Genomic DNA, 51,608 nt, shown 5'->3' on the forward strand with positions numbered 1-51,608 from the left:
AACCGGTGAACCCGACGAGGGTTAGGCTGACGGCAGATCCTGCGATCACCACGAGTTTTTTTGATATGCTTCGGGCTATAATACTTAAAGACACTACCCCACTCCGAGAAAATAATTCGCAAGTGGTATTTTGGCAGTTTGACTTAATTTCATGTTAAAATATACTTGGATTGGGATGATATAAAATCTTCCTAGCGATTGTTTTCGAACACAAATGGTCGCTTTTAGACAAGCGCTCAAGCTCTGGTTTGCCCTTTGCGTGCGGTCATCGAGGGGCAAGCCGCCTAGCACCTGACCGCCGCGAGCATCCGCTTCCGCACCTCGGCGATGCGGTCGTCGTCGTTGGCGCCTGTCACCATAGCCTCACGCCCGACGGCCTCGTAGATCTCCCGCACGGTCTCCTCGTCTAGGCCGAGGCCTTGCGCGAACCGGAGCAAGCCGCGCATCTCGGCGGCGGATCGTTCGGTGGTCGCGCTCATCGGCCTAGCGGACCGCGATCTCGCGAGCGCCGACGACGACCTCCGCGGGCTCGGTGGGGTGCCGCTCGACGATCCGGTTGATCCCGTAGGTCCGTAGACGGTCCCAAGCCGCATCGCTTCCGGTCATGAGCGCGCGGGCCAGGAGGTCCGACAGGCCCTTGCCGCCGTCGCTGATGGCTATGGCGCTGCCGTTATCGACTTTCGACGATGGTCCGCATGGTTACGCCGTCTGCAGGCTCTCGGCAAAATCGTCCGGCACCTCGCCAAACTGGCCGAGGATCGTCGCGCTCTCGAGTTCGCCCGTCTCGTCATCGGCCACGATCTGCAGGACGGTCGTCCCCGGCATCCGCTCGGCCATCGCCTCGGCCCGCTTCAGCGCCCCGCTGCCGGACGCCGACACCTGCCGATCGCCAGGGATGAGCCGCTTCCGCTTCACCGCAAAGGTCTGCACGAGGAAAGTCGTCCGCATCGTCATAGCTGATACCCTCACCAAGCCCAGATTGTGCGTTGTCCACGTTTTCCATAGGGCGGCAAGGTCACGTTTATGCTCACGTTGACCCGGAACCGTCGGGCTGCTTGTTTTTTCTTCGTTCCATAACGTGAGAGGGCACGGCGTGAGCTTGTTTTGATCGGCCCCCACGGGGTGGTGCAAGTTCAAAGTTAGTGCAGGGTCGGCCTCTGATCCACGGTTAGCTTGGCCGGCGGAGCCGGTCGGGTGAGCGCAGCCGGCCAAGCGGGTGAGGCGGGCACGAACACCTCCGAGGCTGGCGGCCGGTAGCCGAATGAAGCATGCGGACGCACGCCGTTGTCGTGTCGTCGCCAACTCTCGATCACGATCTGCGCCTCCTTGAACGTGTAGAAGATCTCGCCGTTCAACAACTCGTCTCGTAGCCGTGCGTTAAAGCTTTCGACGCAACCGTTCTCCCATGGTGATCCGGGTGCGATGCAGGCGGTCTTCGCTCCGACGCCGGTGATCCAGGCCTGTACCGACGTGGCCATGAACTCCGGACCGTTGTCCGAGCAGATGTGGCCCGGCACACCGCGTAGGATGAACAGGTCGGACAGCACGTCGATGACGTCCGCTGCCTTGAGTTTGCGCGCCACCCGGATCGCCAGGCACTCACGCGTGAACGCATCGATCACGTTGAGCATCCGGAACTTGCGCCCGTCATGGGTGCGAGCCTCGACGAAGTCATAGGACCAGACGTGATCGCGATGCTCTGCTCGCAGTCGCAAGCAGGAGCCATCCCCGTCCCAGATGCGGCCACGCTTGGGCTGCTTGGCCGGGACCTTCAGGCCTTCCTGCCGCCAGATCCGCTCCACGCGCTTGTCGTTGATCAGCCAGCCGGCGGCCTTCAGCAATGCGCTGATCTTCCGATAGCCGTCGCGGCCCTACCGCGCCGCCAGCTCGACGAGATCGGCTGTCAGGGCGGCCTCGTCGTCTCTGCCCCGCGGCGCCTTGCGCTGCGTCGAGCGATGCTGCCCGAGCGCCCGGCAGGCCCGGCGCTCGGATACCTTCATCGTCTTCACGATGGGCTCGACACAGGCGCGGCGGCGCGCGGGGCTCGGAAGTTTCCCTGAGCCGCCTCCTGCAGGATCAGCTTGTCCAACGTCAGGTCGGCAATCGCCTTGCGCAGCCGCTGGTTTCACATTTGGACCAAGGAAGAAGTCGCGCGCTTCGAGGCGCATTGGCCCGTCGGCACCCGCGAGTGCCTTGCGCTCGACATCCTGCTCTACACGGGGCTGCGCCGGGGCGACGCGGCGCGTCTCGGCCGACCGCATGTCCGCGATGGCGTTGCCCGCATTCTTACGGAAAAGACCAGCCAGGAGGTAACGATTCGCATCCTGCCGCCGCTGGCTGTTTCGATTGCCGCGAGCCCGACGGGGGATCTGACCTTCATCGCGGGCGAGCGTGGCCCGCCGATGATCAAGGCGAGCTTCGGCAACTGATTCGGGGACGCGTGCGTCGCTGCCGGCGTGCCGGGCCGGGCGCACGGCCTGCGCAAGACGGGGGCACGCCGCGTGGCCGAGAGTGGGGCGACGGAAGCCGAATTGAACGCATGGTTCGAGTAGGCGGACGGCAGCCGGGACAGCGCGACTTATGTGCACGGCGCCGACCGGGCGAAGCTCACGGAGCGGATCGCCGGGCGCTGAAACGAGGACGCTATCCCCGGACCTTCCAACCGAGTGTAGGGCTCGGAGCGAAAAGCGCAACGTTCCGAGGATGTTGAAAAGTTGTTGGCTCCCCGAGCAGGACTCGAACCTGCGACAAAGCGATTAACAGTCGCTTGCTCTACCAACTGAGCTATCGGGGATCACCGGGCCGCCTCAGCGGCGGTGGCGGGTCATTAGCCTTCGTCGGTTTCGGACGCAAGGGTCCTATCGCCGGTTTTTGCGCCTTCTGAGCCGACAACGCACTTTTTCCCACCGGGGCGCGGTGCAGCGGTGTCGTTTGTGTCGATCGAGCGACAAGACCGTTGCCGAGCGGGTCGAGCCTCTGCTAGAGACGCCTCGCTCCGGACCGGCCGCTCGGCCCGGAGTGTCGCGCATTCGCGATGAGGCCTCGTGGCGGAGTGGTTACGCAGAGGACTGCAAATCCTTGCACCCCGGTTCGATTCCGGGCGAGGCCTCCAAACTTCCCGATACCCCTGACAATCTGCTGCTCTCTGGACATGCAAGGCGCTCGCGCGAGCCTTGCAATTCAGGGAACGATCCACGACAACCCGACCCGCTCGGGCCGGCGCCGCTCGACGGGCGGGCGGAGAAACGGTCTGGCGCGGCGGCGAGGGATGGACGGCTCATGCTCGATTATGCTCAGGCGCGGCGCCTCATGGTCGATTGTCAGCTCCGGACCTTCGACGTGAACGACGTCGCAGTGCTCGATGCCTTCGACACCGTGCCCCGCGAGCGCTTCGTCCCGCCAGGTCGCGAGGACTTCGCCTATATCGACCAGACGCTGACCCTCGATGCGGGCGAGGACGGGATCCGCGCCATGCCGGCCCCGATGCTGCTGGCGCGCCTGATTCAGGCGCTCAAGATCCGCCCCGGCATCCGCGCCCTCGATGTCGGCACCGGCTACGGCTACGGCGCGGCCCTGCTCCGGCAGCTCGGCGCCGAGGTCGTCGCCTTGGAATCCGACCCGGATCTCATCGGCGCCGCCCGCGAGCGCCTCGGCGACACCGTCAATCTCGTCCAGGATGCCCTGACCGCTCCGGCCAAGGGCGGGCCTTTCGACGCCATCCTCGTCGAGGGACGAGTCGAGGTGCGGCCGCAGGCGCTGCTCGATCAACTGCGCGACGACGGGCGCTTGGTCTGCGTGCTGGGCCCGCATCGCAACGCCAAGGCGACCCTGTTCGTGCGGGCGGGCGATGCCTTCGGAGCCCGCCCGCTCTTCGATGCCTCGCTGCCGCCCCTGAAGAGTTTCGCGACCGAGCCCGGCTTCGCGTTCTGAGAGCGCCCGGCGACCGCTCGCCGTCCCTTCGGACACGGCAGCGCGGCGAAACTTTGTGAGAGGCACCAAGGCGCGCTGGGGCCATCTTCAGCCCCTCGGCACTCTGCAATCCGGGCGCGTCGTGCCCCGCCGAAAAACCCATTCCATCTCATGCCGACGGCAACGGCCTGACGCAGCGCGAAAGCACTCCTTCGCGCCCACACGCGACCATGGGGATTAGTCCGTCGGGGTGTCGCTTTTTTGAGGCACCCGCCGGCAATCCGACGACGCGGTGCGGTAAGCCCTGTCGTCGGCAGCGCAAGCTCGGCTACTCTCCGGCACGAGGCGGGCTGGCCATTCCATCGCATGGGCGTGCATGCGGCACCCCTGTCGCGACCCTTACGGTGCGGGTCGTCCGGTCGATGTCCCATGGGGCATTTGCCGGGGCGAAGCACCGGAGCGGACACGGCGGTGCGGCGGGACGGCATATCGAGAAACCGCAAGGGCTGATCGACGTGAAAGAACGGAACCCTGCGGCGCGGTCCGCGCTTCGGCTGGCTGGCGCCGTCGTCTCGGCACTGGCCGTCGCAAGTCCGGCGGTTGCCGAGACCCTTGAGAGCGCGTTGTCCCGCGCCTATCAGGCCAACCCGGCGCTGAACGCGGCACGGGCGAACCTGCGCGCCACCGACGAGGATGTGAATCGTTTCCAGTCCGGCTACCGACCGAACGCCGCGCTTTCAGCCGACATCGGCCTCCAGCAGTTCCAAGGTAAGATCGGCGGCATCGGTACCACCGGGCCGATCAATCTCACGACCCGCCCGGGCGGCGCGGGCCTGACCATCAACCAGAACGTCTTCGACGGCTTTCAGACCGACAACCGGGTGCGCGCGGCCGAATCGACCGTGCTCGGGACGCGGGAGGGTCTGCGCCAGACGGAGATGAACACGCTGTTCAACGCCGCTCAGGCCTACATGAACGTCCTGAGCGACACGGCGACCCTGGAGCTTCAGCGCAACAACGTCGAGGTGCTCGAAGAGCAGCTGCGTCAGACCCGTGACCGCTTCAATGTCGGCGAGGTGACCCGCACCGACGTCGCCCAGGCCGAGGCGCGGCTCGCCGGTGCCCGCTCCCAGGTGGGCGCGGCGGAGGCGGCTCTGCGCGCCTCGATCGGCATCTTCCGCCAGGTCGTCGGCGTCGAGCCTCGCCAGCTCGCCCCTGGTCGCCCGCTCGACCGCTACGTGCCGGCCTCGCTCGATCAGGCGATTCTCATCGGCCTGAAGGAGCACCCGCAGATTCTCGCCTCGCTGCACGCCGTGGACGTGGCGGAGTTGCAGGTGAAGGTGAACGAGGGCGCGCTCTATCCGCAGGCGCAGATCACCGGCGCGGTGCAGCAGCGATACGATCAGCAGTTCCCCGGCGACAACGGCGTCACCGCCTCGATCGTCGGACGGGTCAACATCCCGCTCTATCAGGGTGGTGCCGAGTACGCCGCGATACGGCAGGCCAAGGAGAATGCCGGGCGCGCCCGCCTCGTCGCCGACCAGGACCGCGACACCATCCGCGCCTCGATCGTACGGACCTGGGGCAATCTCGAAGCCTCGAAGGCGCAGGTGATCGCCTCGCAGGCGCAGGTCCAGGCCAACGAGGTTGCGCTGAACGGTGTGCGTGAAGAGGCCCGCGTCGGCCAGCGGACCACCCTCGACGTGCTGAACGCGCAGCAGGAACTGCTCTCTGCGCGCGTCGCCCTGATCCGCGCCCAGCGCGACCGCGTGGTGAACTCCTACGATGTCGTCCAGGCCGTCGGACGGCTCACGGTCCGCTTCACCAGCCTGCCGGTCACACCGTACTCCGCCCGCGAACATCTCGATCAGGTGCGCGACCTCTGGTTCGGCCTGCGCACCCCCGACGGGCGCTGACCGCCTCGCCGCCGACGACGTTTTCCTGTTGGCCGGCGGCGGACCATGGTTGATGCCGGGCGAGGCGATGAAATAGTTCGTTAATCAAGTCATCGTCTTGTCAATCGTCACCGAGTATCGTCCCGATGAGCGCAGCGAGCCCTAAGGTTCAGGACAAGTCGCAGGAGCCCTCCATGGAGGAGATCCTGGCTTCGATCCGCCGCATCATCGCCGACGACCAGGCCCCGAAGCCGGCCGAGGCCGAGGCGCCTCCGACGCCGGCGCCGGCTCCCGCGCCGCCGGACGACGACGTGCTCGATCTCGCCGAGGTCGCCGAGCCGGTGCGCAAACCCGAGCCCGTCGCCTTCGACATCCCCGAAATCGATTTCCGGATGCCGGAGTTCGACCCGGAGCCCGAACCCGATTTCGAGCCTGCGGCGGCAGCCAAGCCCGACCCCTTCGATTTCACCCCCGAGCCGCCTCCCGCCCCGCGCGTGACCGAGCGCGTCCGCGCGGCGGTCGAGGAGGAGGTGACGGAGCGGCTCGTCTCGTCCGGCACCGGCGAGAGCGTCGGTCAGCACTTCCAGCTTCTCGCCCACACGGTGCTGTCGCAGAACGCTCGCACGCTGGAGGATCTCGTCAAGGAGATGCTGCGGCCGATGCTGAAGAGCTGGCTCGATGAGAACCTTCCGCACATGGTTGAGCGGCTGGTGCGGATCGAGATCGAGCGGGTCGCCCGCGGGCGATAAGCCATTCGGACCTCGATCACGGGGTGATTGCACCGCGGCACCGACGGGCCGACGGTTGACGACGGCCCCGCGGCGGGCCGATAGCGGCGGCGACATCTTTTAGAACGCCGTCTCGAAAAGCCCGCCCCGCCCATGATGGACAAGACCTTCGACCCCGCCGCCGTCGAGGCGCGCGTCTCCGCGGCCTGGGAAGAGGGTCAGGCCTTCCGCGCCGGACGCCCCGAGCGGGCCGGCGCCGAACCCTTCAGCATCGTGATCCCGCCGCCGAACGTGACGGGCTCGCTGCATATGGGCCACGCGCTCAACAACACGATCCAGGACATCCTCGTCCGCTTCGAGCGGATGCGGGGCAAGGATGTGCTGTGGCAGCCCGGCACGGATCACGCCGGCATCGCCACGCAGATGGTGGTCGAGCGCCGGCTCATGGAGACGGGAGCGCCCGGCCGTCGGGAACTCGGACGCGAGGAATTCCTGCGCCGGGTCTGGGCTTGGAAGGAGGAATCCGGCGGCACGATCATCGGCCAGCTCAAGCGGCTCGGCGCCTCCTGCGACTGGTCGCGGGAGCGCTTCACCATGGGTGCATCCGGCGCGCCCGACGACCAGATGGTCCGAGCCGTCACAAAAACCTTCGTCGATCTGCATGCACAGGGGCTGATCTACCGCGACAAGCGCCTCGTGAACTGGGACCCGAAGTTCCAGACCGCGATCTCGGACCTCGAAGTCCAGCAGATCGAGGTGAAGGGTCATCTCTGGCACTTCGACTACCCCGTCGTGGACGAGGCCGGCAGCCCGACGGGCGCGATCATCACCGTGGCGACCACGCGGCCCGAGACGATGCTCGGCGACACGGCGGTGGCCGTCCATCCGGACGACGAGCGCTACCGCGATCTTGTCGGAAAGCCTGTTCGCCTGCCGCTGGTCAACCGGCTGATCCCCATCGTCGCCGACGCCTATTCCGATCCGGAAAAGGGCACCGGCGCGGTCAAGATCACCCCGGCCCACGACTTCAACGACTTCGAGGTCGGGCGCCGCAACGGTTGCCGGCCGATCAACGTGCTCGATCCGGAAGCGCGCATCCAGATCACGGGCAACGCTGATTTCCTCGACGGCGCCGAGCCGGAGGACGGCGCGCTGGCGCTCGACGGGCTCGACCGGTTCGCGGCGCGCAAAGCGGTCGTTGCCCTAATGGAGGAGCGCGGCCTGCTGCGCTTGGTCGAGCCGAACACCCATGCGGTGCCGCACGGCGACCGCTCCGGCGTTGTGATCGAGCCCTACCTCACTGACCAGTGGTACGTGAACGTCAAGCCATTGGCCGAGCGCGCCCTTCAGGCGGTGCGCGACGGGCAGACGAAGTTCGTCCCCGAGAACTACGAAAAGATCTTCTTCCAGTGGCTGGAGAACATCGAGCCGTGGTGCGTCTCGCGCCAGCTCTGGTGGGGCCACCAGATCCCGGTCTGGTACGATGCCGAGGGTGGCATCTTCGTCGCCGAGAGCGAGGCGGAAGCGGTCGCGCAGGCCAAGGCCAAGCACGGCCGTGAGGTCGCGCTGACCCGGGACGCGGATGTGCTCGACACGTGGTTCTCGTCCGCCTTGTGGCCGTTCTCGACGCTCGGCTGGCCGGACAAGACCCCGGAGCTCGCCCGCTTCTACCCCACCAGCACCCTGGTGACGGGCAAAGACATCATCTTCTTCTGGGTCGCCCGGATGATGATGATGGGCCTGCACCTGACCGATCAGGCGCCGTTCGAGACCGTCTACCTGCACACCCTCGTCCGCGACGAGAAGGGTGCGAAGATGTCGAAGTCGAAGGGCAACGTGGTCGATCCGGTCGATCTGATCGACCGGTTCGGCGCCGATGCCCTGCGCTTCACGCTGGCCGCGCTGGCCGCCCCCGGCCGCGACATCAAGCTCGGGGCCCAGCGGGTCGAGGGCTACCGCAACTTCGCGACCAAGCTCTGGAACGCCGCGCGCTTTGCCGAGCTGAACGGCTGTGAACTCAAGGCCGATTTCCGGCCGGAGGCCGTGCGCGAGACGCTCAACGCCTGGGCGCTCACCGAGGCCGCCAAAGCGGTGGCGGAGGTGGCGCAGGGCATCACGGTCTACCGCTTCAACGACGCGGCGGCCGCCGCCTACCGCTTCGTCTGGAACGTGTTCTGCGATTGGTATCTCGAACTCGCCAAGCCCGTGCTTCAGGGAGAGGGGGTCGATCCGGCCGCACGCGCCGAGACGCAGGCGACCATCGCCTTCCTCATCGACCAGATCGCCAAGCTGCTGCACCCGTTCATGCCGTTCCTCACGGAGGAGCTGTGGGCGATCAAGGGACAGGTGCTGCCGACGGAACGCGGCCTGCTCGCGCTTGAATCCTGGCCGGAGCTGTCGGCCTACACGAACCCGCAGGCCGAGGACGAGATCGGCTGGCTGGTCGATCTGATCTCCGAGGTCCGCTCGGCCCGCTCCGAGACCAACGTGCCCGCCGGCGCCCAGGTGCCGCTGGTGCTGGTGGCCGCCGACGCGGGCGTCCGCGCCCGCGTCGAGCGCTGGAGCGAGACGCTGACCCGCCTCGCCCGCCTCTCCGAGATAGGTTTTGCCGAGGCCGCACCGAAGAACGCCGTCCAGCTCCTCGTGCGGGGCAGCGTGGCGGCCCTTCCGCTCGAAGGCATCGTCGATCTCGCGGCCGAGGTCGCGCGGTTGAAGAAGGAGGCGGGCAAGGCAAGGTCCGAGATCGGCAAGATCGACGGCAAGCTCGGCAATGCCGACTTCCTCGCCCGCGCGCCGGAAGAGGTGGTGGACGAGCAGCGCGAGCGCCGCGACGCGGAGGCGGCCCGGCTCGTCAAGATCGAGGAAGCTTTGGTCCGGCTCAGCGAGGCATGAGAGCGCTGCGGCGGCTCGGTCTGGCCCTGACCGGGCTGGCCGCCGCGCTTCTCGCTCTCACGCTCTGGACGGCCCGGCCCGGCGACCCGAGCCTCTACCCGCCGTCGGACCCGGATAGGCAGACCGTGCTTCTCGTCAGCCACGGCTGGCATTCCGGTCTCGTCCTGCCGCGCGACAGCCTGACGGGGGAGGGGGCCGGCACCGCCCTGCGCAATCTCGCCACGCGCTTTGCCGCCTACGACGCCCTGGAGTTCGGCTGGGGCGAGGCCCGCTTCTACCGGGCGACGCCGACGCTTGCCGCGTTCGACTGGAGGCTCGCCCTCTCGGCCCTGTTCACGCCCGGCGGGAGCGATGGCGTGGTCCAGGTCGTCGGCCTCGCGCGCCCCGCCCGCGAGAGTTTCCCGCAGGCCGACATCGTTCCGGTCCCGGTCTCGCGACAGGGCTTCGCCCGGCTTCTCGCGAGGCTGGAGACGAGCTTCCGCCTCGCCGACGGTCAGCCCAAGGATCTCGGCCCGGGGCTCTACGGCCCGAGCCTATTCTACGAGGCGCATGGCCGCTTCTCGTACAGCAATGTCTGCAACCACTGGGCGGCGGGTCTGCTGAACGCGGCGGGGCTGCCGATTACGCCGGTGCTCGACACGCATCCGTCGGGCTTCCTCGCCGACCTGCGCTGGCGAGCGGGCCTGACGGCGTCGGCGCCCGACGCAGCGGAGCCGGACCTGTCCAAACCGTAATCTTCGCGCCATCCGGCGGTCAGGCTCCGGCCCCTAGAAGTCTCCTTACGGATCGCCGCCCCGACGTTCGAACGGACGGGCGGCCGACCGACCCATTTCCCGTCGGAGACTTCCATGAGCATGACCGTCCGCCGCCGCGCCTTCGCCTCCGTCGCCGCAGCGGCCCTCGTCGCCGGCGGCGCCGCCGGGTTCGGCCTGACCGAGCCCGGCACGCCGGCCTATGCCCAGGCCCTGCCCAAGACCCCGATCGAAGCGCCCGAGCACCCGCCGGGCTCCTTCGCCAACGTCGTCGACAAAGTGAAGCCGGGCGTCGTCGCCGTGAAGGTGAAGCTCGACAACAGCGCCGACGATGACGACGACAGCGCGGGCGGCCCCAACCTGCAGCAGGTGCCGCCGCAACTGCGCGAGTTCTTCAAGCGCTTCGGCCAGGGTGGACCTGGTGGTCCGGGCGGGCCCGGCGGCCGTGGGATGCCGCAGCGCGGCGAGCGCGGCGCGGTCGGCTCGGGCTTCATCATCTCGGCGGACGGCTATGTGGTCACCAACAACCACGTCGTCGACAAGGCCAAGACCGTGCAGGTCACCCTCGATGACAGCCGCACCCTCGACGCCAAGGTGATCGGCAAGGATCCGAAGACCGACATCGCGCTCCTCAAGATCACCGAGAGCGGCAGCTACCCCTACGTCCAGTTCGGCAAGAGCGCCCCGCGGGTCGGCGACTGGGTCGTCGCCATCGGCAACCCGTTCGGCCTCGGCGGCACAGTGACGGCAGGCATCGTCTCGGCCCGCGGTCGCGACATCGGCGCCGGCCCCTACGACGACTTCCTTCAGATCGACGCGCCGATCAACAAGGGCAATTCCGGCGGCCCGACCTTCAACGTCAACGGCGAGGTCGTGGGCGTGAACACGGCGATCGCCTCGCCGTCCGGCGGCTCGGTCGGCCTCGCCTTCGCGATCCCCGCCGAGACCGTGCAGACGGTGGTCGACCAACTCCGCAGCGACGGCAAGGTGGTGCGCGGCTATCTCGGCGTGCAGGTCCAGCCCGTCACCAAGGACATCGCCGACGGGCTCGGCCTCGACAAGGCCAAGGGCGCGCTGGTCGATCACGCCGAGAACGGCACCCCCGCCGCCAAGGCCGGCCTGAAATCCGGTGACGTGATCGAGTCGGTCAACGGCGCCCCGGTCAACGACGCCCGCGATCTCTCGCGCCGCATCGCCGGCCTCAAACCCGGCACCGAGGTGAAGCTGGCTTATCTGCGGGGCGGCAAGAGCGACGTCGCGACGGTCGAACTCGGCACGCTGCCGACCGACGCGAAGGTCGCGAGCCGCGGCGACAGTTCCACCGGCGGCCAGCCGCGCCTTGGCCTCAGCCTCGCGCCGGCGAACGATGTCGGCCTCAGCGACGAGGGCGTGGCGGTGATGGATGTCGATCCCGACGGCCCGGCCGCGTCCAAAGGCATCGCGCAGGGCGACGTGATCCTGGATGTCGCCGGCACCAGCGTCTCGAAGCCCTCCGACGTCCAGGCGCAGATTCGCGCCGCCGAGTCGAACGGCCGCAAAGCCGTGCTGATGCGGGTGAAGAGCGCCAAGGGCCAGACCCGCTTCGTCGCCGTGGCGCTCGGCAAGAAGGAGGGCTGATCCCCTCGCGACTGACGGCGGGACCGCCTCCGGCCCCGCCGACCGCACTGCATCTCCTCCCGACTTCGTGCCCGCTCCCTGAGCGGGCATTTTTTCGTTCGGTCTCTCGCTCTGCGCCGGGCAGGCAGCATTTCACCGAACGGCTGGGACGGCGTAGTCCGCGACGCCAAGTCCTGCGACAGGCGTCGATCGTGTTCGACGAGACCCGCACGACCGCAGGGACATTCTCTCAGGTTACTCGAGCACCCTCAGGTTATCTATCTGATTCGTCTACGTAACTGCCTAATTTTCAAGCCATAAGCATCGTATTTTAAGAGCACATAAAGACATCGTTCTGCACAGCGAAACAACAATTTTTCTCTCGACGGCAGCACGATGAAAATCGGTATTCGTACGCGTCTCTACGGTGGTTTTTCAGCGTTGGTCGTCCTGTCCTGCGGTATGGGGGCGTTCTCCTACACGCAGCTCGACAGTCTCGACGACATGTTCCGTGCGCGGGCGCAGCTCGAATCCGCAGCCCGGACTCTCTATACCATCAACGGCCTGTCCGACCGGCTGATCGGCCAAGCGGCCCAATACAGGCTGACACAGGCGCCTGACTACACGACCGGAATGTTCGCGTCGCTGGACTCGATCCGGCAGGGGTCCGACAAACTCATCGCGAGCACACCGAGCGCGGAGCGGCGCCAAGCCTACGAGCGGCTTCGGAATCAGTCGGCCGATCTCGGCAAGGCGCTGCCGAAGCTGGTCGAACTCGGTGCTCAGATCCGCGAGAACCGGGCCGGCGTCTACGCCAACGGCGACGACCTGACCAAGGCCTCCGGCGTTCTCGTCGCCCAGTTGCGGGCCACGGGCCAAGATGAAGTGATCGCCCAGGCCGTGGAGGTCGAGCGGACGCTCCTTCTGTTCCGCATCATGAACTGGCGCTTCCTCGCCACCAAGGATCCGAAGGGCCGTGCCCTCTCGGCCAACGCCTTCGGCAACGCCGAGGCCGCCCTGGCAAAACTGAAGGCTCTCGATCTCACCGCCGACGACGAAAAGACGGCACAGCTCGTCGGCGAGACTCTGAACCGCCTCAACACGAGCATCGTCGCCGCCTCCCAGGCCATCGTCGAGAGCGAAGCGTTTTTCGAGGAGACGCTGAAGCCGAGGGTGGACGGCATCAACGCGACGGGCCTGTTCGTGCGCAGCAAGCTCGAGACGGCGCTTCAGGAAGGGGTCGAGCAGAGCAACGCCCTGATGACGCGGGCGAAGACCGTCCAGCTCATCCTGCTCGGCCTGATCCTGGCCACCGGCGCGGCCCTGGCCTTCCTGATCGCCCGCAGCCTGATCCGCCCGATCTCGGGGATGACCACCGCAATGAGCCGCCTCGCGGCGGGTGAGACGGCTATCGACGTGCCGTCTCGGGACGCGGGCGACGAGATGGGCCGGATGGCCGAGGCCGTCGAGGTGTTCCGGCAGAACGCCGTGGCACGCATCGAGCTCGAAGCGGAGCAGGTCGCGCAGCAATCCGCCCGCCAGCGCCGGGCCGACCGTGTCGATGGGCTCGTGCGCGGCTTCGAGGAAAAGATCGCCGCCTCCATCGCCGTCGTGACTTCAGCGGCGACCGAACTGGACAGCACCGCCCGCTCGATGACGCAGGTCGCCGACAGCACCAACGGGCAGGCGGTCGCCTCCAGCGCGGCGGCCGAGGAAGCCACCGTGAACGTGCAGACGGTCGCCGCAGCGGCGGAAGAGATGGTCGCCTCGCTCGGCGAGATCGAGCGGCGCGTCCAGCAATCCAATGATGTGGCGAGCCATGCCAGCCACGAGGCCCGCACGACCACCGACTCGATGAGCCATCTCAGCCGCGCCGCCGAGAAGATCGGCGAGGCGGTGACGATGATCTCAGGGCTCGCGAGCCAGACGAACCTGCTCGCCCTCAACGCCACCATCGAGGCGGCGCGGGCCGGCGAGGCGGGCCGCGGCTTCGCGGTCGTCGCGACCGAGGTCAAGGAACTGGCGGCGCAGACCGCCCGTACGACGGAGGCGATCTCCGATCAGGTCACGGCGATCCAAGCCGCCTCGACCCAGGCGCTCGGCGCAATCCAGCAGATCGGCCGGACCATCGTCTCGGTCAACGACATCACCGCCTCGATCGCGGCGACCGTCGTGCAGCAGACCGCCGCAACCAACGAGATCGCCCGCAACGCGTCCGAGGCCGCCCGCGGCACCCAGGACGTGTCGATGAGCGTGGCGCAGGTGCAGGCGCTGTCGAGCGAGACCGGATCAGCCGCACAGCAGGTGATGATGGCCTCGTCCGAACTGTCGACCCAGTCCGAGAACGTGCGGCGCGAGGTCGAGGATTTCCTTGCCGCGATCCGGGCCGCCTGACGGCCGCGCGACACGGACGGATTGGCGGTCCGCCCATCAGCGTCTACCAACGTCCGGTCCCGCCACGGAGCCGGACGTTGGTAGACGAGATGCTCGGACCGTGAGACCGGTGCCGCCCCGCTCCCATCACGGCTTCCTCGCTCGGCTCGCCCTCGCGGCGGGCCGAACTGCGTCGGGGCTCGGCCCGTGGGCAGCGATGATCCGCAGCCTCGCGCTGGCTCTGGCCGCAAGCGCCGCCTCTCCGGCCATCGCCCGGGCCGAACCGCTCGCGGCGGAGAGTCCGCGCATTCCCGAACCGATGGTGTTCGACCTGCTGCGACCGCTCGGGGCGCGGGCGGGGGAGCGCGAGGTCAACGTCCTGACGGTCCGGCCGCTGAGCCGGGGAACGACGGATTGGGCCCCCGAACTCGAATACGCCTACGCGGATGGTCAATCGTTCGAGCTGGAGCTTCCGTTCGAGGACGGACGCCTGACCCAGGTCAAGGTCGCCCTCCAGGGCACCTTCGGCACGGGGGCGGGCGGGCGCTGGATCCACGGCTGGCAGTATATCGGCCAAGTCGAGCACGGCAGCGCGACGGTCCGCAACTCCCTGCTCTACATCTCCGGATACCGCTTCGACGCGCGCTGGAGCATGTTGAGCATGGCCGGATTGCGGCAGGTCGGCATCCGACAACTCGGACCGACCTCGCTGCTCCTCAACCATTCGGTCTTCTACGACCTCGATCCGGAGACGGTACTCGGGTGCGAATTCAACCTGAGGCAGGACATCGCCGGGGACGACCGCACCCGCGCCCTCGTCATTCCCCAGATCCACCGCCGGCTCTCGGAGTTGACGAGCCTCCAGGCCGGCCTCGGGATCGAGTTCCAGACGAACCGTGACCCTGGGCTCGTCGCGGCCCTGCGGCTGATCCGCGAGTTCTGAAGCGCTTTGGCCGCCGACGGACCCGGCGGCGGCCTTTCGGGTTCTCCCGTCACCGGAAGTGGTGCGAGAGGAACACGGGCATGGCGAGCGTCGAGGCATCGGGCACCTTCGCGATCGGCGGCGATCTCACCGTCCACCGGCTCGGGTTCGGCGCCATGCGCGTCACCGGCTCCGGCATTTGGGGCGATCCGCCCGACCGGGATAAGGCGAAGGCGACCCTGCGGGCGGTGCCCGACCTCGGGATCGACCTGATCGACACCGCCGACAGCTACGGCCCCTTCGTCAGCGAGGATCTGATCCGCGAGACGCTTCATCCCTACGAGGGGCTCGTCATCGCCACCAAGGGCGGCCTGACGCGGCACGGGCCCGACATCTGGAGGCCGGTCGGCAATCCCGATTACCTGCGCCAATGCGTGCTGATGAGCCTGCGGCGGCTCGGTCTTGAACGGATCGACCTGTGGCAGCTCCATCGGATCGGCCCGGACTGCCCTCGCGAGGTGCAGTTCGAAGCAATCGCCCGAATGCGGGAGGAGGGGTTGATCCGCCATGTCGGACTGTCCGAGGTGTCGGTCGAGGACATCGAAGCCGCCCAAAAGGTCTTCCCCGTCGCGAGCGTGCAGAACCGCTACAATCTCGTCGATCGCACCAGCGAGGCCGTGCTGGCGCATTGCGAGCGGCACGGGATCGGCTTCATCCCGTGGGCGCCCCTCGACAAGGGATCGCTGGCGGGCCCTGCTTCGGCTCTGGAATCGATTGCCGGGCGTCTCGGCGCGAGCGGCGGCGCGGTGGCGCTCGCGTGGCTGCTGAAGCGCTCGCCGGTGATGCTGCCGATCCCCGGCACCGGCGATCCCGGTCACCTCGCCGAGAATGCCGCGGGTGCAACCCTCACCCTGAGCGACGAAGATTTCGCCGTCCTCGACCGGGCGGGCCGCGAGGCATGGCGGGGCGGCAGCATATGAGACCCGGAACGTGCTGGCGCGCACCTTGCACCGAGGTGGCGACGGAACCGGGCAGGTCCTGAGCCTTTCCGTTTCGGGCGCCGACACGGTGCCGGACAGGAAGGATCGACATGTCGTCAGCCGGCCACCTCGCACGCTCCGGTCTTCTCGGTGGTCTGGTCGCTGGCTTGGCGCTCGCCGGTCTCGCCACCCTGCCGGCAGAGGCACGCACGAGCTGGGTCTCCGGCACCTACGTCTACGCCGACCTCTGCACGATGCCGGCGGACGGCGCGCAGGCCGGCCGGCGCATCACGCTCAAGCGCTGGCCCAAGGGGGACAACCTTGTCTACGAGGGGGCGGGACTGCCGGCCCCGATCGAGACCGCGGTTTCGATCGATGACGGCACCAAGGATGTCGCCTTCCATCTCGAGACGAGCGCCGGTCTCGTCAGCTTCCGCGGCACGGCCGGAGCCGACGCTCTGGTCGGCACGCTGCACGGCGCCGACGGCTCGCAGCCGCTGCGCCTGAAGCGCATCCTGCGCGCCCGCGCTCAGGAGACATGCCCCGGCGAGACCACCGGCTCGATCAACTGAGCCGCCGCGCCCGAGCCTCCACGACCGGACCCTGACGCCCGCTGCCCGATAGCATCGATACCACCTGTCTCCTTCCGCCATTGACGCCGCGGGGCGCTGGCGCAAGTGAGATGCCGGGGGCGGACACGAGGCGACGAGCATGGGCGGGACGAAGCGCAGCTACCGGATCGCGGTGATTCCCGGAGACGGCATCGGCAAGGAGGTCGTGCCGGAGGGCGTTCGGGTTCTGGAACGGGCCGCCACCCGCCACGGCTTCGAGATCGTGCAGGACTGGTTCGATTTCGCGAGTTGCGACTACTACGAGGCGCACGGGCGGATGATGCCCGAGGACTGGAAGGCGCAGATCGGCTCCCACGATGCGATCTTCTTCGGCGCCGTCGGCATGCCCGAGCGGGTGCCGGACCACATTTCGCTCTGGGGCTCGCTGATCCAGTTCCGGCGCGAATTCGACCAATACGTCAACCTGCGCCCGGTGCGCCTGATGCCGGGCGTGCCGTCGCCGCTCGCCGGCCGCAAGCCCGGCGACATCGATTTCTGGGTCGTCCGCGAGAACACCGAGGGCGAGTATTCCAACGCGGGCGGGCGGATGTTTCCCGGCACCGAGCGCGAGTTCGCGGTGCAGGAATCGGTGTTCACCCGGCACGGCATCGACCGCGTGCTGACGTTCGCCTTCGAGCTGGCGCAGAGCCGTCCGAAGCGCCACCTCACCTCGGCGACCAAATCGAACGGCATCTCGATCACCATGCCGTTCTGGGATGAGCGGGTGCGGGCCGTGGCCGAGCGCTTCCCCGATATCCGTTGGGACCAGTACCACATCGACATCCTGACCGCGCATTTCGTGCTGAATCCGGATCGGTTCGACGTGGTGGTCGCCTCGAACCTCTTCGGCGACATCCTCTCCGATCTCGGCCCGGCCTGCACCGGCACCATCGGCATCGCGCCATCAGGCAACATCAACCCGGAGCGCCTGCACCCGTCCGTGTTCGAACCGGTGCACGGCTCGGCCCCCGACATCGCCGGCCAAGGGCTCGCCAACCCGATCGGCCAGATCTGGTCGGGGGCGATGATGCTGGAGCATCTCGGCGAGCGGGAGGCTGCCGCCGAAATCGTTGCCGCCATCGAGCGGGTGCTCGCCGAGCGGACGCTGCGCACGCGCGATCTCGGCGGCACCGCCGACACGCAGGCCTGCGGCCGCGCGGTCGAACAGGCGCTGGGCTGAAGGACCGCCCGCGATGAGACCCGTCGTCGTCACCGTCGCGATCACCGGCTCGGTCGCCCGCAAGGCCGACAACCCGACCGTGCCGATCACCCCCGCCGAGCAGATCGAATCGACCCATGCCGCCTACGAGGCCGGCGCGGCGCTCGCCCACATCCATGTCCGCGAGGACGACGAGAGCCCCTCCCTCGATCCCGACCGGTTCGCGGCGGTGCAGGCGGGCATCCGGCGGCATTGCCCGGACATGATCGTCCAGTTCTCGACGAGCGGGGCGGGGCCCGATCCCACGGAGCGGGGCGCCTGCCTGATCCACCGGCCCGATATGGCCTCGCTCACCACCGGCTCCGTCAATTTCGGCGACGGCGTCTACGAGAACCCGGCCGCCTCGTTCACGGCGCTCGGCCGGCGGATGCGGGACGAGGGCGTACGCCCGGAGATCGAGGTGTTCGACCTCACTCACATCCACAACGCCCGCCGTCTCGTGGATGAGGGCGTGATCGGCGCCGAGCCCCATCTGCAGTTCGTCATGGGAATCCGCAACGCCCTGCCGCCCGACCCGCACCTGCTCGACATCCTGCTGGCCGAGACCCGGCGCCTGTTGCCGGGCGCGACCTGGGGCGCCTTCGGCATCGGCCGCTTCCAGAGCCCGGTGATGGGCTGGGCCGTGTCGCGGGGCGCACAGGGCGTGCGCACGGGTTTGGAGGACAACGTGCGATTCTCGAAGGAGCGGCTCGCCGACGGCAATACCGACCTTGTCCGTCTGGCTACCCGAATCTGCGCCGAGCACGGCGCCCGGCCGGCGACACCGGCCGAGGCGCGGGCGATCCTGCACCTCGGCTGAGCCCAGGGCGTCGTCCCGAAAGGCGGTTCAAGCCTCTCTGGACGACGCACTCGCGCGCCGATCAGGCGAGAACCGGGCTCGTCTTGCGCCCCAGCGCCTCCTCGACGGTGCCATCCCCGTCGAGATAGCCGTGGCGCTTCGGGTTCGGCATCACCAGCGAAGCGATGAACGAGATCGCCAGCATCACCGCGACGTACCAGAAGAAGCTGCTCTCGGCGCCGACATGCTTGAGCCAGAGCGCGACTGCCTCCGCCGTGCCGCCGAACAGTGAGTTGGCCACCGCGTAGGACAGGCCGACGCCGAGCGCACGCACCTGGGTCGGGAACAGCTCCGCTTTCACGATGCCGCTGATGCCGGTGTAGAAGCTGATCACGACGAGCCCGGTCATGATGAGGCCGAAGGACAGGATCGGATCGGTGGTGGTGCCGATCGCCGTCATCAGCGGCACAATCATCACCATGCCGAGGCCGCTGAACAGCAGCATGTTCGTCTTCCGGCCGATCCGGTCGGAGAGCCAGCCGAAGAAGGGCTGGATCACCATGTAGGCGAACAGCGCCACCGTCGTGATCTTCGATGCGGTCACCTTGTCCAGATGGGCGGTATTGAAGAGGTACTTCGGCATGTAGGTCGTGAGCGTGTAGAACGACAGCGACCCGCCGGCCGTATAGGCCAGTACCACGGCGAAGGCCCGCCAGTGCTTGAGAAGCCCGGAGAGGGTTCCCGCTTCCTTCGAATCCTTGTTCTCCGCGCTCATCGTCTCGGAGAGCGAGCGGCGCAGGAACAGGGCGACCACCGCGGCCAGCGCGCCGATGACGAAGGGGATGCGCCAGCCCCAGGCCGTGAGTTGCTCGGCCGTGAGCAAGCTCTGGAGCACGACGAGGACCAGCGAGGCGAGCAACTGGCCGCCGATCAGCGTGACGTATTGGAACGAGGCGAAGAACCCGCGCTGCCCCTTGGTCGCGACCTCGCTCATGTAGGTCGCGCTGGTGCCGTACTCGCCGCCGACGGACAGGCCCTGCACCATGCGCGCGATGACGAGCAGGACCGGCGCGAGGTGGCCGACGGTCGCATAGGTCGGCAACAGGGCGATGGCGAGCGAGCCGCCGCACATCATCAGAACCGAGATCATCAAGGAGGTCTTGCGCCCGAGACGGTCGGCGATGCGCCCGAACAGCCAGCCGCCGATGGGCCGCATGAAGAAGCCCACCGCGAAGACCGCGGCCGACTTCAGGAGCTGGCCAGTGTCGTCGCCCTCCGGAAAGAAGACCGGGGCGAAGTAGAGGGCAAAGAAAGCGTAGCAGTAGAAGTCGTACCACTCGACGAGATTGCCCGACGAGGAACCGACGATGGCCATGATGCGGCGGCGGCGGTCGGCGGCCTCGTCGAGTGGCGGCGCGGCGGCGCTGGTCTCCAGCATGCGTTTCCCCTGATGGTCCGGCCCTTGAGTGGCCGTGAGCGTTTATCAGAGGCCGGTATTTACCCGAGACGGGCCCCGCGCCGACGTGGTCGGCGGCCATTCCATGACAGATGCCGGGGAACGTTGCGCACAAAGGCTTGGATCGATCGGCTCTCGTTCCGGAATGGCAGGCGGCAAGCCCTGTCGGCTACCGTGCCTCGGCCTTCCCAGTGCGGGGGGAGAGAGGCCCGGGCGGCACGAGGGTCAGCTCAAGCGCGGTTCCCCCGTCTCAGTCTTCCCAAGCACATGACAGCCTGACTTTCGGACGCCGAAAGACTCAAGCGTATCCATTCGTGCAACCCCACGGTTTTCCCGAAGAACAAGCTGGAGAGCTTATTCCGGGAACGGTTTTGCGAGGGTTGCCGTTGCGTCCCCGGCTTCGGCACCAAGTCGGTCGCTGAGAAGAAACAGGGACGGAACATGACGAAACTCTTTCGCAGCACGGCGACGGCGGCGATCCTGATGTTGGGCGCGGCAACCGCACTCGCTCAAGGCGGCGGCGGCGGCGGTGTTGGGGCCGGGGGGGCCGGGGGCGGTGGTGCTGGCGCAGGAGGTGCCGGGATGGGCGCAGGCGGTGCCGGTGGAGGCGCTGGCGGCGCTGGCGGCGCCGGTGGCGGTGCGGCCGGCGGAGCACGGGGCGGCGCGGGCGAGGCCGGCGGCGCAGGCGGTGCCCGTGGGGCCGCCGATGTCGGTGGGACCCGTGGCGGCGAGAGCGGCGGGGCACCCGGTGGCGCGTCGCGCGCCGGCGAGAGTGGAGAGCCGGGTAGCCGTGGCGGGCGCGAAGGTGGCCCGGCCCGTGCCGAACAGCCGAGCGAGCGCGGCAACCGCGAGTCCGGGCAGACCGACCGCGGCGGCGCAGGCGAGCGCGGCGGACGGGACGGACGAGACGGGCCGGGCGAGCGCGGCGGGCGTGACGGCCGAGATGGGGCCGGCGAGCGCGGCGGGCGGGATGCGGCGGGTGAACGCGGCGGTGCCGGCGAGCGAGGTGGTCGTGGGGCCGCCACCGAGGCGCGGGGCGCTTCGAAGAACCTGAGCTCGACGCAACGCGGCGAGTTCCGCCAGTCGATCACCCGTTCCAGCGTTCGCGCCGTCACGAATGTCAACTTCGCCGTCCGCGTCGGCACGGCAATCCCGCGCTCGGTCTCGCTGCACCCGCTACCCCCGGCGATTCTCTCGGTGGTGCCGGCCTATCGCGGCCTGCAATTCATTCTCGTCGGGGACGACATCGTCATCATCGATCCTGACACCTACGAGATCGTCGACGTGATCCCGGCCTGATCCGGCTGCACGGTACGACAGGAGAGGCGGCGGGGCGACAGCTCCGCCGCCTCTTTCGCTTCCCGAGGTATGCTTGCGGAACAGGAGAGGAACGTCTAGGCTGTTCGTGCTTTGTTTTCAACGATTCTGCGGCGCCCTCGGCCCGCGCTCGACAGCAGGTGCCGCATGCTGACCCGCAAGCAACTCGAACTGCTCCAGTTCATCCAGCAGAGGATGCAGGAGAGCGGTGTTCCGCCGTCATTCGACGAAATGAAGGACGCGCTCGACCTGAAATCCAAGTCCGGCATCCACCGCCTGATCATGGCGCTGGAAGAGCGCGGCTTCCTCCGCCGTCTGCCGAACCGGGCTCGGGCGATCGAGATCCTGCGCATGCCCGATATGCCGGCGGCCAAGCCCGCATCGTCCGAGCCGCGACGCTTCACGCCGAGCGTGGTCGAGGGCGGCCTTTCGGCCAAGCCTGCCGCGCCGAAGCCTGCCATGCTTCAGGCCCATGACGGCAAGGGCCAGTCGGTGATGGTGCCAGTGATGGGCCGGATCGCTGCCGGTGTGCCGATCTCGGCGATCGAGAGCCAGAGCCATTCGATTTCGATGTCCCCCGACTTCCTGGCGGGCGGCGAACACTACGCGTTGGAAGTGCGCGGCGATTCGATGATCGAGGCCGGCATCCTCGATGGCGATCTCGTGGTGATCCACAAGCAGGAGACCGCCAACAACGGCGAAATCATCGTCGCGCTGATCGACGACGAGGAGGCGACGCTCAAGCGCTTGCGCCGCCGCGGTTCGTCGATCGCGCTGGAAGCCGCCAACCCGGCCTACGAGACCCGCGTGCTCGGTCCCGACCGAGTGCGCATCCAGGGCAAGCTCGTGAGCCTCGTGCGCCGTTACTGAGGGTTCTCGGCGTGCGGCGGGTCTGACGGATCCGCCGCACTCGGATCGTTGAAAGGTTGGGAGTCCGACAGGGCTGCCGGCGTTGTCGTGCCGGAAGGACGGGGCTGCCAGGGCTGCAGCCGATCGGCCCCTCGCGCGGTGACGATGTCAGGCCCTGCTGTTCCAAGGCGGATCGCTGTGGCCCCCCGCGCCGCCAGAAATGCCCGGTCGGCGATCAGCGGCGCGGCACAGCCAGGCGGGGCACGCAAGCGGCTGATGAGGATGTCGGCCCGGGCGCAATCCTCGGCGAAGGCGCGCTTGTCGGTGACGAGGGCGACGGCACGGCCGTCCACCGCCGTGAGGGTGCAGCCGATCCGGTCGCAGCGCGGACCGGCGGCGCCGGTTGCGGCCTCCGGACGGCGCCCGTCACCGTCGGCCTTCAACCATTGTTCGAGTACGAAGCCGGGCGGGCGTCCGAGGACTACGAGGCGGCCGTCCTTGCCGCGGACCGCAGCGCCCGCCCCATCCCGATCGATATAGATGTCGTACCGGATCGGGCTCGCGGCGAGGGCGATTCCAAGCCCGGCCGGTATGAGGGCGAGGAGACGCAGCCGCGATACGGGGAGTGTTGCCAGCAGCAGGGCGACGGCGAGCAGCATCAGCGCACCCGTCCCGAAGGCCGGCAGCACGACGGTGGCCTGCCCAAACCCCGCGATCCAGGCGGAGATCTCGAGCATGCCGCGCACCGCAAGCCCCATCAGCCACCAGACCGGACGGTCGAGGGCGAAGGGATAGGCCAGCATGCCGAGTACCGCCGCGGGCATCACCGCGAGCGAGACGAGCGGCAGGGTCAGCGCGTTGCCGACGAGGCCGAAGGGCTGCACGGTCTGGAAGTGGTAGGTCGCGAACGGCGCGGTGGCGAGCTGCGCCACCAGCGTCGTGGCAAACGTTCCGACCACCGCCTTCGCCACCCATGAGGCGGCCCGCGCGATCCGGGACGAGCTGTCGGTTCGTAAGACCCGCCCGTCGATGAGCGGCGCGCAGGCGATGAGGCCGGCCACCGCGCCGAACGACATCTGAAAACTCGGGCCCAGCAGCGCCTCCGGTTCGCGGGCGAGCGCCAGGATCGCCGCGAGGGCGAGGTTGCGCAGGCTGAGCGCCGGGCGGTCGACGAGGATCGCGCCGAGCATCACCAGCGTCATGATCAGTGCCCGCTCGGCGGCGACATCCCAACCCGAGAAGGCGCAGTAGGCGGTCACGCCCAGCATCGCCGTACCCGCCGCGATCTTCTTGATGGGCCAGGCGAGGGCGAGCACCGGCACCAGGGCGAGCCCGGCCCGCACCAGCCAGAATACGACGCCGGCCGCGAGCACCATGTGGAGCCCGGAGATCGAAACGACGTGATAAATTCCCGCCGCCCGCAGCACGTCGTTGGTCTCGTTGGAGATCAGCCCGCGCTTTCCGGTGACGAGAGCCGCCGCCACCGCGCCGGCCTGTCCGCCGATCGCGTCGGTGATGCGGCGGGTGAAGGCGTTGCGGGCCGCGTCGATGGCGGCGGTCAACCGCAGCGACGGGGCCAGCGGCTCGGCCGGGGGGCCGACCTCGATCTTGCCGACCAGCGAGCCCACGGCACCGATTCCGCGAAAGTAGGCGTCGCGCGCAAAGTCGTAGCCGCCCGGCCGCACCGCCTCCGGCGGCGGTAGGAGACGGGCGGTGGCGCGGATGGCGTCCCCCGGCCGCACCGCCTGCGCGGCACGGAAGGAGACCCGCACCCGGCGCGGACGGCGCTCCGCATCGAGATCGCCGAATCGCTCGACACGCACGATCAGCCGGGCGCCGCCCTCGCGCTCATCCAGCCCTTCGACCAAGCCGACGAGCGGCGCGATGGTGACGCGGGTGAGCACAGGCCCCGCCACGGAAGCGACGCGCCAGACGCCCGCGGCGAAGCCGAGGAAGACGGCAGCTAGGCCGAGCATCAGCGCGAGCGCCACCGGACGCGCCCGCAGAAACCGCGTCACCGCAAGGCAGAGCCCCGCTGCGATCAGCGGCGCAGCCAGCGATGGCTCTCCATCGGTCGCCGTAAAGAAGACGAGAATGCCGGCCCCGAAGGCGACGGCGAGCCAGGGGAACAGCCGCCGCTGCTCGGCATCGCGGGCGATGCTGCCGCGCAGACCGTCGAGAGTGGCCTGCCAGAGCTGTGCGGGGGCGGGAACGCGGCCGGCGAGGAGGGCCGGAACGGCCCCGCGCATCGCCCTGCCGCTGCCCCCTGCCATGCGCCCCCTGCCGTCCCCCGCCGCGCTCTGAGACCTGCGATGCCCGCGCGGCGGGCAATCGTGACGGATTCTTAACGCATCCGCTCGCTCGTGCTACACGCCCGCAGAGACCGGCCGCGGCCGCACGCGCGCCATCCCGCACTTTTTCAAGAAGAAGCCTCCCAGCAGCCGATGTCGTCACCGGTCGTCACGCGCTTTGCGCCCTCACCTACGGGCTTCCTGCATATCGGGGGAGCGCGCACGGCTCTGTTCAATTGGCTCTACGCCCGCCGCTTCGGCGGGCGGATGCTGCTGCGCATCGAGGACACCGACCGGGAGCGATCGACGCAAGGTGCGATCGACGCGATCCTCGACGGGATGCGCTGGCTCGGCCTCGATTGGGACGGGGAGGTGATCTACCAGTTCGCCCGCGCCGAGCGGCACCGCGAGGTCGCCGAGAGCCTGCTCGCCTCGGGCAACGCCTATCACTGCTACGCCACCGCCGAAGAACTCGTGCAGATGCGCGAGACCGCCCGCGCCGAGGGCCGTGCCCCGCGCTACGATGGCCGCTGGCGTGACCGCGATCCGTCCGAGGCGCCCGCGGGCGTGAAGCCGGTGATCCGCCTGCGCGCGCCGAGCGACGGTGAGACCGTGGTCGAGGACGCTGTGCAGGGCCGCGTGACCTGGGCCAACCGAGACCTCGACGACCTCGTGCTGCTGCGCTCCGACGGCACGCCGACCTACATGCTCGCCGTCGTGGTGGACGACCACGACATGGGCGTCAGCCAAGTGATCCGCGGCGACGACCACCTCACCAACGCTGCCCGCCAGAGCCAGATCTACCGGGCGCTCGGCTGGGACGTGCCGGCGATGGCGCATATCCCGCTCATCCACGGGGCGGACGGCGCCAAGCTGTCGAAGCGCCACGGTGCGCTCGGCGTCGAGGAGTATCGCGACCGCGGCTACCTCCCGGCGGCGCTGCGCAACTACCTCGTGCGGCTCGGCTGGAGCCACGGCGATCAGGAAGTGTTCTCCACGGAGGAGATGATCGCCGCCTTCGACCTGAAGGCGATCGGCCGCTCGGCGGCGCGGTTCGACTTCACCAAGCTTGAAAGCCTCAACGGTCTCTACATCCGCGGCAGCGACGATTCGGTGCTGGTGGATGCGATCGACGCGATCCTGCCGGCCCGTGGCCCCGAGCGGGGCCTGCCGACCAAGCTGACGCCGGATCTGCGCGAAAAACTCCTGTCAGCGATGCCCGGCTTGAAGGAGCGCGCCAAGACCCTCGTCGAACTCCTCGACAGCGCCTACTACCTCTACGCCCCGCGCCCGCTCGCTCTCGACGCCAAGGCCGAAGCCTTGCTCGCGGGCGAAGCGCCCGAGCGGCTGCGCGCGCTCCTGCCGGCGCTCGAAGCCCTCCCGGAATGGAACGCAGCGACGACCGAGGCTGCGGTTCGCCAGTTCGCGGACGGTCAGGGAGTCAAGCTTGGCCAAGTCGCCCAGCCCCTGCGGGCGGCGCTGACGGGGCGCGCCACCTCGCCGCCGGTCTTCGACGTCCTGGCCGTGCTCGGCCGCGACGAGGCACTCGCCCGCCTCCGGGATCGCTTGCCGGCCTGAAGGCCGGCCACGCGACGGATAAACGCATAGCCCCCGCGACGCATCGGCCGAGCCGATGCGTCGCGTCGCGATATCCGCACCCTCTGGGCTTCGTGGCACCATGAATGACAATCCGGCGCAAATGACAGCCCCAACTTTTGCCGGCGGCCCATCGTCCGGTCGAGGGCCGGAAGATCTTGCTCGCACGCGTATTTCGGCGTCATCTTCACTCTGACAGAGCGCTCTGAGTGACCAAGAGCTGCGCGCGGGAACCGGTCGGATGAGATTTCATCCCTCTCGTGCAGTAACAGATGCGGCCTGTTTTTCGCATATGCGAAGAGGCCGGGAGCGGCCCACCGTTGCTGGGCGCCGACCGATCCGCTAACCCGGTGCCTCAGTGAGCGGGTGCAGTGCTCTGCTGCGGCGCCACAACGGAGCGGGCGGCATTGGCCTCCGGTCCCGTGCTGTTCCCGTCGCAAGAAAGGGTCCGCGATCCCATGAGCGCTTCCGCCAGCACCATCATCGTGGGCGACAAGAACGTCGAATTGCCCATCAAGACCGGAACGATCGGTCCCGACGTCGTCGATATCGGCAAGCTCTACGCCCAGACCGGCAAGTTCACCTTCGATCCGGGCTTCACCTCGACCGCCTCCTGCGAATCGAAGATCACCTACATCGACGGCGACGAGGGCGTGCTGCTCTATCGCGGCTACCCGATCGAACAGCTCGCCGAGAACGGCGACTTCCTCGAAACCGCCTACCTGATGCTGTTCGGCGAGCTTCCCAGCTCGGCCCAGAAGGCGGATTTCGACTACCGGGTCACGCGCCACACCATGGTGCACGACCAGATGAACCGCTTCTTCCAGGGCTTCCGCCGCGACGCCCACCCGATGGCGGTGATGGTGGCCTGCGTCGGTGCGCTCTCGGCCTTCTACCACGACTCGACCGACATCTCGGACGAGTCCCAGCGGATGATCGCCTCGCTTCGCATGATCGCGAAGATGCCGACACTCGCGGCGATGGCCTACAAGTACACGATCGGCCAGCCCTTCGTGTATCCAAAGAACGATCTCGACTATACCTCGAATTTCCTGCGGATGTGCTTCGCGGTGCCGTGCGAGGAATACGTCGTCAACCCGATCTACGCCCGAGCGCTGGACAAGATCTTCATCCTGCACGCCGACCACGAGCAGAACGCCTCGACCTCGACGGTGCGTCTCGCCGGCTCCTCGGGCGCGAACCCGTTCGCCTGCATCGCGGCCGGCATCGCCTGCCTGTGGGGCCCGGCCCATGGCGGCGCCAACGAGGCGGCGCTCAAGATGCTCATGGAGATCGGGCATCCCGAGAACGTGCAGAAGTACGTCGCCAAGGCGAAGGACAAGAACGATCCCTTCCGCCTGATGGGCTTCGGCCACCGGGTCTACAAGAACTACGACCCGCGCGCGCGCATCATGCAGAAGACGACCCACGAGGTCCTGAACGAACTCGGGATCAAGGACGACCTGCTGGAGGTCGCCGTCCAGCTCGAGAAGATCGCCCTCGAGGACGAGTACTTCATCGAGAAGAAGCTCTACCCGAACATCGACTTCTACTCGGGTATCACCCTCAAGGCGCTCGGCTTCCCGACCTCGATGTTCACCGTGCTGTTCGCGCTCGCCCGCACCGTCGGCTGGATCGCGCAGTGGGCCGAGATGATCGAGGATCCGTCCCAGAAGATCGGCCGCCCGCGCCAGCTTTATATCGGCCCGGATCGCCGCGACTACACGCCGATCGGCCAGCGGAGCTGAGCTGAAGAGCGCCTCCGGACCCCGCGGTCCGGAGGCGCTCGATGTCAAAGCTTGAGATCGCGCTTCAGGCGCATGACCACGCGATCCAGCGCGCCGAGGAAGGCCGAGCGGTCCTTCGGTGAGAACGGCCTCGGACCGCCGGTGATCGCCCCGGCTTCGCGCAGGTCCTGCATCAGGTTGCGGGTGGCGAGCGCGAGACCAACCGATGATTCCGTGAACGCCTTGCCATTCGGCGCGAGCGCGACCGCGCCGGCCTTCACGCAGCGGCTCGCCAGCGGCACGTCCGCCGTGATCACGACAGAGCCGGGGCCCACGCGCTCGGCGATCCAATCGTCGGCCGCATCGAACTTGTCTCCGACGACGACGCGTTCGATCCAGGGCTCGCGCGGCAGGTTCAGGAAGCTGTTCGAGACGACGAACACGTGCAGGCCGTAGCGCCCGGCAACGCGGTACACCTCATCCTTCACCGGGCAGGCGTCGGCATCGACGTAGATCGCGATCCTCGGGGGTACTTCCGTGCTCATGCTGCCCGCCGCGCCTCCAGCACGATCCGGGCCGCCGCCCGGCTCGGCTCCTCGTCGCCGGGCAGCCGCATCCGGCCGTCGATGCGGGCCAGCGCGTCGAGCTGCGTCCGCCGGGCCGGGCCGCCAGCAAGGAGCGGGGCCAGCGTCTCGGCGAGCCGCTGCGGCGTGCAATCGGCCTGCACGAACTCCGGCATGGCGTTCTCGGACAGGATTAGATTCGGGAGCACGATCGTCGGCACCTGGATCAGGCGCCGGGCGATGACTTCCTCGACCCGCGACACCTTGTAGGCCACCACCATCGGCACGCCGGCGAGCGCGAGTTCAAGGGTCACGGTGCCGGAGGCCGCGAGCGCGGCCCGCGCCCGGCGGAAGGTCGCGTACTTGCCGGCCTCTCCGTGGACGATCCGCGGATGCCGCTCCCACGCGGCGGCGAGCCGCTCGATCAGGGCGCGGTGACGGCTCACCGCCGGCAGCTCGATCTCGAAGGGACCGACCCGTCGGCTGAGTTCGGCCGTCGCCTGTCCGAAGACCGGCATCAGCCGCTCGATCTCCGAGCGGCGCGAGCCCGGCAGGACGGCGAGGACCGGCGGGCGGCCTTCGCGGATCGCTGCCTCGTCGGCGGAGGGACGCAGCTCGGCCAGACGCTCGATCAACGGGTGGCCGACATAGGAGCAGGGCGGCCCGCCGAGGCGGCGATGCGCGTCCGGCTCGAAGGGGAGGAGGGCGAGCACGTGGTCGATGAAGGGCACCATGCCCTTGGCCCGCCAGGGCCGCCACGCCCAGACGCTGGGCGACACGTAATCGACGATCGGCAGATCCGGCAGGCGCTTGCGCACGCGGGTCGCCACCGCATGGGTGAAGCCGGGGCTGTCGATGATGACGAGCACGTCGGGCCGGCCCGCCACGACGTCGTCCACCGTCTCGCGGATACGCTGCAGCAGGGTGCGGGCGCGGGCGAGAACGGGAAGGTAGCCCATCACCGCCACATCATCGATGGGAAAGAGTGAGGACAAGCCCTCCGCCTCCATCGCCTCGCCGCCGACGCCGCCGAGCGTAAGGGGCGTGGGCGCGAGCGCCCGCAGCGCCCGGATCAGCTTGGCGCCGAGCTGGTCGCCGGAATCCTCACCCGCGACGAGCCAGATCCGCCGATGCGTCATGGGGTGACCTCCACGCCGATCAGGAACAGACCCGCCGCATCCGCCGCCGCAACCGTCGCCTCGCAATCGATCACCAGGGTATGGCCGGCGCCGATAGCGATGCCGGCACATCCCGCTTCCGCCGCGCGGCGCACGGTGCGCGGGCCGATCGCCGGCAGGTCGATGCGCAGATCCTGGCCGAGTTTCGGCAGTTTGACGAGCACCGTCCCCTTCGCGGGCGTACCACGACCAAGGGGCTTGCGGTTGAGCGCGCGGGCGCGGGCAAGCATGCGGTCGGTGCCCTCGGGCCCCTCGACGGCGATGACGCGCTCGCCCGCCACCACGGCCGCCTGCCCCACATCGAAGGGGCTCAGGGCGCCGAGCATGGCGCGGCCCGTGGCGATCGAAAGGGCGGCAGCGGAATCAGGCTCCGCCCGGCCGAGCCGACCGAGCCGACCGAGCAGATCGGGCGCGACCTCGTGGACGCCGAGCACCCGGTGCCCGTTCTCTTCGAGGAGCAAGAGCACGGCCCGCAGCAGCCGGTCATCACCACCAGCAAGACTCTTGAGAATATCGCGGTTGCGCACCGCGTGGGCCGCGTTGAGCAGCGCGGCCGGACTCGGGCGGGCGACGCCGCCGGCCGGTACGACCGCGGCAGGCGCCCACTCCTTGAGGATGCGCAGGGTGCCGGGGATGTCGAGGAGATCGACCACCGCATCGGCGCGCCGCCGCATCGCCCGCTCGGTGAAGCCGCGCACGGCGAGCACGCGGAACGGCCGGCGGGCCCGCTCGAGGGAGGCGGCGACCAATTCCGGCAAGCGGCCCGCGCCGGCCACCAGGGCGAGGGGCCGGGCGGGATCGACCATTCTTTAGGCCCTCAGGCCGCTGCGGAGACGGGACGGGGCGTGCAGATCGAGCGCTTGCCGCCCGCGCGAATGAAGGCGAGGATCTCGTGGATCGCCGGATGGGTGTCGAACTCGGCGGCCACGTCCTCGACGCGCTCCATCAGCGTGCCCTCCTGGGCGAAGAGCAGACGGTAGGCCCGGCGCAGGATGTGAATGTCCTCGCGCGAGAAACCGCGGCGCTGGAGGCCGATGATGTTGAGCCCGGAGAGGTAGGCGCGGTTGCCGAGCACCATGCCGTAGGGGATACAGTCGTTCTCCAGCCCCGACAGGCCGCCGACGAAGGCGTGGTCGCCGACGCGGGCGAACTGGATCACCGCCGCGCCGCCGCCGAGGATGGCGTAGTTGCCCACCGTGCAATGGCCGGCGAGCATCACGTTGTTGGAGAAGATGACGTGGTCGCCCACCCGGCAATCGTGCCCGACATGGCTGTTGGCGAGGAACGCGCAGCCGTTGCCGACCACCGTCTCCAGCCCGCCGCCGGCGGTGCCGGGATTCATCGTCACGCCTTCGCGGATCAGGCAATCGGAGCCGACCGCGAGTGTCGAGGGCTCGCCGCGGAACTTCAGGTCCTGCGGCGGATGGCCGATCGAGGCGAAGGGATAGATGCGGGTGCGCGCGCCCACCGTCGTCCGTCCGGCGACCACGACGTGGCTGACGAGCTCGCAGCCATCCCCCAGCACGACGTCGGGTCCGATATGGCAGAACGGGCCGATCCGCACGCCGTCCCCGAGCCGGGCGCCGTCCTCGACGACGCTGCTCGGATGGATCCCGTCCCGCACCGCGCTCACTCCGTCACCAGCATGGCACCGATCTCGGCCTGGGCCACGAGCGCGCCATCGACGCGAGCCTCGCCGCGGAACCACCACATAGTCTTGCGCTGGTTCATCTTCGTCATGTGGAAGCGCACTTGGTCGCCGGGCACGACGGGCTTGCGGAACTTGCACTTGTCGATGGTCATGAAGAAGACCTGCTTGGTCTTCAGGTCGTCGTTCATGATGTGGCGGCAGCAGATCGCGCCCGCGGTCTGAGCCATGCCCTCGATCAGCAGCACGCCGGGGAAGACCGGCAGGCCGGGGAAGTGGCCGGTGAATTGCGGCTCGTTCGCCGTGACGTTCTTGATGCCGATGCAGCTCTCGTCGCGGTCGATCTCGATGATGCGGTCGATCATCAGGAAGGGATAGCGGTGGGGCAGCAGTTCCAGCACCTTCTGGATGTCGGCCGAACCCAGCTCCCGCGTCTCACTCATCGGTCCCAACACTCCCCGCCCATGCTTGCCCGGCGGCGTCCGCCGCACGGTCCCGTGCCTTTTGCCGGTGAAGGCCGCCCTCTTCGGCAGAAAATCGGGCGGATGCAAGACTTTTGCGCCGTCGGGGGACCACAACCAGCGGCATCAACCGCGATGGCCGCTCAGACGATCCGCCGGTCCAGCCGCAGGATGCGGCACGGGTCGCCCGCCTTGGCCGGGCTCGCATGCGGCGGTCGGATGAGCAGCGCCTCACTGGTGCCGAGCACCGAGAGCATCGAGGAATCCTGACGCGACTCGGGATGGACGATCGGCAACCGATCCGGCGCCGTGTCGAGGCGGGCGCGCAGGTAGTCCTGGCGGGCGTCGTTCTCCGGCATGTCGCGGCCGAGGGTCGCCGGCTCGCTGCGGTCCTCGCCCGCGCGCGGATCGCCGAGGAGCGCGCGGATCGCCGGGACCACGAAAAGCAGGCCGCAGACGATCGAGGAGACCGGATTGCCCGGCAGGCCGATCACCAGCATCGGCCCGAGCCGCCCGTGCATCAGCGGCTTGCCGGGGCGGAGCGCCACCCGCCAGAAGCCGAGTTCCAGGCCCTCGGCCCCGAGCGCGGCCTGGACGAGATCGTGGTCGCCGACCGAAGCGCCGCCGAGTGTAATGAGCAGGTCGGCCCCGGCCGAGCGCGCGCGGCCGACCGCCGCGCGCAGGGCACCGAGATCGTCGGTGACGATACCGAGATCGATGACCTCCGCACCCGACTCGAGGCTCAGCGCTCCGAGCGCGAGGCCGTTCGAGGCGACGATCTGGTCCCAGGCCGCCGGCTCGCCCGGACGAACTAGTTCGTCGCCGGTCGCGAGGACGGCGACCCGTGGCTTGCGCCGTACCGGCAGCACGGCGTAGCCGGCGCTGGCCGCGAGCGCGAGGCGGCGGGCGTCGAGGGTGTCGCCGGCCCGCACCAGCGTCTCGCCCTCGCGGAAATCGAGGCCGGCGCGGCGCAGGAAGCGGCCCGCCGCCACCGGCTCGCGGGCGGTGACGGTCTGGCCATCGGCCTCGGCGTTTTCCTGGATCAAGATCGCGTCGGCACCCTCGGGCACGGGCGCGCCGGTGAAGATGCGCACCGCCTCGCCCGGCCCCAGCGTTCCGGAAAATCCGTGACCGGCGGCGCTGGTGCCGATCAGACGCAGGCGCGCCGGAACGGTCGCCACGTCGGCGGCGCGCACGGCGTAGCCGTCCATGGCGGAGGCCGGGAAGGGCGGCTGGGTGCGCCGGGCGGTCAGGTCGGCGGCGAGCGTCCGGCCAGCGCCCTGCGCGATGGGGATCTCCTCCACCCCGACCGGGCCGGGGATGGCGGCGAGGATCTTTGCGAGGGCCTCAGCAACCGAGAGCAGGCTCATGCGTCGGCGCTCCACGCGCCGGACTTGCCGCCCTCCTTCGACAGGAGGCGGATGCCCTCGATGCGCATGCCGCGGTCGGCGGCCTTCACCATGTCGTAGACCGTCAGGCAGGCGACCGAGACGGCGGTCAGCGCCTCCATCTCGACGCCGGTCAGGCCCTGCACCTTCACCTCGGCGGTAAGGCGCAGGCCCGGCAGGGCGTCGTCGGGCTCGCAGGTCAGCCGCACCTTGGTGATCAGCAGCGGGTGGCAGAGCGGGATCAGCTCATGCGTGCGCTTGGCCGCCATGATGCCGGCGAGCCGGGCGGTACCGATGACGTCGCCCTTCTTGGCGTCGCCTTCGCGGATCAGCGCCAGGGTCTTGGGGAGCATCACCACGACGCCCTCGGCCACGGCCGTGCGCGAGGTCGCGGCCTTGTCCGAGACATCGACCATGTTGGCCGCGCCGGTCCGGTCGATATGGGTGAGGGTGGCGCCGCTCACCGGCCCTGATCCCCGAACAGCAGGGCCTTGGTCGCCGCGGTCACGTCGTCCTGCCGCATCAGGCTTTCGCCGACCAAGATGGTGTCGAGCCCGTGCTGCTTCAGCCGGAGCACGTCGGCGTGGCTGCCGATGCCGCTTTCGGCCACCGCGATGCGATCGGCCGGGATGCCGGGTTTCAGGGTGATCGCCGTCTCGAACGACACTTCGAAGGTCTTGAGGTTGCGGTTGTTAACGCCGATCATCCGCGTGCCGAGCGGCACGGCGCGTTCCAGCTCCTGCGCGTCATGGACCTCGACCAGCACGTCCATGCCGAGATCGTGGGCCGTCTCGGTGATGGCGGCGGCCTCCGCGTTATCGAGGCAGGCCATGATGACGAGGACGCAATCGGCGCCCCAGGCGCGGGCCTCGTAGACCTGATACGGCTCGAACATGAAGTCTTTTCGTAGCACCGGCAGGTCGCAGGCCCCGCGCGCCTCGATCAGGAAGTCCGGCGCCCCCTGGAAGGAGGGGGCGTCGGTCAGCACCGAGAGGCAGGTGGCGCCGCCCTTGGCGTAGGCCTTGGCCAACGTCTTCGGGTCGAAATCGGCGCGGATCAGCCCCTTGGAGGGCGAGGCCTTCTTGATCTCGGCGATCAGGGCGGGACGGCTTTCCGCGATATGCCGGGCGATGGCGTCGGCGAAGCCGCGCGGCGGATCGGCCTTGGCGACCTGCTTCTCCAGCTTGGCCAGCGGCACGCGCAGCTTCGCCTCGGCGATCTCGCGGCGCTTGTAGGCCTCGATCCGCGCCAGCACGCTCGCCCGTTCCGGGGCGGGCCCGGCGGTCACGTCGGCGACGATATCGTCCATCGGGTTGTCCTTAGAACCGTTCGAGGCCGTCTATCACGCATTGGAGACGGCGACGAGGCGCGCCAGCGTGCCCCGCGCCGCGCCGGAATCGATCGCCTCTTGCGCCCGCGCAACGCCCTCGGCGATCGTGCCGGCGGCCCCCGCCACCACGAGGCCGGCACCAGCGTTCAGCACGGCGATGTCGCGGTAGGCGCTGCGGGCGCCGTCCAGCACGGCGCCGAGCGCGGCGGCGTTGTGCTCGGGGTCGCCCCCGCGCAGGTCGTCCAGGGTCGCGAGCGGCAGGCCGACCTCGCGCGGATCGAGGGTGAAGTGCCGGAACACGCCATCTTCCAGCGCAACCACGGCGGTGGGGCCGGTAGTGGTGATCTCGTCGAGCCCGTCGGAGCCGTGCACGGTCCAGACCCGGCGGCTGCCGAGCGTGGCCAGCACCCGCGTCAGCGGCTCGGCCCAGGCAGGGCGCGAGACGCCGAACACCTGCGCCGTCACGCCGGCCGGGTTCGAGAGCGGCCCAAGCATGTTGAAGATGGTGCGGAACGGCAGTTCGGTGCGTACCGGCGCGACATGGCGCATGGCGCCGTGATGCGTCTGCGCGAACATGAAGCAGAGCCCGGCCTCCGAGAGGCAGCGCGCCAGGGCCTCGGGGGGCAAGCCGATCTTCACGCCGAGGGCGGCCAGCACGTCGGCAGCGCCGGAGCGCGAGGTGGCGGCACGGTTGCCGTGCTTGGCCACGGGCACGCCGCAGGCGGCGGTGAGGATCGCGGCCAGCGTCGAGACGTTGTAGCTGCCCGAATGGTCGCCACCGGTGCCGACGATGTCGATGGCGCCCTCGGGCGCCGCCACCGGCAGCATCCGCGCGCGCATCGCCGAGACCGCACCGACGATCTCGTCCTCGCTCTCGCCGCGCACGGAGAGAGCGGTGAGGAAGGCGCCGGCCTGGATCGGCGTGACCTCGCCCGAGAGCAGGTCGTCGAAGGCGGCGCGGGACTGCTCGCGACTCAGCGGGGCGCCGGCCGCGACAGTTGCGAGATGGGTTTTGAAGGACTCCATGGGTCCGTGATCATCCGCTGGAAGCCCTCTCACCTTCGCGGAAAGAGGGTGGCCCGCGAGGCGGGTCGGGCGAGGGGAGGGCTCCGCGCAATTCGGAACGCCTCGCTCCCCTCCCGCCTCTCATCCGCGAGGCACCTTCACCCGCGAAAGGGGGAGGGAATAGGGTGTGCCCCGTCAATGCACGCCGAGGCCGGGCTTGTCACGCGCGGGCGGCCGACTCCTTGCGCCACGCCGCGGCGATGTCGAGGAAGTTGCGCAGGATCTGCGAGCCGTGGTTCGAGAGGATGCTCTCGGGGTGGAACTGCACGCCGTGGACCGGCAGTTCCCGGTGCTGGAGCCCCATGATGAGCCCGTCGGCTTCCGCCGTGACCGCGAGATCCTGCGGGCAGCTCGCGCGGTCCACCACCAGCGAGTGGTAGCGCGTGGCGGCAAAGCCCTCGTTGATGCCGCGGAACACACCCTTCGCCTCGTGGCGGATGGTCGAGACCTTGCCGTGCATGGGGGAGGGCGCCCGCACCACGTCGCCGCCATAGGCCTGCCCGATGGTCTGGAGCCCGAGGCACACGCCGAAGATCGGGATCTCGGCGCCCAGCTCCCGCACCGCGTCGAGGCAGATGCCCGCCTCGTTCGGGGTGCACGGCCCCGGCGAGAGCACGAGCGCGTCCGGGGCCCGTTCGCGGATGCCGGCGACATCGATCTGATCGTTGCGCACCACGTCGATCCGCTCGCAGAGCGGGCCGATCAGGTGGACGAGATTCCAGGTGAAGGAATCGTAATTGTCGATGACGAGGACGTTGGACATCGAACTCAGCCGTAGCGCCTTGTATCCCGCTCACACCCTCATCCTGAGGTGCCGCGAAGCAGCTTCGAAGGATCCTCCAGGGATCAGGCGGGATCTGAAAGATCCTTCGAGGCCGACGCTGCGCGCCGGCACCTCAGGATGAGGAAGATGACGGGATTACCGTTCTCTAGAGGGGTGGCGACGGGAAGCCGGCAAGTCAAGACGACGTGCCCGTGCGCCTACTGCCCACGCTTGGCCCGGCTCGCGAACTGCACCGCATCCTCGGCTGCCCGGAACAAGGCCTTCGCCTTGTTCACGCATTCCTGCTGCTCGGAGGCGGGATCGGAATCGTAAACGATGCCGGCGCCGGCCTGCACGTGCATGCGGCCGTCCTTCACGATGGCCGTGCGCAGGACGATGCAGGTATCCATCTCGCCGCGCGCGCCGAAATAGCCGATGCAGCCGCCATAAGGTCCGCGCTTCTCGCGCTCCAACTCGTCGATGATCTCCATCGCCCGCACCTTCGGCGCGCCCGAGACGGTGCCCGCCGGAAACCCGGCGGCGAGCGCCGAGAGCGCGTCGTGCTTCGGGTCGAGGTCGCCCTCGACGTTCGAAACGATGTGCATGACCTGGGAATAGTATTCGAGAAAGAACGAGTCGGTGACGGTGACGCTGCCGATCTTCGAGACGCGGCCGACATCGTTGCGGCCGAGGTCGAGCAGCATCAAGTGCTCGGAACGCTCCTTCGGGTCGGCCAGGAGTTCGTCGGCCAGCGCCCGGTCCTCGGCAGGCGTGGCGCCGCGCCGCCGCGTGCCGGCGATCGGGCGGATCGTCACCCTGCCCTCGCGCACCCGCACGAGGATCTCAGGCGAGGAGCAGACGACCTGAAACGCCTCGAAATCGAGGTAGCACAGGAAAGGCGCCGGGTTGGTGCGGCGCAAGGAGCGGTAGAGCGCAAGGGCCGGCAGGGTGAAGGGCGCCTCGAAGCGCTGCGACAGCACCACCTGGAAGATGTCGCCCGCGACGATGTACTCCTTGGCCTTGTCCACCATACCGAGGAACGCGTCCGGCTCGGTGTTCGAGACCGGGGAGGGCAGGGGAAGGCTCGATACGTCGAGACGCGCCTCGACCGGCAACGGGCCTTCGAGAGCTTCCGCCACCCGGTCGAGCCGGGCCTGCGCGGCTTCCAGCGCAGCGCGAGCGCTCACGCCCTCGGTTGGGCGCACGGGGGTTACGACGGTGAGCGCATCGGCCACCGCGTCGAACACCACCATCACGCGCGGGCGCATCAGGATCGCGTCGGGTACGCCGAGCGGATCGGGGTTCGGCTCCGGCAGGCGCTCCATGGCGCGGACCATGTCGTAGCCGAGATAGCCGAACAGGCCGGCGGCCATCGGCGGCAATGCGGCGCTTTCGGCGTCGTCACCCACCGCACTTTCGGCGATGAGGGCGCGCAACGAGGCGAGCGGTGCCCGCTCGTCGGCCACGAAATCCGTGAGGCCCGCGTCGCGGGCGATCTCGGTGCGCCCGTCGCGGCAGCGCCAGATCAGGTCGGGGTCGAGCCCGATCATCGAGTAGCGCCCGCGCACCGCGCCGCCCTCGACCGATTCGAGCAGGAAGCCCGGGCCGGCATGGACCGCCTTCAGCTTGAGGAAGGCCGCGACCGGCGTTTCCAGATCGGCTACCAGGGTAAGGCCGAGCACGCTCGCCCGTCCCGCCTCGTAGGCGCGCGCCACCGCCTCGTGCGCAGACTCGGTCATGACGGCCTCAGTACTCGCCGCCGAGCGCACGCCGCAGGGCGGTCTGGTTCACGTTGACGCCGGCGCTCTTCTGCACCTCGGCAATGAACTCAGCCAGCACGTCGTCGGCGATCGCCGTGCGCAGCGACGCCACGAGTTGCCCGTCGCTTGGGGTGCCCGGCACGAAGGCCGGCATCGCCGCCGCCGTGACCTTGAACACCGCGCGTCCTTCGCCGGCGGGCGCCGAGGCCGCCTTGCCGACCGGGGTAGTGAAGATGCGCTCGACGATCTCGGTCGAGAGGTCGTCCTTCGCTTGGTTGCGGCCGATCTCGGCGAACGCCTTCAGCGGCAGGCCCGCCTCCTGCGCCACGGTCTCGATGGCCTCGCCCTTGTCGAGGCGCTCGCTCAGCTCCTTCGATTTGGCGACGAGGCGCTTCTCGACCTCGGCCTTGGTCCAGCCCTTCACCACCTCGTCGCGGACCTCCGCCAGCGGCTTCTCGTGCGAAGGATCGATCTTGACGACGTCGTACCAGATCGCGCCACCGGCCTTGGTGCGCAGCACCTCGGTGTCGTTGCCGACATCGGCACGGAAGGCGGCCGGCAACGTGGTCTCCTTGTCCGGAATGCCGGCGACCGGCTGGCCGGACGGGTCGTTGCCCTGCGCATCGACCGCGGGAATGCTCAGCAGCGTCAGACCCTGATCCTTGGCGATCTCGGCGAGCGGCTTGGCGGAGGCGCGGGCATCCTCGATGGCGTCTTGCACCTTGTCGAGGCCGCCGTCGCGCACGCGCTTCAGCGCGATCTCCCTGCGGATCTCGTCCTTGACCTCGTCGAACGGCTTGACCGTGCCCGGCTCGATGGCCGTGACGCGCAGGAGCACGGTGCCGAAACGGCCCTTCACCGGCTCGCTCACTTTGCCCTGCTCCACGGCGAAAGCAGCGTTGCCCACCGCCGGATCGAACAGCTCGGCCTTCGTCATCGTGCCGAGATCGAGCTGCTTGGGATCGAGGCCGCGCTCGGCGGCCACGGTCTCGAACGGCGTCGCGCCGCTCTCGATCTTGGCCCGCGCCTCCGCGGCAGCCGTCTCGTCGGGGAAGCTGATCTGCTGGATCGTGCGCCGCTCCGCCTTGCCAAACCGGCCCTGGTTGGCCTCGTAGACCTTGCGCGCTTCCTCGTCGGACACCTCATCCGGCTTGGCCAGGGCAGAGGGGTCGAGCACCAGCAGGTTGAGGGTGCGGTATTCGGGGGCGCGGAACGAGCCCTTGTTGTTGTCGTAGTAGGCGTTGAGCTCTTCGTCGGTCGGGGCGGGGATCTCGCCCGCGGCGGAGGGCGCCAGCGTCAGCACGGCGGCGTCGCGGCGCTCGGTGGAGTAGCGGTGCACCGCCTCGCGGATCGCCTGGGGCACCGGCATCTCGGCCACGATCGCGTCCGCCAGTTGCAGGCGGGCGATGACCGAGCGCTGCTCGCGCACGAACATCCCCTCGTTCAGGCCCGCCCGCTGCAGCGTCTGGAAGAACAGCGCCCGGTCGAAGCTGCCATTGGCGTTCTTGAAGCTCGGCTCGTCCTGGATCGCCCGCAGCACCGTCGCATCGGAGACCGCCAGCCCGAGATCCGTGGTCTTCTGGTCGAGGGCCGCCTCGGTGATGAGCTGAGCCAGCACCTGCCGCTCCAGACCCATCGCCCGCGCCTGGTCCGGCGTCAGCGTCCGCTTGAGCTGCGCTTGGTAGCGCTGAAGCTGGTTCTGGTAGGCCGTGCGGACCTCCTCGGCCGAAATCGGCGTCTTGCCGACGGTGGCGACGGCGGTGGTCGATCCGCCGCGAAAAAACTCCTCCACACCGAAAATCGCGACGCCCGCGATCAGGAAGGTGAAGATCACCGACAGCACGACCTTGCCGAGCCAATGCTGGCTGGCACTGCGAATGGACTGGAGCATCGGACGCCCGGGCCTAATTCTCTACGGTCCCTGCCCACGCGGGCAGGGAACAAATTCGAGCCCCGCGATAGACGATCGGGACGGCGGCGCAAAGGGCATGTCATCCGGGCGCCCGGAAAGGGGGCGGGACGATCTCAAAGGTGGTTTGCGCGCCTAAGCTTGCTCTGCTAGGCCGGCCCACGACGTTGTAAGTCCTCGAACGAGACACGGAGAACCGGGACGCCATGGCAAGCGAGGGACGCCGTCCGCTGGTTGCCGGCAACTGGAAGATGAACGGTCTGCTCTCCTCGGTCCCGACCGTCGAGGCGATCCGTGACGGACTTTCGCCGGCGCTCGTAGACAAGATCGACGTGCTGATCTGCCCGCCCGCGACGCTGATCTCCTCCTGCTTGGCGACGGTCTACGGCTCCGCGGTCGCCATCGGTGGCCAGAACCTGCATGCCCGCCCGAGCGGCGCCTTCACCGGCTCGATCTCGGCGGAGATGTTCGCCGATCTCGGCGCCACCTACGTCATCGTCGGCCATTCCGAGCGGCGCGCCTACCATTACGAGACCGATGACGGCGTCCACGCCAAGGCGCTCGGCGCCCGCCGCGCGGGCCTGCGCGGCATCATCTGCGTCGGTGAGACCATGGAGGAGCGCCAGCAGGGCCGGGCGCTCGACATCGTGCGCGCGCAGCTCGCCATCGGCCTGCCGAAGGGCGCGACCGGCGCCGACACGGTGATCGCCTACGAGCCGGTCTGGGCGATCGGCTCGGGCCGCACGCCGACCGCCAAGGAGATCGCCGAGGTCCACGCGTCGCTGCGCGAGATGCTCGACAAGCTCGTCGGCGAGGAGGCGCACAAGATCCGCATCCTCTACGGCGGCTCGGTGAAGCCCTCGAACGCCCGCGAACTGATGGCGGTGGAGAACGTCGACGGCGCGCTGGTCGGCGGCGCCAGCCTCGTAGCGGAGGACTTTTTGGGAATCTGCCGAGCCTACGAGGGGTGAGCGTTCCCCAGCCGCGCGGCGCCGCGGGGCGCATCGGGCCGAGACTGTTCGGCGCCCGGCCGCTTCTGTCGGCAGCCGGAACGGTCCTCGTTCTCATGACAACCACGGCATCGCAGGGTGCGGCGATCACGGCCCCGGGCGGCTGTCGGCCGACCCTCGATATCCCCAAGGGTTTTTCGGCCCAGCACCGCGGCGACGAGATCGTCCTGCAACCGATCGGGCAGCAGGGCCGGCGCAGCGTGTTCGAGATCAGGCTGATGCCCGGACAAGGTAGCGACGCGGCTCCCATGCCGAAGCGCCGGCCGCTCGGTGCGACGATCGCCCGCTACCGGGTCACGCGCGAGGCCGGAGGATCCGGCGGCGAGGAGACGACGCTCGTCGCCGAGGTCGAGCGTTCGGGCGGTGTCGTGCGCCTCGAAGCGACGGTGCAGCGAGACGACGGGGCCGAGCCGGATTTCGAAGCGGCCTGGTCGGCGCTGGCGACCGCGCGCTGCACCGCGCCCCGCTGAGCCCGTGATTTGCCCGTAGGCTACATCGCCTCGGGACCGATCAGAACGCTTCCGAAATGATGCCGCCAGAGCTCGGCTCCGAGTGAGCCGGAGCGGTCGAGGGACGATCCGACGCTGAGCCACGGCAGCAGGGTCGGGCGCAACCCGGCATCGAACAGCATGAAGCCGGCGGCGAGACAGCAGGTCTCCGTCTGCACGCCGCAGACGAGGACGCGCTCGATGTCGAGCGCCCTGAAATGATCGATCAGCGCGGGCGGCGGCAGGTAGCCGTGCTTGACGAAAACCCGGTCGGCCGGGACCAGCGGCTCTTCGTCCGCCGGCGGCGCCCAGCCGAGTTGCGCCCTGAACGGCGTCACCGCCTCGTCGTGCCGCTCGACGGTGGCCACCGTGTGCAGCGTCCGGCTCAGCGCGGCGATGCCCGCGACGATCGTGTCCGGCACGCAAAAGCTCGCCTGAACATCGACGACGAGGAGGGCCTGCCGGTCCCGTCGCATGGAACGCGCCGGGTTCGCGGTCAGTCCGCCCGGGCCGGCGCCTTCGCCACCGCTTCCTTGGTGCGCTCGATCATCGAGAGCACCGCGACATAGAAGGCCTGCTGCAGCGGGCTCATCGCGTCCGGCCGGATCCGGTCGGAGAGTGCGGCTTGCAGCGCATCCATCGCCTGCGCCCGCCCCGCCGGATCGGGCCGCTCCAGGGCGATCCGCAGGAGGTCGGACTGCACGGCCTCCATCTCCTCGCGGTCGGCGCGGTCGATGAAGGCGGCGAACCGCCCGGCTTCGTGGTGAAAATCGCTCATTCCGACTCCTCGCACGGGCCGTGGCCCTATGACCATGCTCCTGCGGCGTTTTTCCAGAACGCTGTCTTTATATCGAGGCGAGCGGCGGTTCCGGATGCCGCGACGCATCCTTCGTGTGGGCCGCGTGCAAATCGTTTGTCCCGCCCGCTTGCATGAAGGCCGGTTGGCGCGGGTGGGCAAACGGTGTAGGAGCCCCCACTTCGTGCAGCGGATACGCGGGCGCGCCGCTTTTGCGCGCGACCTTTAGTCCGGCACACCGACAGCGTCCGCGCGAGCGGGCACCGGAATCGCTATGCAGACCGTCCTCATCGTCGTCCACCTCATCATCGTCCTGGCGCTCATCGCCGTGGTGCTGCTGCAGCGCTCGGAGGGCGGGCTCGGGCTCGGCGGCGGCGGGGGCGGCGGCGTCTCAGGCTTCATGACCGGCCGCGGTCAGGCGAACGCGCTAACGCGGGCGACCGCGATCCTGGCGGCACTCTTCTTCACCACCAGCATCGCGCTGGCGATCATGGCCCACCGCACCGCTGCGCCCCGCTCGATCCTCGACGAGGCCGGGACGCCGCAGAGCCAGACGCAGACCCAGAAGCCGGTGAACGCGGACAACCTGCTCGACACGCTGCGCAGCGGCGCTCCGGCTCAGCCCGGCCAGCCGGCCTCGGTGCCGACCGACGCGCCCGCCACGCCCGCGACGCCGGCTCCCGCCCCGAGCACGCCGCCGGCCGCACCGACGACGCCGGATGCGCCGCAATCGCGCTGAGCCCGCTGCGGCCGAGCCGCACCATCTGCGGATAAGACCCTTGCGGCCGGCGCATCGGCCGCGGGGATGTGAGAGACGAATTCCTCAACGGCATGAGGGGCCTCGCCCCGTGCCGCCTCCCGCGTGGCCGGCGGGGTGCGGCAACCGTTGCGGTTTGGCGAATCGCTTGAGCCCCTTTATGGACCGGAGCCCATGACGCGGTACGTTTTCATCACCGGCGGCGTGGTTTCCTCCCTGGGTAAGGGCCTCGCCTCCGCCGCCCTGGCAGCTTTGCTCCAAGCCCGCGGCTACCGCGTGCGCCTGCGCAAGCTCGACCCCTATCTCAACGTCGATCCGGGCACGATGAGCCCGACGCAGCACGGCGAGGTCTTCGTCACCGACGACGGCGCCGAGACCGACCTCGATCTGGGCCATTACGAGCGCTTCACCGGCCTGCCGGCTTCACGCGCCGACAACGTGACCACGGGGCGGATCTACCTCGACATCATCACCAAGGAGCGGCGCGGCGACTATCTCGGCGCCACGATCCAGGTGATCCCGCACGTCACCAACGCCATCAAGACGTTCGTGCTCGACGGCAACGACGATTACGACTTCGTGCTGGTCGAGATCGGCGGCACGGTCGGCGACATCGAGGGCCTGCCCTTCTTCGAGGCCATTCGCCAGATCGGCCAGGAACGCCCGCGCGGCAGCGTCTGCTACCTGCATCTCACACTGCTGCCCTACATCCCGTCCGCCGGTGAATTGAAGACCAAGCCGACGCAGCACTCCGTGAAGGAGTTGCGCTCCATCGGCATCCAGCCCGACATCCTGCTCTGCCGCTGCGACCGGCCGATCCCGCAAGACGAGCGGCGCAAGCTCGGCCTGTTCTGCAACGTGCGGGAGAGCGCGGTCATCGAGGCGCGCGACGTCGATACGATCTACGCCGTGCCACTCTCCTACCGCGAGGCGGGCCTCGACCGGGAGATCCTGGCGCATTTCCAGATGGAGCCCGAGACTGAGCCGAAGCTCGACCTCTGGCAGGACATCCTCGAGCGGGTGCGCAACCCCGAGGGCGAGGTCACCATCGCCATCGTCGGCAAGTACACGGGGCTCAAGGACGCCTACAAATCGCTCACCGAGGCGCTGACGCATGGCGGCATCGCCAACAACGTCCGCGTCAACCTCGAATGGATCGAGGCGGAGGTGTTCGAGCGCGAAGACCCGGCGCCGTTCCTCGAAGGCTTGCACGGCATCCTCGTGCCCGGCGGCTTCGGCCAGCGCGGCGCGGAGGGCAAGATCCGCGCGGCCCGCTACGCCCGCGAGCGCAACATCCCCTATTTCGGCATCTGCTTCGGCATGCAGATGGCGGTGATCGAGGCGGCGCGCTCGCTCGCCGGGATCGAGGGGGCCAACTCCACCGAGTTCGGCACGACCGAGGAACCGGTGGTCGGCCTTCTCACAGAGTGGATGCGCGGCAACGAGCTGGAACGCCGCGCGGCCGAGAGCGATCTCGGCGGCACCATGCGGCTCGGCGCCTACAAGGCCACGCTCGGTGCGGACACCAAGATCGCGCAGATGTACGGCGGCACCGAGATCTCGGAGCGCCACCGGCACCGCTACGAGGTCAACATGGCCTATCGCGCGTGTCTGGAGGCCAAGGGCCTGCGCTTCTCCGGCACCTCGCCGGACGGACTGCTGCCCGAGACGGTTGAACACGAGGGCCACCCGTGGTTCATCGGTGTGCAATTCCATCCGGAGTTGAAGTCACGCCCCTTTGAGCCGCACCCGTTGTTCAAGGGGTTCATCGCCGCCGCGATCGAGCAAAGCCGGCTGGTGTGACAGGAAGCGGTGCGATCCTCGAAGAGCGATTGCATCGCTGTCCAGGCGCGAAGAGCGCCCGCGGAGCGGCCTCGGCTCAACCGAGGCGTCGAGCGAAGCGTGAGCCAAGGCCGCGGATGCGGTCGCCGGCGCTTGAGGCTGGAGGGAGCCGTTGACGACGATCTCGGGCCTGCCGGCCTTCCTTGCCTACTTCGCCGTCTCCCTCGGGCTCACTGCCCTCTACCTCGTGACCTACCTCACCGCGACGGCGCACTGGGAGATCGCCCTGGTGCGCGAAGGCAACCTTGCCGCGTCCCTGGCGCTCGGCGGCAGCCTGCTCGGCTACTCGATCCCGCTCTCGGCGGCGGTGCGCTATGCCGGCTCTCTGATCGACTGCATCGTCTGGGGGCTCGTCGCCCTAGTCGTGCAGGTCGCGATTTACTGGATGATGCGGCCGCTGCTGCCGAACCTGTCGCGGCGGATCGACGAGGGTGAGACCGCGCCCGCCGTGCTGCTCGGAGCCGCTTCTCTCGCGGGCGGCCTCGTGAACGCTGCCTGCATGAGCTACTGACGCCGTGGCGGACGAGCGCGAGACTTCAGGAGATTTCGCCCGCCGATCGCCGAGCCGATCCACGCCGGCCGTCACACCGCCCGATCGCGCCGCGACCAAGCGTTCTCAGACGGTCTCGACCGTGCTCGTGGCCGGTGCGGGCCTCGCCGCGCTCTCCCTGGGTGGCCTCGACCGGACGGCCCCGGGCCGGGACGTCCTGGTTTACGCGGACGTGACCGCCTGCACCGCCGAAGCGATCCGCACCACCGAAGATTGCCGCGCCGCCTACGACATCGCCCGCGCCGCCTATCCCTCCACGGCCCCGCATTACGTGTCGCTGCCGCAATGCGAGCAGCATCACGGCAGCGACCATTGCGCGTTGGACAGGACGGTCGATGCCGTGATCGACCCGATGCGCTTCGTGCCACGCATGGCCGGCTACCTGCTCGGGCGCACGGCCGCCGAAGGTGTGACGCCCGAGCCGGTCTACGACCATAGCAGCGGCCAGAGCGGCCATCACGGTGCCTACTGCACCGGATCGGGCGGACGCATCACCACGGGTTCGGGGAGCCACGCCTCATCGGGCTCCCTCAAATCGGGGTCTGCGCAGGCGACGAAGTTCGGAGGCTTCGGCAGCAGCGGGCGCGGCTTCTCCTCCTTCGGCGGAACCTGATGCGCCGCATCGCCTACGGAGAGCGGCCCGGCTGGCGGGAGATCGCGCGGGATGCGGGCTTTGCCTTCCACACCATCGACGGCGAACCCTACTGGGACGAGAGCCACGCCTACGCCTTCACGCTCGCCGAGATCGAGGACGACATCGAAGGGCCGAGCGCAGACCTGCACGCCCTCTGCCTCGACTTCGCCGCCGAAGCGGTGGCGGACGAGCGCATCCTCGCCTCGCTCGCCATTCCCGAGCCGGTCTGGGACACGGTGCGGACGAGCTGGCGCCGGAACGATCCGAGTCTCTACGGGCGCCTCGACTTCTCTTACGGTGGGACCGGACCGGCCAAGCTCCTCGAATACAACGCCGACACGCCGACCGCCCTTTACGAGACCGCCGTGTTCCAGTGGCTCTGGCTCGAACAGGGGTTGAGGGACGGGCGCTTGGCCTCGGGCAGCGACCAGTTCAACGCCGTCCACGAACGACTGATCGCCCGCTTCGCCGCCATTGCGCCGCCCGGCCTGTTCGCCTTCGCCGCCGATACCGGCGGCCCGGAGGATCTGGGCACCGCCGGCTACCTTCAGGATTGCGCGGTCCAGGCCGGCTGCGCGACGATCCTGCTCGACCTTGTTCAGATCGGCCTGCGCGCGGACGGCACCTTCTGCGGGCCGGACGAGCAACCCTTCGCCTCCCTGTTCAAGCTCTATCCTTGGGAATGGGCGTTTCAGGACGCGTTCGGAGCAGCGGTCGCGGCCTCGCCGACGCGCTTCTTTGAGCCGCCCTGGAAGATGGTGCTCTCCAACAAGGGTCTGCTCGCCCATCTCTGGGCCCGCGAGCCCGGCCACCCGAACCTGCTGCCGGCCTTCTTCGAGGGAGATCCCGCCTCCGCGAGCCTGGGCGGCGCCTATGTCCGCAAGCCGCTGCTCTCGCGGGAGGGCGCCAATGTCGAGATCTTTGCCGATGGGGCTCGCGTCGCCGGGGCGGATGGGCCTTACGGTGCGGACGGTTTCATCCGCCAGGGTCTGGCCGAGCTGCCGTGCTTCGAGGGCCGGCGCCCGCTCCTCGGTGCCTGGATCGTCGGGGATACGCCGGCCGGTCTCTGCATCCGTGAATCCGACGGCCCGATCACCGGCGATGGCGCGCTGTTCGTGCCGCACCTGATCGAACCGGGCTGAGACTGGGCATGGGAAAAGGGGCCGGATCGGCACCGGCCTCCTTGCTTGCGCTCCGGCTCTCGTTAGCGGCCCGCAGCGCTGTTGCCGCCCCCGGCGCTGCCTGCGCCACCGCCCATGGTGCCGCCCGGTGCGGTGCCGGTCGTGGCGCCGGGGGCCATGGTGCCCGTCGAGCCGGTGGTTGCGCCCGCGGCGCTGCCGTTCGTCGGCCGCATGCTGTTGCCGGTGTTGTTCCGAACCGGGCTGGCACTGTCCGTGGTGCCGCCGGTTCCGCCCTTGCCGGTGCTCGACTGGGCGAAGGCCGCCCCGGAAACGGCGAGGGTCAGCGCGGCGGCGAGCGTGATCATCTTGGTCGGCATGGCTCTTTCCTTCCCTGATATCGGTTGTGGAAAGCGAACCCGCCTCCGACGGCATGGTTCAGTGCGAATTTCCTCTGCCGTCGCGATCCAGGGGTCCGGCAGCCGCGACGCCACGCCCGCACTGCCCTAGAGGCAGCAGACCCTATATGGTTCGATGCCGTGACCGAGATCCTGTTCTACCACCTCCAGCGCCAGCCCCTCGAAAAGGTGCTGCCCAGCCTCGTCGAAAAGTCGCTGGAGCGCGGCTGGCAAGCGGCGATCCAGGCGGTGAGCGAGGAGCGGCTTCAGGCGCTCGACGACGGACTCTGGACCTACACCGACGAGAGCTTCCTGCCCCACGGCACGGACCGTGACACGGATGCGGCGAGCCAGCCCGTGGTACTGACCCTGCGCGAGACCAACCCCAACGGCGCCTCGATCCGCTTCCTCGTGGAGGGCGCGGAACTGCCGGAGGATGCGGAGAGCTACCAGCGAATCTGCATCCTGTTCGACGGCACCGACACCGACGCGCTGCTGCACGCCCGTGAGCAATGGCGTGGCGCCAAGGCCGCCGGCCATGCCATCGCCTACTGGCAGCAGGACGAGGGCGGGCGCTGGACCAAGAAGGCGTGAGACCCGCACCCCGTCCGATGGCGCGGCGCGACCAACTGCCGAAGGATCGCGAGAGACCGATGACGCAAACCTTCCCTCTCTCTCCCCGTGCCGGAACGGCACGGCTTTGCCTTGCCGGCCTCCTCTCCCTCGCCGTGGGGCTGGGGCCGATGCCGCTGCGCGCCCAGCACGGCCCGGCACAAGGCGACGGGCCTGCCCAAGCACAGGGGAGGGGACCGGGGCAGGGCCAGCCGCGCAAGGCGCCTGAGGGACGCCGCCTGCCGCCGGATGCGACCACCGAGCACAGCATCGACGGGCCGAACGGCCGTGCGCTCGCCTTCACCGCCACCGCCGGCAGCCTCGCGCTGGTGGACGAGGAGGGTAAGCTTCAGTCCGAGATCGCCTTCATCGCCTACACCAAGGCGGGCAAGCCGGAGGAGACCGCCGCCCGGCCGATCACCTTCGGCGTCAATGGCGGACCGGGCGCGGCCTCGGCCTATCTCAACATCGGCGCGATCGGCCCCTGGCGCCTGCCGACCGACGGCGCCTCGATCAGCCCGTCGCAGACGATCGCGCTTCAGCCGAACCCCGCGACCTGGCTCGACTTCACGGATCTGGTCTTCATCGATCCCGTCGGCACCGGCTACAGCCGCGCGGCGGACGGCGACGGCAAGAAGTACTGGAGCGTCGATGCGGATGCCTCGGTGCTCGCAGCCGCCATCGCCCGTTATCTGCGCCAGAACGACCGCCTCGCCTCGCCGAAATTCTTCGTCGGCGAGAGCTATGGCGGCTTCCGCGGCCCGCTCATCGCGCAGAAGCTGCAACAGGATGTCGGCGTCGGCCTCTCGGGCCTCGTGCTGCTCTCCCCCGTGCTCGACTTCGCGTGGCTGCAGCCGGCCCGCACCACGCCGTGGGGCTTCGTGACAAAGCTTCCCTCGTTTGCCGCGGCGGCGCTGGAACGCGCGGGCACGACGCCGAGCCGTGAACTCATGAAGGAGGCCGAGACCTACGCGTCCGGCGCCTATCTCACCGATCTCCTGAAAGGCCCGTCCGACCGTGAGGCGGTGGCGCGCCTCGCCGAGAAGGTCTCGGCGCTGACCGGCCTCGATCCGGAGACCGTGCGGCGTCAGGCCGGGCGGCTCAGCGCCCACAGCTACCAGCGCGAGATCGGGCGGGACGCCGGCCGAGTGTCTTCCGCCTACGACACCGGCGTGACCGGCTGGGACCCGGACCCGACCGCCCCGCAATCGGGCTTCGAGGATCCGGTGCTCGACGCGCTTCAGGCGCCGCTGACCACCGCCATGGTGCAGCTCTATCAGGGCCGCCTCAACTGGCGTGTCGAGAACATGCGCTACGAGTTGCTCAACGGCGCGGTCAACCGCGGCTGGACCTGGGGCTCGGGCCGATCGGCCCCGGAAGCCATGGGCGCACTGAAGGACGCGCTGGCGCTCGACGGACGGATGCGGGTGCTCGTCGCCCACGGCTTCACCGATCTCGTGACGCCCTACTTCACCTCGAAGATGCTGCTGGACCAGATGCCGGTCTACGGCTCGCCCGACCGCCTCAAGCTCTCGGTTTATCCCGGCGGCCACATGTTCTACACGCGGCCGGACTCGCGCAACACCTTCCACGACGACGCCGCCGACCTGTTCGCCCGAGCGCTGGAAACCCGCTCCGACGGCAGCGCGAAGGGCGGGAGCGCATCGGGCGCGACCGTGCCGGAGAAGAGACCGACGCCTTGAGGATTGTCTTGCGAAAAGTGGCCTTAGGACTTCTGCCCAGCCTGTTGCTGGTGGGCTGCAACACCGCCGAGCGCCGCGAACCGATCCCGCCGCCGCCTCCCCCCAGCGCAGTGCTGCCCGCCGTCCCGACGGCGCCGGCCGCCGCGCTCGGCCCCGTGCTCGACGGCAACGGCGCCTGCACCGGCCCGGCGCCGGGCACGGCCACCGCCATCGCGACCGGGATCGGCGAGTGCGACCTCGTGCGGCTCAAGGGTCGCCCGCCCACCGACGTGCTGGTCGGCGAGGGCCGCTCTGGCCGCGAGGTGCAGGTGCTCTACACCGAGCCCGGCGCCAAGGAGCTGTACTTCTTCGTGAACAACCGCCTGGATCGTATCGTTCGTTAACGCACGAACCAGTTGGGCCCGCGCTTGCTTCCCTTCGGACCGGGAAGGTGGGACGAGCGATGGCAGATGCGTACCGGTTCGGGATCGAGGAAGAGCTGTTCCTGGCCAGCAGCCGCACCCGGGCGGCGCCCGGCGCGTCGGTCTCGGCCTTCCACAAGGCGGCGCGAACCCGGCTGGAGGGCGTCGAGCGCGAGATGCTCGAAAGCCAGGCCGAGATCTGCTCCAAGCCCTCGACGAGCTTCAGCGAGACCCACGAGGCCCTGGCCAAGCTCCGCACCGGCCTGTGCGGCATCGGCCGGGAGCACGGCCTGAAGGTCTTCGCCTCCGGCACCCACCCGACCGCGATCTGGACCGACCAGCGCGAAACCGCCAAGCTCCGCTACCGCAAAATGATCGAGACGCTGCAGATGGTGGGCCGGCGCTCCATCGTCTGCGGCCTGCACATCCATGTCGAGGTGCCCGAGCCCGACCAACGCATCGACCTCATCAACCGGCTGATGCCGTTCCTGCCGGTGCTGCTCGCGCTCTCCACCTCCTCGCCCTTCTACGAGCGTCACCGCACCGGGCTCGCCGGCTACCGCCTGCGGGCCTATGCCGAGTTGCCGCGCACCGGACTACCGGAACTGTTCGATGGGGCCGACGACTTCGAGCGCTACGTACGGGTGATGACTCGGGCGGGTGCCGTGGAGGATGCGACCTATTTCTGGTGGCACATCCGCCCGTCGATCCGTTACCCGACCCTCGAATTGCGGGTCGCCGACAGCTGCACCCGGCTCAAGGATACGCTGGCCATCGCCGCGCTCTACCGATGCCTCGTGCGGCTCTGCGTGCGACGGCCGGAACTGAACGCCCGGCCGACGGGCGCCTCGCGGGGCTTCGTGATGGAGAACCTATGGCGGGCGCAGCGCGACGGCGTTCACGCCGCCCTGATCGATGAGGCTGCGGAGGAGGCGGTGCCGGTGCGCCGTCTCGTCGAGCGCCTGCTCGACCTCGTGGCGGAGGATGCGGCGGCTCTGGGCTGCAACGCGCAGGTCGCACACGCCCTCACCATCACCGAATGCGGCTCCAGCGCCGATGGGCAGATCCGGGTCTACGAGGCGTCGCTTGCCGCTGGCGGCAGCGAGCGCAAGGCGTTGTCCTGCGTCATCGATTGGCTCGCCCGCGAGACCGCGAACTGCGAGGCGTGACGGCTCCGGCCGACCGGCCGCGCCAGGAACATCGAACGCCCGCTCCGGTTGCTCCGACAGGTACGATTCTTCCCTAGGAGACATTCATGAGAACGACACTCACTGCCGCCGCCTGCCTGCTCCTGCTGGGCGCGGCGGGGATGCCGGCCTATGCCCAATCGGTCGGCGAGAAGA

General features: G+C 69.0%; 49 protein-coding genes, 2 tRNA genes and 1 pseudogene (1 of these 52 cut by a window edge). 29 read left to right on the plus strand and 23 right to left on the minus strand.

Annotation, left to right across the window (positions count from 1 at the left end; translation table 11 throughout):
• From MKK50_RS17115 to MKK50_RS17135, 5 genes and pseudogenes are all read right to left on the minus strand, one after another.
• Window positions 1–49, minus strand: the 5' end (the start) of a protein-coding gene (locus MKK50_RS17115) for a methyl-accepting chemotaxis protein (RefSeq protein WP_499024002.1). Its footprint begins 1,961 nt before the window's first position; only the first 49 of its 2,010 coding nucleotides appear in the window; it begins with the start codon at window positions 47–49; the stop codon falls past the left edge of the window.
• Window positions 50–284: 235 nt separating this feature from the next.
• Entirely contained in the window at window positions 285–479 is a 195-nt protein-coding gene (locus tag MKK50_RS17120) for a hypothetical protein (protein WP_499024004.1), read from the minus strand.
• A 4-nt stretch (window positions 480–483) separates the two neighbouring features.
• Window positions 484–606, minus strand: coding sequence for a hypothetical protein (locus tag MKK50_RS17125; protein ID WP_499024006.1), 123 nt, complete (start codon window positions 604–606; stop codon window positions 484–486).
• Between the two features lie 93 nt (window positions 607–699).
• Window positions 700–954, minus strand: coding sequence for a hypothetical protein (locus MKK50_RS17130; RefSeq protein WP_499024008.1), 255 nt, complete (start codon window positions 952–954; stop codon window positions 700–702).
• A 185-nt stretch (window positions 955–1,139) separates the two neighbouring features.
• Window positions 1,140–2,125, minus strand: a pseudogene (locus MKK50_RS17135) (IS3 family transposase); the annotation flags it as partial.
• Between MKK50_RS17135 and MKK50_RS17140 the strand changes: the two are divergent.
• The gene (locus tag MKK50_RS17140; RefSeq protein WP_499024010.1) at window positions 2,082–2,429 is read left to right on the plus strand and encodes a hypothetical protein; all 348 of its coding nucleotides are present in this window, start codon (window positions 2,082–2,084) and stop codon (window positions 2,427–2,429) included. The pseudogene MKK50_RS17135 and the gene MKK50_RS17140 sit on opposite strands and share 44 nt — an antisense overlap.
• A 289-nt stretch (window positions 2,430–2,718) precedes the next feature.
• Here MKK50_RS17140 and MKK50_RS17145 read toward each other — a convergent pair.
• A tRNA-Asn gene (locus MKK50_RS17145) sits at window positions 2,719–2,794 on the minus strand.
• 244 nt (window positions 2,795–3,038) lie between these two features.
• Here MKK50_RS17145 and MKK50_RS17150 point away from each other — a divergent pair.
• The 13 genes from MKK50_RS17150 (at window position 3,039) to MKK50_RS17210 (ending at window position 18,676) form a co-directional block, all read left to right on the plus strand.
• Window positions 3,039–3,112, plus strand: a tRNA-Cys gene (locus MKK50_RS17150).
• A gap of 167 nt (window positions 3,113–3,279) precedes the next feature.
• The gene (locus MKK50_RS17155) at window positions 3,280–3,930 is read left to right on the plus strand and encodes a protein-L-isoaspartate O-methyltransferase family protein (protein WP_253368636.1); all 651 of its coding nucleotides are present in this window, start codon (window positions 3,280–3,282) and stop codon (window positions 3,928–3,930) included.
• A 401-nt stretch (window positions 3,931–4,331) separates the two neighbouring features.
• Window positions 4,332–5,825 (plus strand): TolC family outer membrane protein, encoded by a 1,494-nt coding sequence (locus MKK50_RS17160; protein ID WP_301288530.1) that lies wholly within the window; start codon window positions 4,332–4,334, stop codon window positions 5,823–5,825.
• 125 nt (window positions 5,826–5,950) lie between these two features.
• Window positions 5,951–6,553, plus strand: coding sequence for a PopZ family protein (locus MKK50_RS17165; RefSeq protein ID WP_499024013.1), 603 nt, complete (start codon window positions 5,951–5,953; stop codon window positions 6,551–6,553).
• Window positions 6,554–6,685: 132 nt separating this feature from the next.
• Window positions 6,686–9,424, plus strand: coding sequence for a valine--tRNA ligase (locus MKK50_RS17170; protein ID WP_499024015.1), 2,739 nt, complete (start codon window positions 6,686–6,688; stop codon window positions 9,422–9,424).
• The gene (locus MKK50_RS17175; RefSeq protein ID WP_499024017.1) at window positions 9,421–10,158 is read left to right on the plus strand and encodes a DUF2459 domain-containing protein; all 738 of its coding nucleotides are present in this window, start codon (window positions 9,421–9,423) and stop codon (window positions 10,156–10,158) included. The genes MKK50_RS17170 and MKK50_RS17175 overlap by 4 nt, the downstream gene beginning before the upstream one ends.
• A gap of 114 nt (window positions 10,159–10,272) precedes the next feature.
• Window positions 10,273–11,793 carry a Do family serine endopeptidase gene (locus MKK50_RS17180; RefSeq protein ID WP_499024019.1) on the plus strand — a complete coding sequence of 507 codons (1,521 nt, stop codon included), beginning with the start codon at window positions 10,273–10,275 and terminating at the stop codon, window positions 11,791–11,793.
• A gap of 441 nt (window positions 11,794–12,234) precedes the next feature.
• On the plus strand, window positions 12,235–14,166 hold the full coding sequence (locus tag MKK50_RS17185; RefSeq protein WP_499024097.1) for a methyl-accepting chemotaxis protein: 1,932 nt from the start codon (window positions 12,235–12,237) through the stop codon (window positions 14,164–14,166).
• 100 nt (window positions 14,167–14,266) lie between these two features.
• The gene (locus tag MKK50_RS17190) at window positions 14,267–15,088 is read left to right on the plus strand and encodes a hypothetical protein (RefSeq protein WP_499024020.1); all 822 of its coding nucleotides are present in this window, start codon (window positions 14,267–14,269) and stop codon (window positions 15,086–15,088) included.
• 80 nt (window positions 15,089–15,168) lie between these two features.
• Window positions 15,169–16,047: an aldo/keto reductase gene (locus MKK50_RS17195; protein WP_499024021.1), complete on the plus strand. Its 879-nt coding sequence runs from the start codon at window positions 15,169–15,171 to the stop codon at window positions 16,045–16,047.
• A 110-nt stretch (window positions 16,048–16,157) separates the two neighbouring features.
• Window positions 16,158–16,619: a hypothetical protein gene (locus MKK50_RS17200; protein WP_499024023.1), complete on the plus strand. Its 462-nt coding sequence runs from the start codon at window positions 16,158–16,160 to the stop codon at window positions 16,617–16,619.
• Between the two features lie 139 nt (window positions 16,620–16,758).
• Window positions 16,759–17,838 carry a tartrate dehydrogenase gene (locus tag MKK50_RS17205; RefSeq protein ID WP_499024024.1) on the plus strand — a complete coding sequence of 360 codons (1,080 nt, stop codon included), beginning with the start codon at window positions 16,759–16,761 and terminating at the stop codon, window positions 17,836–17,838.
• Between the two features lie 13 nt (window positions 17,839–17,851).
• Window positions 17,852–18,676: a 3-oxoadipate:acetyl-CoA acetyltransferase gene (locus MKK50_RS17210; RefSeq protein WP_499024026.1), complete on the plus strand. Its 825-nt coding sequence runs from the start codon at window positions 17,852–17,854 to the stop codon at window positions 18,674–18,676.
• 61 nt (window positions 18,677–18,737) lie between these two features.
• Here the strand turns inward: MKK50_RS17210 and MKK50_RS17215 are convergent, their stop codons facing one another.
• A complete protein-coding gene (locus MKK50_RS17215) occupies window positions 18,738–20,093 on the minus strand; it encodes an MFS family transporter (protein WP_499024027.1) in 1,356 nt (451 codons plus the stop codon).
• 459 nt (window positions 20,094–20,552) lie between these two features.
• Between MKK50_RS17215 and MKK50_RS17220 the strand changes: the two genes are divergently transcribed.
• Together MKK50_RS17220 and lexA are read left to right on the plus strand one after the other, a co-directional pair.
• Window positions 20,553–21,410 (plus strand): DUF1236 domain-containing protein, encoded by an 858-nt coding sequence (locus MKK50_RS17220; RefSeq protein WP_499024029.1) that lies wholly within the window; start codon window positions 20,553–20,555, stop codon window positions 21,408–21,410.
• A 165-nt stretch (window positions 21,411–21,575) separates the two neighbouring features.
• Window positions 21,576–22,298: a transcriptional repressor LexA gene (gene lexA / locus MKK50_RS17225; RefSeq protein WP_499024030.1), complete on the plus strand. Its 723-nt coding sequence runs from the start codon at window positions 21,576–21,578 to the stop codon at window positions 22,296–22,298.
• Here lexA and MKK50_RS17230 read toward each other — a convergent pair.
• Window positions 22,292–24,550, minus strand: coding sequence for a ComEC/Rec2 family competence protein (locus MKK50_RS17230; protein WP_499024032.1), 2,259 nt, complete (start codon window positions 24,548–24,550; stop codon window positions 22,292–22,294). The two genes, lexA and MKK50_RS17230, sit on opposite strands and share 7 nt — an antisense overlap.
• Before the next feature lie 171 nt (window positions 24,551–24,721).
• On the opposite strand from MKK50_RS17230, the gene gltX reads away from it, so the two are divergent.
• Together gltX and gltA are read left to right on the plus strand one after the other, a co-directional pair.
• On the plus strand, window positions 24,722–26,146 hold the full coding sequence (gene gltX / locus MKK50_RS17235; protein WP_499024033.1) for a glutamate--tRNA ligase: 1,425 nt from the start codon (window positions 24,722–24,724) through the stop codon (window positions 26,144–26,146).
• 476 nt (window positions 26,147–26,622) lie between these two features.
• Entirely contained in the window at window positions 26,623–27,912 is a 1,290-nt protein-coding gene (gltA, locus tag MKK50_RS17240) for a citrate synthase (protein WP_003603897.1), read from the plus strand.
• A gap of 44 nt (window positions 27,913–27,956) precedes the next feature.
• Here the strand turns inward: gltA and MKK50_RS17245 are convergent, their stop codons facing one another.
• From MKK50_RS17245 to MKK50_RS17300, 12 genes are all read right to left on the minus strand, one after another.
• Window positions 27,957–28,436, minus strand: a complete 480-nt coding sequence (locus MKK50_RS17245) for a YaiI/YqxD family protein (protein ID WP_499024034.1) — start codon at window positions 28,434–28,436, stop codon at window positions 27,957–27,959.
• Window positions 28,433–29,593 carry a lipid-A-disaccharide synthase gene (gene lpxB, locus MKK50_RS17250; protein ID WP_499024035.1) on the minus strand — a complete coding sequence of 387 codons (1,161 nt, stop codon included), beginning with the start codon at window positions 29,591–29,593 and terminating at the stop codon, window positions 28,433–28,435. The genes MKK50_RS17245 and lpxB overlap by 4 nt, the downstream gene beginning before the upstream one ends.
• Window positions 29,590–30,438: an LpxI family protein gene (locus tag MKK50_RS17255; protein WP_499024038.1), complete on the minus strand. Its 849-nt coding sequence runs from the start codon at window positions 30,436–30,438 to the stop codon at window positions 29,590–29,592. Before MKK50_RS17255 ends, lpxB begins: the two co-directional genes overlap by 4 nt.
• An 11-nt stretch (window positions 30,439–30,449) precedes the next feature.
• The gene (lpxA, locus tag MKK50_RS17260) at window positions 30,450–31,256 is read right to left on the minus strand and encodes an acyl-ACP--UDP-N-acetylglucosamine O-acyltransferase (protein WP_253368670.1); all 807 of its coding nucleotides are present in this window, start codon (window positions 31,254–31,256) and stop codon (window positions 30,450–30,452) included.
• A gap of 5 nt (window positions 31,257–31,261) precedes the next feature.
• Window positions 31,262–31,723 (minus strand): 3-hydroxyacyl-ACP dehydratase FabZ, encoded by a 462-nt coding sequence (fabZ, locus tag MKK50_RS17265; protein WP_003603892.1) that lies wholly within the window; start codon window positions 31,721–31,723, stop codon window positions 31,262–31,264.
• Window positions 31,724–31,884: 161 nt separating this feature from the next.
• Entirely contained in the window at window positions 31,885–33,111 is a 1,227-nt protein-coding gene (locus MKK50_RS17270) for a molybdopterin molybdotransferase MoeA (protein ID WP_499024040.1), read from the minus strand.
• A complete protein-coding gene (moaC, locus tag MKK50_RS17275; protein ID WP_499024042.1) occupies window positions 33,108–33,593 on the minus strand; it encodes a cyclic pyranopterin monophosphate synthase MoaC in 486 nt (161 codons plus the stop codon). Before moaC ends, MKK50_RS17270 begins: the two co-directional genes overlap by 4 nt.
• On the minus strand, window positions 33,590–34,438 hold the full coding sequence (trpC, locus tag MKK50_RS17280) for an indole-3-glycerol phosphate synthase TrpC (RefSeq protein WP_499024044.1): 849 nt from the start codon (window positions 34,436–34,438) through the stop codon (window positions 33,590–33,592). Before trpC ends, moaC begins: the two co-directional genes overlap by 4 nt.
• Window positions 34,439–34,471: 33 nt before the next feature.
• A complete protein-coding gene (gene trpD / locus MKK50_RS17285; protein ID WP_499024047.1) occupies window positions 34,472–35,485 on the minus strand; it encodes an anthranilate phosphoribosyltransferase in 1,014 nt (337 codons plus the stop codon).
• Window positions 35,486–35,684: 199 nt separating this feature from the next.
• Window positions 35,685–36,287, minus strand: coding sequence for an anthranilate synthase component II (locus MKK50_RS17290; RefSeq protein ID WP_499024049.1), 603 nt, complete (start codon window positions 36,285–36,287; stop codon window positions 35,685–35,687).
• Between the two features lie 218 nt (window positions 36,288–36,505).
• Window positions 36,506–38,026, minus strand: coding sequence for an anthranilate synthase component I (trpE, locus tag MKK50_RS17295; RefSeq protein ID WP_499024051.1), 1,521 nt, complete (start codon window positions 38,024–38,026; stop codon window positions 36,506–36,508).
• 7 nt (window positions 38,027–38,033) lie between these two features.
• A complete protein-coding gene (locus tag MKK50_RS17300) occupies window positions 38,034–39,938 on the minus strand; it encodes a SurA N-terminal domain-containing protein (protein ID WP_499024052.1) in 1,905 nt (634 codons plus the stop codon).
• Between the two features lie 224 nt (window positions 39,939–40,162).
• On the opposite strand from MKK50_RS17300, the gene tpiA reads away from it, so the two are divergent.
• Window positions 40,163–40,927, plus strand: coding sequence for a triose-phosphate isomerase (tpiA, locus tag MKK50_RS17305; RefSeq protein ID WP_499024054.1), 765 nt, complete (start codon window positions 40,163–40,165; stop codon window positions 40,925–40,927).
• Between the two features lie 95 nt (window positions 40,928–41,022).
• Entirely contained in the window at window positions 41,023–41,436 is a 414-nt protein-coding gene (locus MKK50_RS17310; RefSeq protein WP_499024055.1) for a Tsi3 family protein, read from the plus strand.
• 20 nt (window positions 41,437–41,456) lie between these two features.
• Here MKK50_RS17310 and MKK50_RS17315 read toward each other — a convergent pair whose 3' ends face one another.
• Both MKK50_RS17315 and MKK50_RS17320 read right to left on the minus strand, forming a co-directional pair.
• The gene (locus MKK50_RS17315) at window positions 41,457–41,930 is read right to left on the minus strand and encodes an isochorismatase family protein (protein ID WP_499024057.1); all 474 of its coding nucleotides are present in this window, start codon (window positions 41,928–41,930) and stop codon (window positions 41,457–41,459) included.
• A 20-nt stretch (window positions 41,931–41,950) separates the two neighbouring features.
• A complete protein-coding gene (locus MKK50_RS17320; protein WP_499024059.1) occupies window positions 41,951–42,232 on the minus strand; it encodes a hypothetical protein in 282 nt (93 codons plus the stop codon).
• Between the two features lie 292 nt (window positions 42,233–42,524).
• Between MKK50_RS17320 and secG the strand changes: the two genes are divergently transcribed.
• The 5 genes from secG to MKK50_RS17345 all read left to right on the plus strand — a co-directional run bounded on the left by secG (window position 42,525) and on the right by MKK50_RS17345 (window position 47,175).
• Window positions 42,525–42,989 carry a preprotein translocase subunit SecG gene (secG, locus tag MKK50_RS17325; RefSeq protein WP_499024060.1) on the plus strand — a complete coding sequence of 155 codons (465 nt, stop codon included), beginning with the start codon at window positions 42,525–42,527 and terminating at the stop codon, window positions 42,987–42,989.
• 192 nt (window positions 42,990–43,181) lie between these two features.
• Window positions 43,182–44,810, plus strand: coding sequence for a CTP synthase (gene pyrG, locus MKK50_RS17330; RefSeq protein WP_253368692.1), 1,629 nt, complete (start codon window positions 43,182–43,184; stop codon window positions 44,808–44,810).
• Between the two features lie 151 nt (window positions 44,811–44,961).
• Window positions 44,962–45,360 (plus strand): DUF350 domain-containing protein, encoded by a 399-nt coding sequence (locus MKK50_RS17335; RefSeq protein ID WP_499024063.1) that lies wholly within the window; start codon window positions 44,962–44,964, stop codon window positions 45,358–45,360.
• A 4-nt stretch (window positions 45,361–45,364) separates the two neighbouring features.
• A complete protein-coding gene (locus tag MKK50_RS17340; protein ID WP_499024064.1) occupies window positions 45,365–46,012 on the plus strand; it encodes a DUF1190 domain-containing protein in 648 nt (215 codons plus the stop codon).
• Window positions 46,012–47,175 carry a glutathionylspermidine synthase family protein gene (locus MKK50_RS17345; RefSeq protein WP_499024066.1) on the plus strand — a complete coding sequence of 388 codons (1,164 nt, stop codon included), beginning with the start codon at window positions 46,012–46,014 and terminating at the stop codon, window positions 47,173–47,175. The genes MKK50_RS17340 and MKK50_RS17345 overlap by 1 nt, the downstream gene beginning before the upstream one ends.
• Window positions 47,176–47,237: 62 nt before the next feature.
• Here MKK50_RS17345 and MKK50_RS17350 read toward each other — a convergent pair whose 3' ends face one another.
• Entirely contained in the window at window positions 47,238–47,531 is a 294-nt protein-coding gene (locus MKK50_RS17350) for a hypothetical protein (RefSeq protein ID WP_253368699.1), read from the minus strand.
• Window positions 47,532–47,690: 159 nt separating this feature from the next.
• Between MKK50_RS17350 and MKK50_RS17355 the strand changes: the two genes are divergently transcribed.
• Genes MKK50_RS17355 through MKK50_RS17370 form a run of 4 tightly spaced genes read left to right on the plus strand, consistent with a single transcriptional unit; the run spans window position 47,691 to window position 51,434 of the window.
• Complete coding sequence (locus MKK50_RS17355; protein WP_012255710.1) at window positions 47,691–48,143, plus strand: DNA polymerase III subunit chi; 453 nt, start codon at window positions 47,691–47,693, stop codon at window positions 48,141–48,143.
• A 59-nt stretch (window positions 48,144–48,202) separates the two neighbouring features.
• The gene (locus MKK50_RS17360) at window positions 48,203–49,864 is read left to right on the plus strand and encodes a S10 family peptidase (RefSeq protein ID WP_499024068.1); all 1,662 of its coding nucleotides are present in this window, start codon (window positions 48,203–48,205) and stop codon (window positions 49,862–49,864) included.
• 8 nt (window positions 49,865–49,872) lie between these two features.
• The gene (locus MKK50_RS17365; protein ID WP_499024071.1) at window positions 49,873–50,247 is read left to right on the plus strand and encodes a hypothetical protein; all 375 of its coding nucleotides are present in this window, start codon (window positions 49,873–49,875) and stop codon (window positions 50,245–50,247) included.
• 59 nt (window positions 50,248–50,306) lie between these two features.
• Entirely contained in the window at window positions 50,307–51,434 is a 1,128-nt protein-coding gene (locus MKK50_RS17370; RefSeq protein WP_499024073.1) for a carboxylate-amine ligase, read from the plus strand.
• Window positions 51,435–51,608 lie beyond the last annotated feature (174 nt).

Source organism: Methylobacterium sp. J-043 (assembly GCF_022829505.1).
Taxonomy (GTDB): domain Bacteria; phylum Pseudomonadota; class Alphaproteobacteria; order Rhizobiales; family Beijerinckiaceae; genus Methylobacterium; species Methylobacterium extorquens_A.

What these genes read in the sequence shown, in the direction of transcription:
- lpxB (WP_499024035.1), bottom strand. Translation starts at nt 29,593, where the DNA reads ATGACGCATCGGCGGATCTGGCTCGTCGCGGGTGAGGATTCCGGCGAC.
- MKK50_RS17270 (WP_499024040.1), bottom strand. Translation starts at nt 33,111, where the DNA reads ATGAGCCTGCTCTCGGTTGCTGAGGCCCTCGCAAAGATCCTCGCCGCC.
- MKK50_RS17130 (WP_499024008.1), bottom strand. Translation starts at nt 954, where the DNA reads ATGACGATGCGGACGACTTTCCTCGTGCAGACCTTTGCGGTGAAGCGG.
- MKK50_RS17195 (WP_499024021.1), top strand. Translation starts at nt 15,169, where the DNA reads ATGGCGAGCGTCGAGGCATCGGGCACCTTCGCGATCGGCGGCGATCTC.
- MKK50_RS17205 (WP_499024024.1), top strand. Translation starts at nt 16,759, where the DNA reads ATGGGCGGGACGAAGCGCAGCTACCGGATCGCGGTGATTCCCGGAGAC.
- MKK50_RS17315 (WP_499024057.1), bottom strand. Translation starts at nt 41,930, where the DNA reads ATGCGACGGGACCGGCAGGCCCTCCTCGTCGTCGATGTTCAGGCGAGC.
- MKK50_RS17180 (WP_499024019.1), top strand. Translation starts at nt 10,273, where the DNA reads ATGAGCATGACCGTCCGCCGCCGCGCCTTCGCCTCCGTCGCCGCAGCG.
- gltX (WP_499024033.1), top strand. Translation starts at nt 24,722, where the DNA reads ATGTCGTCACCGGTCGTCACGCGCTTTGCGCCCTCACCTACGGGCTTC.
- MKK50_RS17320 (WP_499024059.1), bottom strand. Translation starts at nt 42,232, where the DNA reads ATGAGCGATTTTCACCACGAAGCCGGGCGGTTCGCCGCCTTCATCGAC.
- MKK50_RS17220 (WP_499024029.1), top strand. Translation starts at nt 20,553, where the DNA reads ATGACGAAACTCTTTCGCAGCACGGCGACGGCGGCGATCCTGATGTTG.
- MKK50_RS17185 (WP_499024097.1), top strand. Translation starts at nt 12,235, where the DNA reads ATGGGGGCGTTCTCCTACACGCAGCTCGACAGTCTCGACGACATGTTC.
- MKK50_RS17170 (WP_499024015.1), top strand. Translation starts at nt 6,686, where the DNA reads ATGATGGACAAGACCTTCGACCCCGCCGCCGTCGAGGCGCGCGTCTCC.
- gltA (WP_003603897.1), top strand. Translation starts at nt 26,623, where the DNA reads ATGAGCGCTTCCGCCAGCACCATCATCGTGGGCGACAAGAACGTCGAA.
- MKK50_RS17215 (WP_499024027.1), bottom strand. Translation starts at nt 20,093, where the DNA reads ATGCTGGAGACCAGCGCCGCCGCGCCGCCACTCGACGAGGCCGCCGAC.
- MKK50_RS17200 (WP_499024023.1), top strand. Translation starts at nt 16,158, where the DNA reads ATGTCGTCAGCCGGCCACCTCGCACGCTCCGGTCTTCTCGGTGGTCTG.
- MKK50_RS17175 (WP_499024017.1), top strand. Translation starts at nt 9,421, where the DNA reads ATGAGAGCGCTGCGGCGGCTCGGTCTGGCCCTGACCGGGCTGGCCGCC.
- MKK50_RS17155 (WP_253368636.1), top strand. Translation starts at nt 3,280, where the DNA reads ATGCTCGATTATGCTCAGGCGCGGCGCCTCATGGTCGATTGTCAGCTC.
- fabZ (WP_003603892.1), bottom strand. Translation starts at nt 31,723, where the DNA reads ATGAGTGAGACGCGGGAGCTGGGTTCGGCCGACATCCAGAAGGTGCTG.
- MKK50_RS17370 (WP_499024073.1), top strand. Translation starts at nt 50,307, where the DNA reads ATGGCAGATGCGTACCGGTTCGGGATCGAGGAAGAGCTGTTCCTGGCC.
- trpE (WP_499024051.1), bottom strand. Translation starts at nt 38,026, where the DNA reads ATGACCGAGTCTGCGCACGAGGCGGTGGCGCGCGCCTACGAGGCGGGA.
- MKK50_RS17350 (WP_253368699.1), bottom strand. Translation starts at nt 47,531, where the DNA reads ATGCCGACCAAGATGATCACGCTCGCCGCCGCGCTGACCCTCGCCGTT.
- secG (WP_499024060.1), top strand. Translation starts at nt 42,525, where the DNA reads ATGCAGACCGTCCTCATCGTCGTCCACCTCATCATCGTCCTGGCGCTC.
- MKK50_RS17300 (WP_499024052.1), bottom strand. Translation starts at nt 39,938, where the DNA reads ATGCTCCAGTCCATTCGCAGTGCCAGCCAGCATTGGCTCGGCAAGGTC.
- trpC (WP_499024044.1), bottom strand. Translation starts at nt 34,438, where the DNA reads ATGGACGATATCGTCGCCGACGTGACCGCCGGGCCCGCCCCGGAACGG.
- tpiA (WP_499024054.1), top strand. Translation starts at nt 40,163, where the DNA reads ATGGCAAGCGAGGGACGCCGTCCGCTGGTTGCCGGCAACTGGAAGATG.
- MKK50_RS17120 (WP_499024004.1), bottom strand. Translation starts at nt 479, where the DNA reads ATGAGCGCGACCACCGAACGATCCGCCGCCGAGATGCGCGGCTTGCTC.
- MKK50_RS17255 (WP_499024038.1), bottom strand. Translation starts at nt 30,438, where the DNA reads ATGGTCGATCCCGCCCGGCCCCTCGCCCTGGTGGCCGGCGCGGGCCGC.
- MKK50_RS17360 (WP_499024068.1), top strand. Translation starts at nt 48,203, where the DNA reads ATGACGCAAACCTTCCCTCTCTCTCCCCGTGCCGGAACGGCACGGCTT.
- MKK50_RS17165 (WP_499024013.1), top strand. Translation starts at nt 5,951, where the DNA reads ATGAGCGCAGCGAGCCCTAAGGTTCAGGACAAGTCGCAGGAGCCCTCC.
- MKK50_RS17230 (WP_499024032.1), bottom strand. Translation starts at nt 24,550, where the DNA reads ATGGCAGGGGGCAGCGGCAGGGCGATGCGCGGGGCCGTTCCGGCCCTC.
- pyrG (WP_253368692.1), top strand. Translation starts at nt 43,182, where the DNA reads ATGACGCGGTACGTTTTCATCACCGGCGGCGTGGTTTCCTCCCTGGGT.
- MKK50_RS17210 (WP_499024026.1), top strand. Translation starts at nt 17,852, where the DNA reads ATGAGACCCGTCGTCGTCACCGTCGCGATCACCGGCTCGGTCGCCCGC.
- MKK50_RS17345 (WP_499024066.1), top strand. Translation starts at nt 46,012, where the DNA reads ATGCGCCGCATCGCCTACGGAGAGCGGCCCGGCTGGCGGGAGATCGCG.
- MKK50_RS17125 (WP_499024006.1), bottom strand. Translation starts at nt 606, where the DNA reads ATGACCGGAAGCGATGCGGCTTGGGACCGTCTACGGACCTACGGGATC.
- MKK50_RS17160 (WP_301288530.1), top strand. Translation starts at nt 4,332, where the DNA reads ATGTCCCATGGGGCATTTGCCGGGGCGAAGCACCGGAGCGGACACGGC.
- MKK50_RS17310 (WP_499024055.1), top strand. Translation starts at nt 41,023, where the DNA reads ATGACAACCACGGCATCGCAGGGTGCGGCGATCACGGCCCCGGGCGGC.
- MKK50_RS17290 (WP_499024049.1), bottom strand. Translation starts at nt 36,287, where the DNA reads ATGTCCAACGTCCTCGTCATCGACAATTACGATTCCTTCACCTGGAAT.
- trpD (WP_499024047.1), bottom strand. Translation starts at nt 35,485, where the DNA reads ATGGAGTCCTTCAAAACCCATCTCGCAACTGTCGCGGCCGGCGCCCCG.
- lexA (WP_499024030.1), top strand. Translation starts at nt 21,576, where the DNA reads ATGCTGACCCGCAAGCAACTCGAACTGCTCCAGTTCATCCAGCAGAGG.
- MKK50_RS17245 (WP_499024034.1), bottom strand. Translation starts at nt 28,436, where the DNA reads ATGAGCACGGAAGTACCCCCGAGGATCGCGATCTACGTCGATGCCGAC.